The following is a 56,535-nucleotide window of genomic DNA, read 5'->3' as shown; positions in this document are numbered from 1 at the left end:
CCCGTCCATTCTGAGGAATCCTCATGCCCGCCACCCCTGTGCGTCGCCTCCTGCCCCTCGCTGCGCTCGCCGCCGCCACCGCCCTGGTGCTGAGCGCGTGCGCCGGCCCGTCCACGGAGAGCGACGGCGGTGAGCTCGTGTGGTCGATCGAGGGCGCGAACCTGTCCGCCGGGCACATGGACCCGCAGGTGAGCCAGCTCGACGTCTCCGGCATGGTGCAGCGGGCGGTGCTCGACTCCCTGGTCTTCCAGGAGGACGACGGCACGTTCAGCCCGTGGCTCGCGAAGAGCTGGGACGTCTCGCCGGACAGCACGGAGTACACGTTCACGCTGCGCGACGACGTGACCTTCACCGACGGCGAGCCGTTCGACGCGGAGGCCGTCAAGGCGAACTTCGACCGGATCGTCGACCCGGAGACCGCCTCGGCTCAGGCGGCGAGCATGCTCGGTGCGGACTTCTACGACGGCACCGAGGTCGTCGACGACCACACGGTGAAGGTCTCGTTCACGCAGCCGTATGCGCCGTTCCTGCAGGCGGCCAGCACCCCGCAGCTCGGCTTCTACTCGCCGGCAGTGCTGGCCGAGTCGGCCGACAAGCTCAAGGCGGGCGGCCCCGACGTCACGGTCGGCACCGGACCCTTCGTGCTCACCGAGTACACCGCAGACCAGGAGATCGTCTACACGCGCAACGACGACTACGCCTGGGGTCCGCACGCGGCGAAGGCGCCGGCGTTCGAGACGCTGCGCGTGCAGATCCAGCCGGAGGCGTCGGTGCGTACCGGAGTGATCGAGAGCGGGGAGGCCGACCTCGCCAGCAACATCCCGCCGAACCAGGTCGCCGGGCTGGACGACGCCGGCGTCACGGTCGACTCGGTGGAGTACCCCGGACTGCCCTACTCGCTCTACCTGAACGAGAAGTACGGCGTCTTCGCCGACGAGAAGGTGCGGCAGGCGTTCGCCCGCGGCATCGACGTCGACGCGGCGGTCGAGGAGATCTACTTCGGGCAGTTCCCGCGGGCGTGGAGCATCCTCGGCAGCACGACCCCGGGCTACGACGCGTCGCTGGAGGACTCCTGGCCGTTCGATCAGGACGCCGCGAACGCCCTGCTCGACGAGGCCGGGTGGACGGAGCGCGACGCCGACGGCATCCGCATGAAGGACGGCGAGCGCCTGTCCGTGCGGTGGATCGCCTGGACCCCGGTCCCGGACGACCGCGCGGCGCTGGCCAACGCGATCCAGTCGGACCTCAAGGCCATCGGCTTCGAGGTGCAGCGCGAGGAGCTGGAGCCCGGCGCCTACAACGCCCAGTACGAGCCGAAGACGTTCGACCTCACCGACTGGGGTTTCTCCGGCGTGGACGCCGACTTCCTCCGTGCGCACCTGCACACCGACGGCTTCCAGAACGCCTCGCAGGTGAGCGATCCGGAGATCGACGCGCTCCTGGAAGAGGCCGTCGCGTCGAGTGATCAGGACGCCCGCAACGAGCTCTACACGCAGCTGCAGCAGTGGAACGCGGAGTACACGGCCATCGTCCCGCTCTACAGCCCCTCGGCGATCACGGCGGTCGGCGAACGTGTGCAGGGTCTGGACTACGACCTCTACGGGCGACCGCTCTTCTACGATGTGAGCCTCGGCTGACATCCGGCGGCCGTCGTTTCGAGGGAGCGGGCGGAGTGATCGAACCGTGAAGGCGGTGCTCGGCCGTGCCCTCGGGCTCGTCGCCTCGGTGGTCATCGTGCTGTGGGGCGCCGCGACGGTCGCGTTCCTGGCCTTCCGGGTGATCCCCGGCGACCCGGTCTCGGTGATGCTGGGGCCGCAGGCGCAGGTGAGCGAGGCCGTCAAGGACGGCATCCGCGCCGATCTCGGGCTCGACCGTCCGCCGCTGGAGCAGTACGTCGGCTTCATCGGGCAGCTCGCCCGCGGCGACCTCGGCGAGTCGTACCAGCTGCGGCTGCCGGTGACCGAGGTCATCGGACGGCAGCTCGGCGCGACCGTGCAGCTCTCGGCCCTGGCGCTGGGGATCGCCGTCGTCCTCGCCCTCGCGGTCGCGGTCTTCGTGCGGGGCCGTGTCGGGCGTACCGTCGCCGCCGGCGTCGAGCTCGTGGTGCTCTCCTCGCCGGTGTTCTGGATCGGGCTGCTGCTGCTCAGCGTCTTCGCGTTCGGACTGGGGTGGTTCCCCGTCTCGGGAACCCGCAATCCGGCGACCATCGTCCTGCCGGCGATCACGCTCGCCCTCCCGGTCGCGGCGCTGCTCAGCCAGGTGCTGCGCGACGGGTTGATGCAGGCGGAGCGGATGCCGTTCGCGGAGACGGTCCGTGCGCGGGGCGCCGGGCCGACCTGGTTCACGCTGCGGCACGGGGTGCGGCACGGCGCCGCGTCGGCGGTCACCCTCGCGGCCTATCTCACCGGCTCGGTCCTCGGGGGCGCGGTTCTCGTCGAGACCGTGTTCGCCCGGCCCGGCCTGGGGCGGGTCACTCTCGCCGCCATCAACGACCGGGATCTCCCCGTCCTCACCGGGATCATCCTGCTGAGCGCTCTCGTCTTCGTCGTCATCAACGTGGTGGTGGAGCTCGTGCATCCGCTGATCGACCCCCGCGTCGCCGCCTCCTCCCGACCGGGAGTCGTCCGATGAGTCGGGGGCAGCGGTTCCTGCTGGGCTCCGCCGCGGTCGTGCTGGTCGTGGTCGCCGTCGCCGCCCTCTGGCCGGGGCTGCTCGCCACGCACGATCCGCTGCAGACCGAGGTGCGGGCCGCTCTGCTGCCGCCGAGTGCCGAGCACCTCTTCGGCACCGATCAGAGCGGCCGCGACGTGTACTCCCGCGTGGTGTTCGGCGCGGGGCGCTCGGTCGGGATCGGACTTCTCGCCACCGCCATCGCCCTCGCCGCCGGCCTGCTGGTGGGGGCGCTCGCCGGCATGTCGCCGCGGGGCGTGGACATCACGCTCATGCGCGTCAACGACGTGCTCATGGCTTTCCCGGAGTTCCTGGTGGCGCTCGTCGTGGTGGCCGTGCTGGGACCGGGCCCGGTGAACATCGCCATCGCGGTGACGCTGGCGGCCGCACCCGTGTACGTGCGGCTCGCCCGCGTGCAGACCCGGACGCTCCGCGTGGCGGAGCACGTCGAGGCCGCCCGCATCCTCGGCGTGCCGCCGCTGCGGGCGTTCCGCCGGCACGTGATCCCGGGAGTGCTGGGATCGCTGAGCGTGCTGGCGACCATCGGCATCGGGTCGAGCATCCTCGCCGCCGCCGGACTGAGCTTCCTGGGCCTGGGGCCGTCCGAGCCGACTCCGGAGTGGGGCCTCATGCTCGCCGGCGGTCGCAACGTGCTCGGGCAGGCATGGTGGGTGTCGGTCTTCCCCGGTCTCGCGATCACGCTGACGGTGGTGTGCGCGACGGTGATCGGTCGGATCCTCCGGGCTCGGGCGGAGGGGAGGGACGCATGAGTGCGGCGCTGGAGGTCGAGGGGCTGCGGATCGCCTTCGCGGGGACTCCCGTCGTGGAGGACGTCTCGTTCGCGGTGGATGCCGGCGAGTGCCTGGCGATCGTGGGGGAGTCGGGGGCGGGGAAGTCGCTCTCAGCTCGCGCTCTGCTCGGCCTCACGCCGTCGACGGCCGACGTCGCCGTCGACCGGCTCCGCATCGACGGGGTGGATGCCGCCGCGCTGACCGAGCGCGGCTGGCGGCGGCTCCGGGGAACCGGGATCGGCCTCGTGTCGCAGGACGCCCTCGTATCCCTGGACCCGTTGCGACGGATCGCGGACGAGATCGCCGAGCCGCTGCGGCTGCACCGCCTCGTGCGCGGGCGCGCGGCCCTCGCTGCGCGGGTGCGGGAGCTTCTCGGACGGGTGTGGATGCCCGACCCCGACCGCCGTGCACGGCAGCGTCCGCAGGAGCTCTCCGGAGGGTTGCGGCAGCGCGCGCTCATCGCCTCGGCGCTGGCCGGGAACCCCGCGGTGCTCGTCGCGGATGAGCCCACCACGGCCCTGGACGCGACCGTGCAGGCCCGGATCCTCGTGCTCCTGCGGGAGATCGCCGATGATGGCACCGCCGTGGTCTTCATCAGTCACGACTTCGCGGCGGTGCGGCGAGTGGCGGATCGGGTGCTGGTGATGAAGGAAGGCCGGATCGTGGAGTCCGGCCCGGTCGCGGAGGTACTGGCCGCCCCTCGCCACCCGTACACCCGGCAGCTCCTCGCGGCGACGATGCACGAGCCGCGGGAGGAGCGTGCGGCGTCCTCGGAGGCCGTGGTGGTCGCCGACGACGTGTCCAAGACGTTCGGCGGGGTGCCCGCGGTCGTCGATGCGTCGTTCACGGTGCCCGCCGGGCGGACGCTCGGCATCGTCGGCGAATCCGGATCGGGCAAGACGACCCTGGCCCGGATGCTGGTGGGCGTGGAGACGCCGGACACCGGAGCGCTGCGGTGGACCGGGGCACCACGGGTGCAGCTCGTGCACCAGAACCCGCTCGGCGCCTTCGACCCGCGGTGGACGGTCGGGCGGTCCCTGGAGGAAGCGCTGGAGGCGGGAGGGGTGCCGCGCGGCGCGCGTCGGATGCGGGTCGCGGCGCTGCTCGCGGAGGTCGGGCTCGACGAGAGCGTCGTGGAACGACGACCGGCGGCGCTGTCAGGCGGGCAGCGGCAGCGGGCGGCCCTGGCCCGAGCGCTCGCCGCCGACCCGGACGTGCTGGTGCTGGACGAGCCCGTCTCGGCCCTCGACCCCTCGGTACGCGAGCGGGTGCTCCGGCTCCTCGCGCGAGTGCAGGAGGAGCGGCGGCTCACGATGGTGTTCGTCTCCCACGACCTCGACGTCGTCGGCGCCGTCGCGGACGACGTCCTGGTCATGCAGGACGGCCGGATCGTCGAGCAGGGGCCCACGGCGGCGGTGTTCGCGGCGCCGCAGCACCCGTTCACCCGGGAGCTGCTCGCGGCGAGCGGCCCCGTCAGTCCGTGACGGTGATCCCGAGCCCGGCCGCCATCACGGGCGCGAGCTGCTGCACCTGCACCGACGAGAGGGTGGTGCCCCGCAGGCTCTGGACGTCGAGGTAGGAGAGCGCGTCGAGGCCGCGGAGGTCCACGTCCTTCGCGCGCAGGCCCCGGGGGTCGACCTCGTCGCTGCGCGTGGCCTGGAACCGGACACGCATCAGTTCGGCCTGCGGGATGTCGATCGTGCGGACGGCGCATCCCACGACGTCGACGTCTTCGGCGCGGGCGGCGCCCAGGTTCAGGTAGTCGATGCGCACGTCCCGCAGCTCGAGCTCGGCCACGCGGGCGTCACCGAGGTCGAGGGTCCCGATGCGGCCGCCCGTGATCCGGAGTCGACGGATGCTCGCGTTCCGTAGCCGGAGCGACGCGATGCGTGGCTCGGGCAGGTCGACGTCGAGGAGCGTGGCCCCGGTGAGGTCGATGCTGTCGGCGTCGGCCTGCACCGCGCACTGCTCGAGCGTGGCGTACGCGAGGTCGACGGTGCCGGTGAGCTCCAGCGCGGCGGCGAGGAGGTCAGCCCGGCGCGCGGCTTCACGCGGCTCCAGCACGGGCGGCAGGTCGGGCGCGGACACACGGGGCGCGGTCGGGGAGTTCGGCATCCTCCGAGGCTATGTCCTCCCTCCGACACCCTCGCTCCTCCCTGCTCCGGCTCCCAGGTCGCAGATCCTCACTGACTCGCATTCTCCCTCGCAGCCCCTGCGACAGGAGTCCCGATCTGCGACCTCACCCCGGCCCACCCCGGCTCCGTGGCTCCGGGACTCTTGCCTGCGGGAGCTCGCTGATCTGCGCCGCGTCGCAGGCCCTCGGCAGGTTCCTCCGACGTGCGCGTGAATCTGCGACATCGGGTGGGGTACGGAAGAGAAGGACTCGGGCTGCACAGGAGAGGGAGCGGGGGAGTTGTGCACAGAGGGTGGGAGGAGTTGGCCGAGACAGGGAACGAGGGAGGGGGTGGGGAGCAGCATCGAGAGCATGAACGGGATGAGGCGGGCACGGCTGCTGCAGGCGATGCGCGAGGTCGACGGAGTCGCACGGGTCGAGAGGCTCCGGGATCGCGGGGTCAGCCGGTACGACCTCGAGACGGCGGTCGCGGAGCGGGTGATCCAGCGGGTGCGAGTCGGGTGGGTGGCGCTGCCCGGTGCCGATCCGCGTCGGGTGACCGCGGCGCAGCACGGTGTTCTGCTGACGTGCGTGACGCAGGCGCGGCGGCTGGGCATCTGGGTGCACGACGAGAGACCGCGCCTTCACCTCGCCGCCAGCCCGGGCAGCCGGGGCGGGAAGCCGCCGGAGGCCCGCGTGCACTGGGCTCGGCCTCTGGTCCCGCGACACCCCGATGCGCTGGAGGACTCGATCGAGAATGTGCTGAGCCTGGTGTCCACGTGCGAGCCGTACGAACAGGCGCTCGCGACCTGGGAGTCGGCATTGAACAAGGGGCTCGTCGATCGAGAGAGGCTGCTCCGACTCCGCTGGGGACCGCGCGGGCGGCGGCTCCTGGCCGAGGCGCTGCCGTTCGCGGATGCGGGGCTCGAGACCTACCTGCGCGTGCGACTGCGCTGGCTCCGGCTGCCGCTGCGCTTCCAGACGTGGATCGCCGGGCACCGGGTGGACGCCCTGATCGGCGAGCGGCTCGTGCTGCAGATCGACGGCGGCACCCATGTCGGAGCCCAGCGCGACCAGGACAACCGTCACGATGCAGAGCTGAAGCTGCGCGGCTACCACGTCATCCGTCTGGGCTATCACCAGGTGATGGACGAGTGGCCCGCGGTGCAGGACCTCCTCATGCGGGCCGTCGCCCAGGGACTGCATCGTGCTCGCACGGCGTGATGTCGCAGATCCCACTCCGGGTCGCAGGGATGTCTCCAGAACCTGCGACGTGGAAGAGAATCCGCGGGAGGAGGAGCACGCGTACAATGGGCACACGAGCATCGATCCGGCCATCACCGGGGAGCTCTCGGAAGAACGGTCCGGCGACGGACTCAGTAGAACCGAGCGGGGCAGGCCCGTCACAGCCGCAGTGAGAGTGGTCCGTGGGTCTCTGAGCTTGTCGAGGGGACGCAGGGGCACGCGAGGTGGTACCGCGGTCCGCGAGGATCGTCCTCGCAGCAGCATCCGCCACGACGACCACTGCGAGAGACCATGACCTACCCGCGCTCCTCCTTCGGCCCCGCTGCCGACCAGGCCACCACTGTGGCGCCGAGCCCCCGCTTCCCGCAGATCGAGGAGGAGGTGCTCGACTTCTGGAAGACCGACGACACCTTCCGCGCCTCCATCGAGCAGCGCGAAGGCGCTCCCGAGTGGGTGTTCTACGACGGCCCTCCCTTCGCGAACGGTCTGCCGCACTACGGCCACCTGCTCACGGGCTATGCGAAGGACGTGTTCCCGCGCTTCCAGACGATGATCGGGCACAAGGTCGATCGCGTCTTCGGATGGGACACCCACGGGCTCCCGGCCGAGCTCGAGGCGATGAAGCAGCTCGGGATCACCGAGAAGAGCGAGATCGAGGAGATGGGGATCGACGTCTTCAACGAGAAGGCGCGCTCCTCGGTCCTGAAGTACACGCGGGAGTGGGAGGACTACGTCACCCGCCAGGCCCGGTGGGTGGACTTCGAGCGCGGCTACAAGACGCTCGACCTCGGCTACATGGAGAGCGTGCTCTGGGCCTTCAAGACCCTGTACGACAAGGGGCTCGCTTACGAGGGCTACCGCGTCCTCCCGTACTGCTGGCGCGATGAGACGCCGCTGTCCGCCCACGAGCTGCGCATGGACGACGACGTCTACCAGATGCGACAGGACCCGTCGGTCACCGTCACCTTCCCGCTCACCGGCGCGAAGGCCGAGGCGCTGGGCCTCACCGGCGTGCGCGCCCTCGCCTGGACGACGACCCCGTGGACCCTGCCGACCAACCTCGCGCTCGCCGTGGGGCCGGACATCGAGTACGTGGTGCTGCCCGCCGGTCCCGCCGGCGCCTCCGACGTGCACCAGGGCCGCGCCGCTCCCTCAGCCGACCAGCTCGCGGTCGAGGCCTCCGCACACCGCTACCTGCTCGCGAAGGACCTGCTCGGCGGATACGCCAAGGATCTCGGTTACGAGAGCCCGGAGGACGCGCTCGCCGCGGTCGACGCCACGCTGCGCGGTGCGGAGCTGGCCGACGTCACCTACGACCGCCTGTTCGACTACTACGCGGACGAGGAGACCTACGGCACGGGGAACGCCTGGCGCATCCTCGTCGACGACTATGTGACCACCACCGACGGCACCGGCATCGTCCACCAGGCACCGGCCTACGGTGAGGACGACCAGCGCGTCGCCGGCGCCGCGGGCATCCCGACGATCCTGTCGCTCGACGACGGCGGGCGCTTCCTCCCGAACGTCACGGATGTCGCGGGCGAGCTGTGGATGGACGCGAACACCCCGCTCGTGCGGATCATCCGGGACAACGGCCGCCTGGTCCGGCTGCAGAGCTACGAGCACTCCTACCCGCACTGCTGGCGCTGCCGGAACCCCCTGATCTACAAGGCCGTGTCGAGCTGGTTCATCCGGGTCACCGACATCAAGGACGACCTCCTCGCGAACAACGAGCAGATCACCTGGGTGCCGGAGAACGTGAAGGAGGGACAGTTCGGCAAGTGGCTCGAGGGCGCCCGCGACTGGTCGATCAGCCGCAACCGCTACTGGGGCTCGCCCATCCCGATCTGGAAGAGCGACGACCCGGAGTACCCACGCGTCGACGCCTACGGCTCGCTGGAGGAGCTGGAGCGCGACTTCGGCACGCTGCCGCGGAATCCCGAGGGCGAGGTGGATCTGCACCGCCCCTACATCGACGATCTGACCAGGCCGAACCCGGACGACCCCACGGGCAAGAGCACGATGCGGCGCATCGGCGACGTCTTCGACGTGTGGTTCGACTCCGGCTCGATGCCCTACGCCCAGGTGCACTATCCGTTTGAGAACCAGGAGTGGTTCGACTCGCACTCCCCGGCGGACTTCATCGTGGAGTACATCGGCCAGACCCGCGGCTGGTTCTACGTCATGCACGTGCTCTCGACGGCGCTGTTCAACCGCCCGGCGTTCACGGGCGTCAGCTGCCACGGCATCGTGCTCGGCAGCGACGGCTACAAGATGTCGAAGTCGCTGCGGAACTATCCGGACGTGTCCGAGGTGCTGGACCGCGACGGGTCCGACGCGATGCGCTGGTTCCTGATGTCCAGCGCAGTGCTCCGCGGAGGCAACCTCATCGTCACCGAGGAGGGCATCCGGTCCGGCGTGCGCGAATTCCTGCTGCCGCTGTGGAACTCGTGGTACTTCTTCGCGACGTATGCGAATGCTTCGACAGACTCAGCGACCCAGGGAGGAGCAGGCTCCGCGACCCAGGGAGGCGGGTACGAGGCGTCGTGGCGCACCGACTCGACCGACGTCCTCGACCGGTACATCCTCGCGCGGCTGGGCGACCTCGTCCGCGAGGTCCGGGCCGATCTGGAAGGTCTGGACTCGACCACCGCGTCCGCGCGACTGCGTGACTTCGCCGAGGTGCTGACGAACTGGTACATCCGCCGCTCGCGCGACCGGTTCTGGGTGGGCGTGACGCACGACCCGAAGAGCCGCGAGGCCTTCGACACGCTGTACACGGTGCTGGAGACCCTGTGCCGCGTGGCCGCGCCGCTCGTCCCGCTCATCAGCGAGCGCGTGTGGCAGGGCCTCACCGGCGGGCGCAGCGTGCACCTGCAGGACTGGCCCGATGCGGATCAGTTCCCCGCCGCCGACGAGATCCGCGACGCCATGGATGCCGTCCGTGAGCTGTCGAGCGTCGGCAACGCGCTGCGCAAGAAGGAGAAGCTGCGCGTGCGGCTGCCGCTCGCACGGCTCACGGTGGTCTCTCCGCTCGCGGCCGACCTCGGCCAGTTCGAGGACATCCTCCGCGAGGAGCTCAACGTGAAGACCGTCGAGCTCGTCCCGCTGACCGACGAGGCGGCGGGGGAGTACGGCATCAGCCACCGGCTGAGCGTGAACGCCCGCGCTGCGGGTCCGCGCCTCGGCAAGGACGTGCAGAAGGCCATCCAGGCCGCGCGCTCGGGTGACTGGTCCGAGACCGACGGCGTCGTGACGGCCGGCGGCATCGCTCTGGAGCCCGCCGAGTACGACCTCGTCCTCGAGACCACGGGTCGCCCCGAGGGGGAGGCCCTGGCCATCGTCCCGTCCGGCGGCTTCGTCCTGCTCGACACCGACACGACGCCGGAGCTGGAGGCGGAGGGCATCGCCCGCGACGCCATCCGCGTCGTGCAGGAGGCGCGCAAGAACGCCGGGCTCGACGTCAGCGACCGGATCGTGCTGGCCCTCAACGCCGCTCCCGCGGAGGCGGCGGCGCTGGAGACCCATGCCGACCTCATCGCCGCCGAGACGCTCGCCGTGGCGTTCGCCGTGCAGCCGACCGACGACCTCGACCGGCTCGTCGACGAGGTCACCAGCCCCGGAGACGGCGTGCATCGGAGCGGGGCGAAGGCCCTCGGGGCCGGGAAGGCGCCGCTCCTCGTCACGATCGACACGAACCTGGAGAAGGTGGGCGCATGAGTGCGAGAGACCGGGCCGACGCCGTCTACGAGACGCTGCTGAGCCGTGCCGGGGAACGCTGGGTGCAGCCGCGCAAGGAGCGGACGGCGCGGATCCTCGAGTACCTCGACGATCCGCAGCGCACCTACCGCGTCATCCACATCACCGGCACCAACGGCAAGACGTCGACCGCGCGGATGATCGAGAGCCTGCTGCGCGCCCATGATCTGCGCACCGGCCTGTTCACGAGTCCGCACCTGGAGCGCTTCACCGAGCGCATCATGATCGACGGCGAGCCGATCGCCGACGAGGCCGTCGCCGACGCCTGGGACGAGATCGAACCGTTCGTGGGGATCGTCGACGCCGAGCTCGAGGCGGCGGGGGAGGCCCCGCTGACGTTCTTCGAGCTGCTCACGGTCCTCGCCTTCGTCGCGGTCGCCGACGCGCCCGTCGACGTGCTCGTCCTCGAGGTCGGCATGGGTGGCGAGTGGGACTCCACGAACACCGCCGACGGCGACGTGGCGGTGTTCGCTCCGATCGACATCGACCACGCGGACCGCCTGGGGAGCACGATCGCCGAGATCGCCCAGGTCAAGGCCGGCATCATCAAGGAGGGCGCCGCCGTCGTCTCCGCCCAGCAGCCCGCCGAGGCCGCCGAGGTGCTGCGCCGTGTGGCCGCGGAGCGTCATGCCACCATCGCCTTCGAAGGCGAGGACTTCGGGCTCGCCGAGCAGAAGCTCGCGGTCGGCGGCCAGCTCCTCACCATCCGCGGCCTCGCGGGGCAGTACGAGGAGGAGTACCTCCCGCTGTACGGCGCGCACCAGGGTCACAACGCCGCCCTGGCCGTCGCCGCCGTCGAGTCGCTCATCGGCGGCGCCGGTCAGGCGATCGCCGGCGGCGTGATCTCCGACGGACTCCAGGGCAGCACGTCTCCCGGCCGGCTGCAGCTCCTCGGCATCGCCCCCACCGTCATCGTCGACGCCGCGCACAACCCGCACGGGGCCGCGGCGCTCGCCCAGGCGCTCGACGACAGCTTCGACTTCGACGAGTGGGGCCTCGTGCTCGGCGTCCTCGCGGACAAGGACGCGGCGGGGATCGTCGCGCGGCTCGCACCGGCCGCTGCGCACGTCTTCGCGACCGCGCCGGAGTCGGACCGCGCCAGCGATGCCGACCTCATCGCGGACCTCGTCGAACAGGCCGGACAGCGCGCCACCGTGCACCCGTCGCTCGCCGACGCCGCGGACGCGGCCCGGGAATGGGCGGCCTCGTCGGATCGTCGGGCCGTGGTCATCGCCGGCTCCGTCGTGCTCGCGGGTGAGGCGATCGCGCTCTCCGAGGAGGAGGACTGGAAGTCGGGGTGGCGCGCATGAGTGCCGCCGCCGCCCCGCGTCGACCGCGCGCCCCGCGCACCCTCGTGCAGAAGCTCGCCCCGGTGGTGCTCGGCTTCGAGGCGATCGTCGTCTTCCTCGTCGGTCTCACCATCTTCGGCTTGAAGGCTCTGCCCGCCGGCATCGAGCAGTGGTGGGGGATCGTGGGCGGTGCCGTCGTGGCCGTGGCCTGCGTCGTCATCGCGGGCATGATCACGAAGCCCTGGGCGATCCCCGCCGGATGGATCGTGCAGATCGTGGTCGCGCTGTCGGCCATCGCCGTCCCCGCGGTGCTTCTCGTCGTCCTGATTTTCGGCGGCATGTGGGCGTATGCGACCATCATGGGGGCCCGCCTGGACGCACGACGCCCGAGCGGGGCTCCGACCGCGCAGAACGCAGACACAGAGAGTGAATGACATGGCCACCGAAGAAACCCTCGTCCTCGTCAAGCCGGACGGTGTCGCCCGCGGCCTCACCGGCACGATCCTCGCCCGCATCGAGGCGAAGGGATACGCCCTCGTCGACATCCGCCTCGTCGAGCCCGACCGCGACCTCCTCGCCGCGCACTACGCCGAGCACGAGGGCAAGCCGTTCTACGAGCCCCTTCTCGAGTTCATGATGTCCGGTCCCTCCGTGGCGATCCGCCTCGCGGGCAACCGCGTCATCGAGGGCTTCCGCTCCCTCGCCGGCACGACCGACCCCACGACCGCCGCGCCGGGCACCATCCGTGGTGACTTCGGTCGCGACTGGGGCCTCCAGGTGCAGCAGAACCTCGTGCACGGCTCGGACAGCCCCGAGTCGGCCACTCGCGAGCTGGGCATCTGGTTCGACTGACCCCGATCCTCACGACGAAGCCCGTCCGCCGGAATGGCGGACGGGCTTCGTCGTTCTCATGGAGAGATCAGAAGAGGATCTTCGCCATCTCGCCGAGGAAGTCGAGGCCCTGCAGCTGCGCGAGGAAGATGATCAGCGCATAGGCGACGACGGTCGCCAGCGGCACCCACGGCATGAGCTTGTCGGCACCCGCGCGGACCTTCGCATCGCTCGTGAACGTGCCGTTGCGGGCCAGGTGGACCATGGTGGCGAAGAAGGTGGGGATCGTCACCGCCCAGGTGACCATGCACCAGGGGCAGAGCACGAAGAGGTCGTAGAGGCTCTGCGCGATCAGCCAGCACACGAGGCCGAACGCGAAGGTGATGCCGACCCCGAACGCTGCCCAGAACCATCGGGGGAAGCGTGCGCCGGCGAGGATCGCGACACCGACGACGAGCGGCGCCATCCAGCCCGTGAGGCCGATGATCGGGTTCGGGAAGCCGAAGACCGAGCCCTGCCACGACTGCAGGTTGGTGCTGCACTGGATGAACGGGCTGAGGTCACACCCGAGCGCTTCCTGCGGGTTCTCCAGCAGCGCGAACTTCTCGACCGTGAGCTGGAAGGCGGCGTACCAGCCGATGACGCTCGCGATGATCAACCACACGGCATAGACGACGGGGCGGGTGCGCTGCTCGCTCATGCTCAGGATTATCCCAGTGACGGCTATGGAAAGGGCGAGAACCGCCCGGAGAAAACGGGCGGGGACCGACGGGATGCCGCGATCGGACCGACTTGGTGCGATAATGACCTGTGATGCGATGAACGGCGTTGCCGCGACACGCGTCGAGCAGACTTCGGGGCCCATGCCCCACGTGACCAGAGCCGTGAGCCGGTCGCAGGCCGATTGAGTTCGCGGCACCCGCGGGTGCCGCATGAGATTTCACGGGACACGCAGTGGACCGTGCCAGGGAGCACGCCAGAGATGGCCGATGAGAACAATGACAACAACGCCCCCGCCCTCGACGCCCCGGCTGATGCCGCGGAGCCGCTGACGGCGCCCACCGACTCCACAGACGTCGAGGCGGAGAGCGACACCTCCGCGGCGCAGGCTCCGTCCGAGGACGTCCCTGCGGAGTCCGACGCCGCCGCCGAGCCCGAGGCCCCTGCCGAGCCCGAGGCTCCCGCTGAGCCTGAGGCTCCCGCGGAGTCCGAGGCTCCCGCGGAGCCCGAGGCCCCTGCCGAAACTGAGGCTCCGGCTGAGCCTGAGGCTCCCGCAAAGTCCGAGGCTCCGGCTGAGCCCGAGGCCCCTGCCGAGCCGGAGAAGCCCGCGGCCGTCACCGCCGTGTCGCTCGGACTGCTGCCCGAGGTCTTCGTGTCGCAGGTGTCGACCCAGCTGCACTTCTATGCACCGGAGATCGTCCCGCTTCCTGCCCGCCCCGGTCGTGACGACCGTGCGCCCGAGCGCGACCAGGAGGAGTCCGGAGGAGGGCGCCGCGGGCGCCGTCGCCGTGGCGGATCCGAGGGCGATGACCAGCGCGACGAGCCGCGGCAGCGCCAGCGCGTCGTCGAGTACATCACCGAGCCGAAGGCGATCAAGGGTTCGACCAGGCTCGAAGCCAAGAAGCAGCGGCGTCGTGACGGCCGTGACGCCGGTCGTCGTCGTCCGGTCGTGACCGAGGCCGAGTTCCTCGCGCGTCGCGAGTCGGTCGACCGCAAGATGGTCGTGCGCTCCAAGAACGGCCGCACGCAGATCGGAGTCCTGGAGGACGGCGTGCTCGTGGAGCACTACGTCGCCCGCAACCAGGACGCCTCGCTGATCGGCAACGTCTACCTCGGTCGCGTGCAGAACGTGCTTCCCAGCATGGAGGCCGCGTTCGTCGACATCGGCCGCGGCCGCAACGCCGTGCTCTACTCGGGCGAGGTGGACTGGGACGGCGTCGAGACCGGCAACCAGCCCCGTCGCATCGAACTGGCGCTGAAGCCCGGCGATCGCGTGCTCGTGCAGGTCACCAAGGACCCGGTGGGCCACAAGGGTGCCCGCCTCACGAGCCAGATCTCGCTGCCCGGCCGCTACCTCGTGTACGTGCCCGGCGGCTCGATGAACGGCATCAGCCGCAAGCTGCCCGACAACGAGCGCGCGCGTCTCAAGCGCATCCTCAAGGAGGTGCTGCCGGAGTCGTCCGGCGTGATCGTCCGCACGGCGGCCGAGGGCGCCACCGAGGAGCAGCTGACCCGCGACGTGCAGCGCCTCACCTCGCAGTGGGAGCACATCCAGAAGCAGGTCGAGAGCCAGCAGGCGCCGGCGCTCCTGCACGCCGAGCCCGACCTGCTCGTGAAGATCGTCCGTGACGTCTTCAACGAGGACTTCACGAAGATGCTCATCCAGGGCGAGGAGTCGCAGCGCACGATCCGGGCGTACCTGGAGAGCGTCGCGCCCGACCTGCTCGAGCGCGTCGAGGCCTATGAGGACGACGTCGACCCGTTCGACGCGTTCCGCATCACCGAGCAGATCGAGAAGGCGCTGGACCGCAAGGTGTGGCTGCCCTCCGGCGGCTCGCTCGTGATCGACCGCACCGAGGCCATGACGGTCGTCGACGTCAACACCGGCAAGTTCGTCGGCTCGGGCGGAAACCTCGAGGAGACCGTCACCAAGAACAACCTCGAGGCCGCGGAGGAGATCGTCCGCCAGCTCCGCTTGCGCGACATCGGCGGCATCATCGTCGTCGACTTCATCGACATGGTCCTGGAGTCCAACCGCGATCTCGTGCTTCGGCGCCTGATCGAATGCCTGAGCCGCGACCGGACCAAGCACCAGGTCGCCGAGGTCACGTCGCTCGGGCTCGTGCAGATGACCCGCAAGAAGCTGGGGCTCGGCCTGCTGGAGACCTTCAGCGAGGCGTGCGAGGTCTGCGCCGGCCGCGGCGTGATCGTGCACCACGACCCGGTCGTGAAGCACCGCGCGAACGGCAACGGCAACAACAACGGCGGTAACGGCAACGGCGGACGCCGGCAGCGCGGGAACGGCAACGGCAACGGCGGTGGCAACAATCACCCCGCGCCCGCCGCACCGCCTGTGACCCACGCCATCACCGAGGGGGCGAAGTCCGCCCTCGCGCAGATCGCTGCCTCCACCATTGCGCCGGCCGGCGAACCGGCCGCCGAGGTGCCGGTCGTCGAGTCCGCTTCGGCGCCCGCATCCGAGCGCCCGAAGAAGGCTCGGAAGAAGCGCGGCGACCGCAAGGGGCCGAAGACCCCGACCGAGGAGCTGCTCGACTCGGTGCTGGACGCGCTTCCGGAGCCCAAGGCGCCGGGTCAGGGCCGTGGACGGCGTCGGGTCACCACCGCCGCGCTCTCCGGCACGCCCGTGTCCGTGAACTCGGAGGCCTCAGTGTCGCCGGTCGCGTCCGCGGACCCGGAGGCCTGAGGCGATCAGGCGCCGGACGAGCTCCTTGCCGGAGACGTGCTGTGCACCGCCGGCGATGAGCCGGGGGACGGCGTCCTCCGGGACGTCGTAGTGGTCGAGGTCGAAGGCCCGGGCGGGGATGCCGTGCGCGCGGGCGAACGCGTGCAGCTCGTCGAGGTTGTCGTCGCTGACCAGGTGCGCCCACAGGCGTCCATGGGCGGGCCAGCGGGGGTCGTCGACGAGTACGGTCACTCCGTCAGCCTACGGCCGGCCCCGTCGCCCGGCTCACTTTGCGAGGTCAGCCGGCATCCGGTAAAGTAGTCCCTTGGTGCGCATGCCGCGTCGTCCTCGACGGCCGAAGCGGAGAGTCTTGCATTCGCGCCCGTCGTACCAGCGACGCATGCAAGCAACAGTCTTCCCGTGAGATTCTCGGAGCCGCGTGCTCCCCAACGAAACAGGTATGAAGTGGTTTACGCAGTAGTGCGCGCCGGTGGCCGGCAGGAGAAGGTCGAGGTCGGCACCATCGTTCAGCTCGACCGTGTTCAGGCTGCCCAGGGCGACAAGATTCAGCTGCCCGCCGTGCTGCTCGTCGACGGCTCCACGGTGACCACCGACGCCGACGCGCTGGCGAAGGTCACCGTCACGGCTGAGGTCGTCGGCAACCTCCGCGGCCCGAAGATCGTCATCCAGAAGTACAAGAACAAGACCGGCTACAAGAAGCGTCAGGGCCACCGCCAGGAGCTCACGCGCGTCAAGATCACCGGCATCAAGTAAGACCGAGGAGACCAGGACATGGCACACAAAAAGGGCGCAAGCTCCACCCGTAACGGTCGTGACTCCAACGCACAGCGCCTCGGCGTGAAGCGCTTCGGCGGTCAGCAGGTCCTCGCCGGCGAGATCATCGTCCGTCAGCGCGGCACCCACTTCCACCCCGGCGCCAACGTCGGCCGTGGTGGCGACGACACGCTGTTCGCTCTGGCCGCCGGTGCGGTCGAGTTCGGCGCGAAGGGCGGCCGCAAGGTCGTCAACATCGTCGCTACTGCTGAGTGATCACAGCACCACGCTAAACATCCGGTTCGGGGCGGGCTTCGGCTCGCCCCGTCCGTGTATCTGCCGTCAGGCACCCTGAGCAACCGAAGGACTCGCACATGGTCACGTTCGTCGACACCGTCACACTGCACCTGCGTGCAGGCAAGGGCGGCAACGGCTGCGTCTCCGTGCACCGGGAGAAGTTCAAGCCCCTCGGCGGTCCGGACGGCGGCAACGGCGGCGACGGCGGCGACATCGTGCTCGTCGCCGACACGCAGACCGGCACGCTGCTGTCGTACCACCACTCGCCGCACCGCTCGTCGGGCAACGGCGGACCGGGCATGGGCGACCACCGCTCCGGCTTCGACGGCGAGACCCTGGAGCTCCCCGTCCCGGTCGGCACCGTGGTCAAGAACCCGAACGGCGACGTCCTGATCGACATGATCGAGCCGGGGGAGCGCTTCGTCGTGGCTGCGGGCGGTCAGGGCGGACTGGGCAACGCGGCCCTGGCGACCCCCAAGCGCAAGGCTCCGGGGTTCGCTCTGCTCGGCACCCCGGGCTTCGAGGGCGACGTCGTCCTCGAGCTCAAGACCGTCGCCGACGTGGCGCTCGTCGGCTACCCGTCCGCGGGCAAGTCGAGCCTCATCGGCGCGATCTCGGCCGCACGACCCAAGATCGCCGACTACCCCTTCACGACGCTGCACCCGAACCTCGGCGTGGTCCAGGTGGAGGACTTCCGCTACACCGTCGCGGATGTGCCGGGCCTCATCGAGGGCGCCAGCGAGGGCCGCGGGCTCGGACTCGAGTTCCTGCGGCACGTGGAGCGCTGCTCCGCCCTGCTGCACGTGCTCGACTGCGCGACGCTGGAGCCGAACCGCGACCCCATCTCCGACCTCGACGTCATCCTCGCCGAGCTGGCCGCGTACGAGGTGCCGGAGGGGCAGACTCCTCTGCTGGAGCGCCCGCAGTTCGTGGCGTTGAACAAGGTCGACGTGCCGGAGGCGCGTGACCTCGCCGATCTCGTGCGGCCCGACCTGGAGGCTCGCGGTTTCCGGGTGTTCGAGATCTCCACGGTCTCGCATGAGGGGCTGCGCCCCCTCACGCTGGCTCTCGGCGAGCTGGTCGAGCAGCACCGCAAGGAGACCGCGGTCGAGGCGCCGCGCGAGCGCGTCGTCATCCGCCCGAAGGGCTCGGTGAAGCCGTTCACCATCCGGGTCGAGGGCGGCACCTATGGCAACATCTACCGCATCCTGGGCGAGAAGCCGGTGCGCTGGGTGCAGCAGACCGACTTCCAGAACGAGGAGGCCGTGGGCTACCTCGCCGACCGTCTGGAGAAGCTGGGCGTCGAGGACGAGCTCTTCCGTCTCGGCGCCGTGCAGGGTTCGACGGTCGTGATCGGCGAGGGCGACAGCATCGTCTTCGACTGGGAGCCGACGATGAGCTCCGCGGCCGAGCTCATGACGGCACCCCGCGGCACCGACCCGCGTCTGGCGCCGAATGCCCGCCGCACCACGTCCGAGCGGCGCGAGCAGTACTACGAGCGCATGGACGCGAAGGCGCAGGCGCGCGCCGAGCTGGAGGCGGAGCGGCTCGCCACGTACCGCGAGGACGAGGCGTGAGCGCACGCAGGCGCGCCGACCTCGCGACGGCGACGCGGATCGTCGTGAAGGTGGGCTCGTCGTCCATCAGCGGCGAGTCCTCCTGGCGCATCCCGGTGCTCGTCGAGGCGCTGGCCGCGGCGCATGCCCGCGGAGCCGAGGTCGTGCTCGTGTCGTCGGGAGCGATCGCCTCCGGCATCCCCTTCCTCCGCCTGGACGCGCGGCCCACCGACCTCGCCACGCAGCAGGCCGCGGCCGCGGTCGGGCAGAACATCCTCGTCTACCGCTACCAGGAGGCACTGCGCCCCTTCGACATCGTCGCCGGTCAGGTGCTGCTCACCACCGGAGACCTCGAGAACCCGACGTCGCGCTCGAACGCACGGCGGGCCATGGAGCGCCTGCTGGGGCTGCGAACCCTTCCGATCGTGAACGAGAACGACACGGTCGCGACGCAGGAGATCCGGTTCGGCGACAACGACCGGCTGGGCGCTCTCGTCGCGCAGCTCATCGAGGCCGACGCCCTCATCCTCCTCAGCGACATCGAGTCGCTGTACACACGGCCGCCGAGCGACCCCGCCGCCGAGCCCATCGACGTCGTCGCTCCGGACGCGGACCTCTCCGGGCTGGAGTTCGGCGCCACGGTCGTCAACAGCGTCGGCACCGGGGGAGCGGCTACGAAGGTCTCCGCCGCCCGACTCGCGGCGGCCTCGGGCATCGGGGTCCTGGTCACCAGTGCTGACCTCGTCTCCCAGGCCCTGGCGGGCGCCGACATCGGGACCTGGTTCGAGCCCGCCACCTCCTAGACTGGGCGGATGACCGACCTCACCCCTCAGACGCGCCTGGAGCGGGCCAAGGAGGCCTCGCGAGCGACCGCCGCCCTCACCAGCGACGACAAGGCGCGGGCGCTCGAAGCCATCGCCGTCGCTCTCGAGGCGGATGCCGCCCGGATCATCGAGGCGAACCAGCGGGATGTCGAGCGCGGTCGTGAGGACGGCATCGGCGAATCCCTCGTCGACCGCCTCCGTCTGGACGAGAAGAGGGTCTCCGCCCTCGCAGCCGCAGTCCGCGATGTGGCGGCTCTGCCCGACCCGGTGGGTCGCGTGGTCGGGGGGCACCGGATGCCGAACGGTGTGGCTCTCGAACAGGTGCGCGTGCCGTTCGGCGTGGTCGGGGCCATCTATGAGGCGCGACCCAACGTCACCGTCGACATCGCCGCCCTCGCCCTGCGCTCGGGCAATGCGGTCGTCCTGCGCGGAGGCAGCGCCGCACGCGATTCGAACACGGTGCTCGTCGACGTGATGCGCTCCGCCCTCGGTACCGCGGGCGTGACGCCGGAGGCGATCCAGACCGTCGACGACTTCGGCCGCGACGGGGCGAAGGCGCTCATGCACGGCCGCGGCTTCATCGACGTGCTCGTGCCCCGCGGCAGCGCCGGTCTCATCGAGACCGTCGTGACGGAGTCGACGGTGCCTGCCATCGAGACGGGCGCCGGGAACGTGCACATCCTGCTCGACGAGAGCGCCCCGGACGACTGGGCGTCCGACATCGTCGTGAACGCCAAGGTGCAGCGCCCGAGCGTGTGCAACGCGGTCGAGACCGTTCTCGTCCACCGACAGGCCGCCCCGCGGCTGATCCCGCTCGTTGCGAGCGCGCTCATGAGTGAGGGGGTGGCGATCCACGGCGACGACGTGGTCGCAGGACTCGTGGCCAACATCATTCCGGCGACCGAGGAGGACTGGGCGACCGAGTACCTGAGCCTGGACGTCGCGATGAAGGTCGTCGACAGCCTCGACGACGCTCTCGACCACATCCGGCGCTACAGCACGGGGCACACGGAGTCCATCGTCACCACCGACTCCCGCAGCGCGGAGCGGTTCCTGGCCGAGGTGGACTCCGCCGTGGTGATGGTGAACGCCTCCACGCGGTTCACGGACGGGGCCGAATTCGGCTTCGGCGCCGAGGTGGGGATCTCGACGCAGAAGCTGCATGCGCGGGGTCCGATGGGGCTCTCCGAGCTGACCAGTACGAAATGGCTCGCGCGTGGGACAGGTCAGACCCGCGGGTGAGGGCTAGACTGGGGGACGCTGTATCCCCACAGGACCCCCGAGACAGCACGCCACGAACGGAGTCAGGATGAACCTCGTCGCACAGATCGCGATGGCCGCCGCAGAGACCGAGCACCACGGCAACGTGGCTCTCGACACGGTGATCTTCGGAGCCATCGCCGCGATCGTGTTCGCCGCTCTCGGTCTCGTGACGCTGTCGTACAAGAACGTCGCGAACCGCCACTCGGCGAAGGCGGAGGCCTGGGCGGCGAAGCACGGCAAGGACCACGAGGCGGGACACGGCCACTAGGCCCTCATGAGCACCGCGACCACGCGCGCACCGCGCATCGGCGTGATGGGCGGGACTTTCGATCCGATCCATCACGGCCATCTGGTCGCCGCCAGCGAGGTCGCGCACTCGTTCGATCTCGACGAGGTGGTGTTCGTCCCGACGGGTCGTCCCTGGCAGAAGGCCGACGTCACGCCGAGTGAGCATCGCTATCTGATGACGGTCATCGCAACGGCCTCCAACCCGCAGTTCACGGTGAGCCGCGTGGACATCGACCGCGCGGGTCCGACGTACACGATCGACACGCTCCGCGACCTCAAGGAGCAGCGCCCGGACGCCGAGCTGTTCTTCATCAGCGGGGCGGACGCCGTGGCGCAAATTCTCAGTTGGAGAGACCATGATGAATTGTGGGAACTGGCCCACTTCGTCGCGGTCTCCCGCCCAGGACACGTTCTGAGCATCGACGGCCTCCCGAGCGACGACGTCAGCCAGCTCGAGGTGCCGGCGCTGTCCATATCGTCGACGGACTGTCGAGACCGCGTCCGCGACGATCAACCGGTCTGGTACCTCGTCCCCGACGGGGTCGTCCAGTACATCGCGAAGCATCATCTGTATCGGAGCAAGGCATGAGCACATCGGATCAGCGAGGTCCGCTGACGCGGAAGCAGCTGCGGGAGATCCGGTTGACGGGATCCACCCCGATCATCAGCGAGGAGCAGGCCAACGCCGCCGCGGAAGCCGCGGCTCCCTCGCAGCCGTTGCCGCGTGCCGCCGAGCCCGTGGTCATTCCGCCCGCCCCGGTCGCCGGCACTCCTGTCGATCCTGAGGCCGCGCCGCTCACCCGGCGTCAGGCGCGGGAGCAGGAGAAGATCAAGACCGTCCCGGTTCCCACCGCCGGCGCGCCGGAGCAGGAGGCGCTGGAAGAGCCGGCGGTGCAGCCGGATGCCTCCGGCGACGACGACATCGATAACGACGAGGTCGTCGCGGAGCCCGTCAGTGCGGCCCAGGCCGCCGACACGGTCGGAGAGGTGCCACTCGCCGACGAGCACGCGCAGACGCCGGATTCCGAGCCTGAGGATCCCGCGGTCACACTCGGCGTCAGCCAGGAGGACACCGCCGAGGGGGAGGACCTCCTCGACGAGGACGCCGAGGAGGATGTCGACCAGGGCGAACGTCCGACGGTCAGTCCGACCTTCGGCCAGGGCGTGCTGCAGGACGAGACGCCCGCCGAGCAGGCACCCTTCCGCCCCTCCTTCGACGAGCTGCTCACCTCGAACGACTCCGGGGGCACCCAGCACTCGGCCCCGAACGCGCTGATCTTCACCCCGTCTCCCGGCGAGGGCTCTCTCTCCGGTCCGGTCGCCTCCACCGGCGAGATCCTCGTCACGGGGTCGTACGAGCTGCCGAAGGGGCTCGGCTCGCAGGGCCACGCCCACGGAACGACGGACGGCAAAGAGGTCGACGCCGTCCTCATCGACGGCGAGCTGCCGCCCGCGTCTTCCCCCACTCCGATCGCGGCGAGTTCCGCCGTCAGCACCATCAAGCCCGCCGGCGAGGTGATCCGTCCGCCGGCACCCGAGAAGGGCAACCGGCTGATGCTGATCGCCGCCATCGTGGCGGGCGCCCTCGCGCTGGGTCTGGGCACGGCCCTGGTCATCGCCTTCACAGGAAACGTCTTCTGATGCAATCACCCGAAACCGCCGAAGAGATGCTGCGCATCGCCGCTGAAGCCGCCGTGGCCAAGGGGGGTGAGGATCTCGTCGCGCTGAACGTCTCCGAACCGCTCCCGCTCGTCGACATCTTCCTTCTCGTGACCGGCAACAGCGAGCGGAACGTCGCCGCCATCGCCGACGAGATCGAGGACCGTCTCGTCGAGTCCGGGCACAAGCGCGTGCGCCGGGAGGGGCGAGCCGAGGCACGGTGGGTGCTGCTGGACTTCGGCGACCTCATCGTCCACGTCTTCCACCAGGAGGAGCGCGTCTACTACGGCCTGGAGCGTCTGTGGAAGGACTGCCCGGTGATCCCGCTCGAGGTCGCCGAGACCTCGGCTGACAACGCCTGACATGGCCACGCACCTGCTGACCGGTGCGGGGTCGGGGATAGGCGCGGTCCTCGCCCGACGACTCGTGGAGCGTGGCGACGACGTCGTGGTGCTCGCGCGCGATGCGGGACGAGCACGGCAGATCGCCGAGCAGCTGCCAGGGGTCTCGGCGCTGGTCGGCGACCTCGCGCAGCCGGGACGCCTCTCCTGGGCGCTCTCGAAGCAGAGCCTGCCCGATCGCATCGATTCCCTGGTGCACGCGGCCGGGGTCGTCGACCTCGGCACGGTGGGAGATCTCACTCCGGCGCTCTGGGACCAGCAGCTCGCCGTCAATCTCGTCGCCCCGGCGGAGCTCACGCGGCTCCTGCTTCCCGTCCTCCGCGTCTCGCGGGGTCATGTGGTGTTCGTGAACTCCGGAGCCGGACTCCGGGCGAGCCCTGGGTGGTCGGCGTACGCGGCCTCGAAGCACGGCCTGCGCGCCCTCGCGGATGCGCTCCGGCAGGAGGAGGCCGAGCACGGCCTCCGGGTGACATCGGTCTATCCAGGGCGCACGGCGACGCCCATGCAGGAACGCGTGCACCAGCAGGAAGGTCAGGAGTACGACGCGGCCCGGTTCATCACACCGGAAGCCGTGGCGACGACGATCCTCGCGGCGCTGGACCTCCCGCGGGACGCGCATCTCACGGATCTCACGGTGCGTCCGCAGGGCTGAACGAGTCGATCCTTCCATTCTCCTGCACCTCAGCGAGAGGGTGTCAAGGCCCTTCCCTTCCCCCGCGGGGTATCAGAGGCTCATCATCAGAGAGTCCTGGAGGGCCGACTGATGTCAGAAGTTCCTGATCCCCGTTTCGTGCTTCACCGCATCACGCCGTCGGAGTGGGTGATCAACGACCTGCGCTATCCCCAGAACGACCCGCGGCATGTCGTCGCCTGCGTCTATGAGCTCGCCGACACCGAGGTCGAGGTCACGTGGCTGCGCGATCTTCCGCTGGCGATCCGCTATGGCACTGCGTTCGAGGTGTTGGAGGAGGTCGAGCGGATGCAGGGTGCCAGCCGGGCCACGCGACCCATCGCGATCCCCTCTCGCCCGCCGCTGCTGGCCACCTGAGCTGCGAGAACGCACCAAGGGCACCCCGCCGTGAGGGGTGCCCTTTCGTGCTTTACCGGTCAGTCGTCGTCGCCGACGACAGCGGCGCGGTCGGCCTCCGCGCTGTCGATCTGAGCGTCGTCGGCGTCCTCGTCGAGAACCTCTTCGCCGTCGACCTCGCGCGTCGGGACGTCCTCCGCGTCGCCATCGGCGATCGGCGGGAGAGGCGGGATCGGGGGAGTCGTGTTGGACATGTCGTCTCCTTTCGTCGGATGCCTTTCTACGCCGGGCCGCCGACGCAGACGAGGCGGTTGACGCATGGCAGCACGGGGGGCTACGGGCCTGCTCCGCGGTCAGGAAGCGGGAGGTGTGCTCCCACCACCCGGGCCACCGCTCATGCCGGACGCGGCCTGCTGGGTGACGCTGTTCGCGTAGTCGTTCGTCGGGTCGCGGTAGATGGTGTGCACGTGACCCCAGCCCGACGTCGTCACGCCCTCGACGTCGGCGCCCGCGGAGCCCTGCTGCGCCTGGAACGCGACGTAGACCTTCGGCCCGGAGATGGAGAAGTCGATGCCGTCTCCGGTGCTCATGTCGTACGTCGTCGCCCCGGACCAGGCGATCACGGTGTCATCCAGTGTCTGCTCGATCTCGGCCAGCGTGGAGGCCGTGGTCTCCTCGTCGCTCATCCCGGCCCAGTTCGCGATGAGCTGGAGAAGCAGGTCCCGCTGCTCGTCGGAGAGGTCGGCTCCGGACAGGCCCGCGCCGGTGGCGAAATCGCAGGTGTCGCCCGGTGCGCACATGCTCACATCGCCGGAGGTCAGGGTGGCCTGCTGGTCGGCGGTGAGGCTGTCGAAGAACGCGAAGGCGTCCGTGTAGATGCCATCGAACGGCTGCACCTCCTCGCCGTCCTCGTTCGTGTAGACGGCGGGCTGGACGCCGAGGTGCGTGGGCGCGAAGGTGATCGCGTCGGTGCTGCCGTCGAGCGTGGCGTTGATCCCGAGGTGGTGCCCGCCGAACTGCACCTCGAAGGCGCCGTCGGTCGCTGTCGGATCGCCGAAGGAGGCGATGTAGTACTGCCCGAGGGACTCCTCGGTGCTGCTGCTGTTCTCGGCGAGGTACTCGTCGCCGCCCATGATCCCGGTCACGGTGGCGTAGGCCTCGTCGCTGAGGAGAGCCTCCAGCACGGCGAGCGCCGCGGTCCGCTGCTCCTCGGTCAGGTCGGTGAGGTTCAGACCGGCCCGCTGCACGAAGGTCACCGGGAAGTTCGACCACGACGTCGTCTTCGTCTCGTCGTCGAAGTCGTAGAGAACGGTCTCCTTCTGTTCGTCGGTCAGCGTCGCGAGGAAGGCCGCGGCAGTGGCGGACGTGTCGGCGATCGTCCCCGCGGTCGTTCCGGCTTCCGTCGACGCGGCGGCGGAAGCCGAGGCGGACGACGAAGCAGAGGTCGTCGGTTCGGCGGTCGTGGCGGCCGCGCAGCCGCTCAAGACGAGGCCGCCCGCGAGGACGAGGCCGGAGAGCCAGGCGAGGCGTTTCTGTGCGGGAGAGGATGTCGTGTTCATGGCATCAGGCTAGGAACGCGACCGGTGGTGATCCTTTGTGCCGTCGATGTGATTCCTATGAGCCCTGGGTCATCCGTGTTTTCTCGGATGTCTCCCACGCAGCGGGGGCGGTGATCGGGGGACTCGATGGTCAGGAGTCGTCATCGAGAACAGGCTCTGTCGCCTGTCGGGGGCCCTCGAGTGAACCGGCCGGCCCGCATCGTCTCAGGCATTCGCGCAGCGACAGGCGTCCCCTCCCGTCGAGGCCTGTTGTCGCGCGAAAGCCTGAGGGGGCTAGGGGAGGTAGCGGTCCACAATCGTGCGGAGCTGTGCCTCGTCGGGTGCCGTGCTGACGCCGGTCACGCGCTGCAGCGTCGCGAAAGGAGTCGACGCCGACCCGGTGGGAGCGGGCTCGAGCTGCGTCTTCCAGTCCGGGGCGATGTGGTCGAGAAGCAGCCCGAGCTGGGCACCCGTGAAGTACGAATAGTCGCGTTCCAGGACAGCCTGCTGATCCGGATCCTCGATCAGTGCTTCGAGACCGTCGGTGAAGGTGTTCTGAACGGGAGTGAGGCCTCGTGCTCTGTCGAAAGCCCGCTCGACGTAGGTCGCCGTCCCCTCGATGGCCTCCAGCTCGATCTCCAACTCCAGAGTCGGCCACGTCGTATAGCGGGCCATGCGCACAGCGGCGAGGTCGGACGCGAGGGCGGCCAGCACCTGCGGATCGGTCTCGGTCTCGACCCGGTCGAAGATCCGCGCCTCCACGCGCAGCAACTCGTATTGCGCCGCCGTATGCGGGTAGTCCGGAATCGTGCCGCCGGCCTCCCACGGCCAGGCGCCGGGCGCCTCGGGATCGATCCCCTGTTTCGTGACGTGGAAGTTCTCGTGCAGGGAGAAGCGCGCGAAACCCTGCGACGTCGTGGTCTCGGTGTCGAGCATCGCCTGGTTGTACTTGAACGCGAGGACGTCATCGCCGCCCACCTCGATCACACCGAAGTTGGACGGGGCATACAGCACCCCATCCCCGGCGGCGAACGTCCGGCTGATGCGGACGTCGCCGAGGTGGGTGGCCCCGGGAACGTCGATCTTCGTCATGCCGGAGGTGTCCGTGACACCACTCATGTTGACGAGGATCGCGTGCGACCAGAAGGAGCTCTTCTCCCCGAGCGTGCGCAGCAGCACCAGCGGTTGCTCCTCATACCGGTAGGCGTCCGTCCAGATCTCCGCCGGATGTGCCGCCGTGACGTCGTACTGCTCCGACAGCTGGGTGAGCATCTCCTTGTCAGTGGCATCGAGACCCTCGTAGTCCGACGGGGTGGGGGCGAGGAGGCGCCACGCGATCACACCGCCGATCCCGAGCGCGACGACGGCGAGAATCCCGAGGATCACGGGGGCAAAGCGGCGACGGTGTCGCGCGACGGAAGCATGCATATGTAACACGCTACTGAAGCGCCTGTTTCGTTTTCGTATGCTTCGTGTCAGGCGATCGCGCGGCATCAGGCAGGGAGGGCGGAGATTGCCTGATGCGGCGCGAGGGCCTGACATCGCGAGATGCCACTGGCTCCAGAAACACGAAAACCCCCGGCGAACCGAGGGTTATTCGTGGACGCGGGTGGACTCAAACCGAACACCTGGCAGCGATTGGAGCGGCTGAGTTCCGCGTGGAATCAGGCGAAGCTCGTGCTCGGCGACCAGCCGGACGGCGCAGCTGACGATGAGCCGGGAGTCGTCGTGAACCCTAGGAGACGAGCTAGAACACCCCTCACGGAGAGCCAAGTGGACGCTATCCGAACAGCCCGCGCGAACGGTGAGAGCGTGGTCTCGATCTGTCAGCGGTTCAACGTGCATCGGATGACCGTCTGGACGCACACGAGAGACTTGTTCTGACGTCCCCTTGTGCTGCACACTCCGAGGTGACCGTGCACGAGCTGCGGCACACGAGCGTTGCTGAGTCCGGAGGCCTGTCGGCTTCACTTGCGATAATGGCACCGTGAAGTTTAAGCGCCGCAACCTCGAAGCTCTTGCTGACCTCATCGTGGGCAACACGGGCCGTGACGACGCGGAAAATGAGGACGAAGCCAAGTACTTCCCCTACCGGTCCAGCATGTACATCACCTCGTTCTTCCAAGAGCTGGAGACTGAGTACCAGCATGACGGTTCCACTCGCCACCGCTGGGTGGCAGATGTGCTGGAACAGATGCTGGCCGAACCGCACGACGGACCCAACCGCCCGCCAGAGATCTTCTGTCGCCTCATCGATCAGCTGATGAGCCCGGCCGATCGTCTCAACGAAGGGTCAGACCGTCCTCGGGCGCTCGCGCAACTCAACGAGGTCCTTGGCCGCGAAGGTTTCGAGGCATTCTATGGCGAAGACAACCACTGCTATCTGCGTCATGTCGGCACCCAGACCGTGACCATCCTTGCCACCAACCCCCACCGACCCTTCAGCAAGGCTGAGCTGGAACGGCGGCAACTCCTGACGGCGTACCTCAACGAGTGCAGCGAGGATGACCTCATCGAGGAGGTGCTACTCCCGATGTTCAGACAGCTTGGCTACCACCGCATCACGGCTGCCGGGCACAAGGATAAGGCTCTGGAGTACGGCAAGGACATTTGGATGCGATACACCTTGCCGACGCAGCACATTCTCTACTTCGGAATCCAGGCGAAGAAGGGCAAGCTCGACGCTTCGGGGGCAACCAAGACGGGTAACGCCAACATGGCTGAGATCCACAACCAGGCGCTCATGATGCTGGCGCACGAGATCTTTGACCCCGAGACCAATCGTCGCGTCCTGGTCGATCATGCCTTCATCGTGGCGGGCGGCGAGATCACCAAGGCGGCGCGCAACTGGCTCGGCAACGCACTCGACGCCCACAAGCGCAGCCAGATCATGTTCATGGATCGCGACGACATCTTGAACCTCTACGTCGTCGCAAACCTACCGCTCCCAGAAGGTGCGTTGCCGCCAACGCCAACCAGTCCGTGGTCCACGAACGCCGAGACTCCGTTTTGAACCGCGACGGCGTTCGCCAGCGGCATCGGTGCGACGAAGGCAAGTTGACGTACGCTGCCAGCCTCGCCCGGCTAGCAGAATCGAGGAAGGAGTGCGATGAATAGTCACTTTCAAAAGGCAGGTGAGTTCCTGCGAGATACTGCGCAGGAGTCTGCTCGACAGGTATTAAGCGATCATCGTGATGACGGCCACATAAGGGGTTTTACTAGCGCTGCTGGTATAGCCTTGCGCCGAATTCAAGAGAAGCTCGATGCGTACAGAGAACAGATGAAGGGTCCAGGTCTGTCCAAGTCTGAGCAAGCGAACTACGCGCAACTGGACGAACTGAAGTCTGAGATCGAGGCGGAATGCGACCGCTACTGGCGAGGCAGCGGCATCGACTGGAGACCTCTAAAGCCGGTCGCCAAGGGCGTCGTCAAGCGAGCCGACGAATCACAGTCTGATGACTGAAGTGATGTCTCACTTCTAGTTAGGAAGGCTGGGATCCTCGTGCAAAGTCGTCCGCTCGTATCTCCGTGCCCTCTCCGACTGGAGTCATACCGACACGAAATCTAGATAATTGCGTCCTGCATGACCAACATGTGATTCATGATCGACAACTCCTTGACCTTGCCAAGCCCGGGAAAGTGCTGACGCTGATACAGATCGCGGAACCCGTCGATTCCTAGGTTTGTTGGGAGCGACCTTTCGTCAACGAAGTCGATGAGCTTCTCAAGGGCCTCGAAGAACTTCCCAGCCGGGTCATCCTGAGTCTCGTTGCTGTCAGAGCAGAAGTGCTTCAGGCGGACAACATCACCGGATTCATATGTGAAGTGGATAACCACCGCATAGGCAGGCCCGCCGCCGGATTGAAATCCCCTTCCAAGCGTGAGGAAATCGCTGACGCCGAGGTAGCCTGCGCTCTTGTAGCCGGCAACGCGAGTGCTGAAGATCCCCTCTTCACGGCCGACGTACTCTCGATTGCGCGGCAAAGCAGGAAACGGGTCATTCGCCCAAACCACCGGAAGGCCTCCGAGGGGAAGACCATATGACGCCGGGACCGTCCGATCTTCGGCAATGTTCCATCGAACTCCGTGATACGTCGCACCTTGTAGGGTCACGGAGAGATCCAGTTCATGAACGATGTCGAGTGTGAACTCGTGTCCAGCACCCCTGGCCTCACTGATCCAACGTGACATCGCCGCGTGATCAGCGTCAGCATTGGAGAGGACCGCAAGTCCGTGGTGCTTGAGAAGATCATTCTCAAGGTAGTAGTCGCCAAGCCCTCTCCAACTACCCTTCGAACGTAGGTCACCAACCGAGGGGTTAAGGACGAGGTCACAACTGCCTCCCTCGTCGGCTATCGCTCCCAACCTCCGCGTGAAGAGGTCGTTTGGCGCGGCCACCGGCTCGAGAACCGGTACGACACGCGAAGATGCAGCAAAACTTGAGGCGCAGTTACGCACGGCGAAGACCTCATGCTGTCGTGCCCTCAGCCTAGGCATATACATTTGCCACCTCCTGGTTCATCCAATCTTGAAGACTGGATATCTGCTGTCTCGTCGGATCAAGCTTTAAAACGGCGGGCCGCACCGGTTCGGGCAATTTAGCGATCAATGTACGGCCAGCCCGCGGCTTCCGCGCTCTCAGCTGATCGGCTACCGCGTTGTGGAAAATCAGCGGGTCCAGATCTCGGGAAGCTGCTAGTGCGTATGAGAACACCCGCGTGTTCGGGAGATCGGGAACAGTAGAGCCAAGAGCAGACAGGACTCTGAGATACTCTGCGCGACGAAGTGACCGCATTAAGACCTCTGAGTCAAGGTATTCACGGCTAAACTCCGCGTTGCGGACAGTCTCCACGCGACCGTTCACATTAAGCCAGTGAAGACCAACAGTCTCGAACTCCCGGGCAGCGAGCAGTCGTTCCACTACGCGCTTTGATGCCATAACAGACACCAAGGGTGCAATTTTCCGGTAATCGTGTAGTTGGCTATCGAGTCGGGAAGTGTTGTCGAGGTCGCTCTTGATCTCGACGGCGTGCAACGAGTCTGTCACGGCCAAGAAGTCGACGATGGAGCGGCCGACCCTGAACTCCGGCAGAAGGATGCCGTCGCTCCACGGGATCATCTGACCGAGAACGGCTCTACGGTAGACGAGATCGTTACGGTAGTGGCGCGAAAGCCATCGGTCGCAACGCCAGATCAGTGTTCGAACGGTGGATGCGCCAATGGCTAGACCACTCTCAACAAGACTTGAAATGGTGCGATTCGCCAACTTCGATGCCGGGCCGTCTCGCATCGCTGAGCGGAGAACGGGAGCCGAAAGCAATGCCGAAGCCGCTGCCGCCTGGCTCTCTACAACGCTCATGATTTGGCCTCGTTCGGGGGTCCGTACATCAGCCAGTCGAGAGTCACGGCCAACTTGGCGTACTGCGTGAGGTAGTAGGACTGCTGACGATAGCTTCGGTTGTTGTTCAGGTACTCTCGCAAGCCCTCACCGTCGCGGGTCTCGTCGAGCAACGACCAAGGGTGGCCAAGAATCCAGTCCTCTCCTTCGCGATCGAGCACGTCTTGAAAGGTCACACCATCCGGGAGAGAGCGTTTTCCCAGGTTCTTGGTTTCTCGGGATATATAGGAATGAATCTTGGATGGGACCTCAAGCTGCGGCAGCAAGCTCCCCGCCTCGTCAAGGAATCCACCTTGCCGGAGATGCTTCCAGTAGGGCACATACCAGTTGCTAGCGAAGGAACTCCCGAACGCCTCCGATATCACCTGGTCACTGGGAAGCCCACGGTCTGGCGAACCAAGCACATCATCAACGAGGTCCCAGCGAGATAGGCCAATGATCCCTTTAACAGTCATCTTGGCACCAACACCGAACACCACGTCGAGTTGATCCGAAGCTGACTCAATGTCGGAAACCTGCACGAGTCGACCGTCAGGATCGTTGCTCTTCACCAGTTCGTAAATCTGATTCTTGAGCTGACGTAGAACACGAGCCGGAAGCGCCCTCTCCTTGATTCCTAGCGCTCGAAAGACGTCGATGAAGTCGGGGACAACAATCTCAAATGCCTCGATTTGACCACCTTCGATCTGCACAGTTCGAGAGCGAATCTCTGGGGAAGCTTCCGAGTCCCAGTTGACGAAAAGTAGGCGCTCCTTAAGCTTGCTCGCGTTGGTGCCACGCATCGCCTTCACCAGCGAACGAAGTATCTCAAGTACGTTGTTGTCACTCAGGCTGTAGCCAAGGAAAACGATCGGGTGCTCGACGAAGAAGGTCATCAGCTTGGCGGCAAGGTACGCATCTCGCTCTTGAAAGTCCTCGTAGTCCTCCCCCGTCAGAACGAGTGAACGCGGCTGCTGCGAGGACCCGTGAATCATGTAGATTTCCGCGATACCTTGTGGATCGGCAAACAGCAACTCATCTTGGCCAGTAAAGACGGTGTAGTCAGGGTAAACAACGGACATCAGCCTGTCGAAGTTGGTCGTTATCACTCCTTCGACGTTTGCGCTCTGCAGGAGCGAGAACTCGGAAGCGTGCTCGGCCGTCGGCTCGAATCCTTCAATCGCTTCTTCGAAATACCTTGCCACTTCGATCTTTAGCGCTGATGAGGGATCAGTAACCTCAGGACCATACCTGTCTCTCGAATCTGAGAATCGCTTATCGGACCACCACACCGAGTAAAACTCATTGGCCAGCAGTGAGGCAGTCTTAGGAAGATCGCCTGAAGCGAGGCCACGGTAGTACTCATACGGGTGGCTAGTAAATGCAGCAAAGTGTCTGAGGAGACCTTCCCAATCGGGCAGATCAGCATACCGTCTTGAAATCCCCGAGCCGATAAACAGGTACGGCGCAGCCATCGTCTTCAGATGAGAGCTGAGGAAGTCGTACGCGGTACCCATGCTACATAGGGTATCTTCCGGCGTCCTCCCGCGTAGTCGGTTCCGTGGTGACACGCCCGGCGGAGCAGTTTTCCACCCGCCACAACGTCGTCACCGAGTGGTTCTCCGCGTGGCGTGTCGTCGCGCGCCTGATGAGGTCGCGGGTCAGAGTCCACGTCGTGGTGTGTTGCCGACGGTCGACTGAGGTCCTCTGTGATCATCGTGTTGAGCACTCGCCTTGATGTGCCGCAACGCATGCTGACCGGCTCGGTACTCGGCCGCTTGGTCAGGGCCACGCACGATGTTCGGGTCGCCCAGCGGTGCCGGGCCGCTGACGTCGTATTGGTAGCGGTACAGCGCGACCGTGGCGGCGTGTGCTTCCCACCGCTCTCGCGCTTCGGGTCGTGAACTCGGCTGGCCGAGCCGCGCCACCCATTCGGCTCCCGCTTCTTGGGCGTCGTGCAGGAGTCCGCGCGCGGCAGCCTCGATCAGCGCCTGCCGCTCGGTGAGCGCGGTCTGCATGTCGTCTGCGATCGGCTCGGCAGGCGTGGAGATGAGTCCGGCAACTCGTACTGTGGTTCGTTTGCCGGGCCGGAGCTTCTGAGTGGCTTGGTCGAGCATGTCGGCCAGCTGCGCGGCGGGGTCGGCCTGGTCTTCGCCGGGCGTGAGTCTCGGTGCGAGCGCGGTGAGCGCGACGGCTGCAAGGTGGCCGGCTGCCTCGTGACGTGCGAGTGCGCTCTCCAAGCGCTCGTAGTAGGGGCTGGTGAACACGTCGTCGGCCACGTTCTCGGGGAACGGCGCGATGTCGAGCAGCGCGGCCCAGCGGTCGATCTGCGCTTCGCGGGCGAGCACGTCGTACTCGGCGAGCAGCGTGGACAGCGAGGCGTGACGGTCTACCTCGAGCGTCAGCGTCTCGGTCGCGGAGAGGTCGGCGTCGCTGCGCGCAAGCACCTTGGCAAGCCGGTCGATCAGGGTCAGCGGCTTCGGCTGGTCGAGATGCGGCTCGACCTCGTGCGGGTCAGGCACGATCACGTAGGCGTGGTTGCGGTGCTTACCGCGCGTCATCGCCACGTAGAACAACTCCCGCGACGAGACTTCGGGGTCAACGAGCGCGTGCGCGGTATCCACGCTGGCTCCCTGGGCACGGTGGACGGTGGAGGCGTAGCCGAGTTCGAGTTCCTCGCGCACGTACTTCGCAGGCAACACGAGCGCCTTGCCGTGGGGCTTGTCGCCGCGCCCCAGCCGCCGCACAGCGAGCGAGCCGTCGTCGTAGCGGTGCGTGACTTGCCAGCGATCACCGTTCTTGACCCATGCCCTGCCGGTGGACAGGCGGCGGTCGTTGAGCCGGGTGACGACGAGATCGCCGACGCCTGCGGTGGTGCCGTCGTGCAGACGCAGACCGTCGGCCTCAACCTGCCCGGTCTCGATGAGGTCGGCGCGGGCGCGCTCGTTGAGTTGGGCGACCATCTCGCCGGTGCCCGCAATCATCAGCGTGCGCAGGCCCGCGTCGCGGTCGCTGCGCCATGCTTCGTAGATCGCATTGAGCATGGCCTCGGCGTCACCGTCCGCCAGCCTGCCGCGCTCCTGGTACTCGTCGAGCGCATCGGTGCGTCCGTGTCGCAGGCCGAGGCTGGCGCTCTTCTCCCAATCGTTGGCGAAGCGGCGCACATCGGTGAGTTCGGGAACGCTCTGACGGTGTCGCACGAGCATCCCGAACGCCCCGCCTGTCTCGACCGCGCTCAGTTGCGCCCAATCGCCGATGAGGACGACCTTGGCTCCGACTTCGGTGGCGTGCTCGGCGATGCGATCGAGCGCGAGGGTTCCGGCAAGCGAGGACTCGTCCACAAGCACGAGCTGCCCGGCTTCGAGGTTCCAGCGTCCGTGATGGTGTTCGTAGAGGAACTTCGCGGTGTTCTCTGCTCGCACGCCGAGGGAGTCGCCGAGCACTTCGGCGGCAGCTGCCGACGGCGCGAGGCCGATCACCGAGTCGCGTCCGTACGCGGCTGTCCATGCCCGGTGCAGAGCGCGTAGCGCGGTGGTCTTGCCGGAACCAGCGGGGCCGACCAGCAGATCGAGGCTCAGCCCGGAACGGGCGATGCGGGTGATAGCGACGGCCTGGTCGGGGTCGAGCCGAACGCCCCTGATCTTGCGAGAGGTATGCCGCGCGACGAGCCGCGCCGTCAATGCTGGCCCGCCGGTGCGCTGGCTGTGTGCGAGTAGGCGCTGCTCGGCGTCGAGGATGTCTTGGCTGGAGTACGCGATCTGATCGACCGGCTGGAACCTGTTGCCCTCGCTCTCGACGTAGTGGGCGGGTAGGGCGCGGTGGTAGTCGGGGGTGAGCCGCAGCGATTCGGCTTCGGCGTGCGCGACGATCTGGTCGAGCACCTGGAGACGGTCGTCGGTGGTTGCGAACCGGACGCCCATGATCTGCCGCATGGTCTCGGCGTGCAGGTTGAAGCGCCCCCAGGTTGCGCGCCGGTTCGCCACGCTCATCAGCACCACCGAGGCGAGATCCTCGATCTGCTCCAGCCCGAGATCGTCCGCGCGCAGCCGGGCTTCGGTCGCACCCCGGTCGAGCAGGTGCTGCGCCCAGGTGGGTGCGTCCTCGCCGAGCACGACCTCGGCACGCGCCCGCCAGTCGGTGGTGAGGTCGGCCAGCGAGTGCAGTTCTTTCTCTGGTCGCGTCTCCAAGGTCGCCTGTTGCCGGAGCTTCGCAATCGTCGCCGCTGAGGGTTGCCTGCCGTGCTCGGCGACGTACTGCTCGATCAGCCGGTTCTTGACCTGCTCGATGCCCGCCCCGCCGTCGCTGCCGCCGGTGGTGCGTCGGGAGAACTCCGCGATCAGCGCCGCCGGTACGCCTTCGATCTCCCATCCGGTGTTGCGGTCTTTGCCCCGGTCGACGGGCACCCACGTCACGCCGAGCAGCCGCGCGGTGTGATCGGTGAGGAAGGCGTTGTACGACTCCGAGAGAGCGACAGCGGCCTTGTGCAGTCGGCGGGAGTCGAGGGTGCGCCAGCGCCCATCTACGCCCTGCACCTTGTTTGACACCACGACGTGCGTGTGTAGTTGCGGGTCGGCGGCTCGGGAGTCGTAGTGGTCGAACGCGGTGGCGATCACGCCCACGATCGGCATCTGCGCGATACCGCCCGCACCGACGCGGGTTGCAGCGACCCGCTGTTCCAGCAACGCGATCGTGTCGCGCATCGCGGCGTGATGCGCCTGCGCAATCAGGGCTTGCGTGCCCGCGTCGGCCACGCCCCAGATCGCGCTGACCGACTTCGGTGGGGAGAACGTCAAGTCGAACCCTGCAACGGCGGTGCGAGGCTTCTTCGCAACCTCTCCCTCACGGATGCGCTCCACAGCCTCGGCCCGCGCCGCGCCACGCAAGCCGGGGTCGAGGCGTGCAACGCGCGCCGCAATCCGCTCGCGTGGGGGTTGCAACGAGGGGAACCTCTTGCCGAGCTTACCGCCAGTGACCGGATGGATGCCGTCACCGAGCAGTCGGGCCAGGTGTTCCTCAGTCACCGTGTCGCCCTCGGCCAGCGCCGGGGTGCGCCCGTCGTCGAGGCTCATCAGGCCGGTGCCGACCCAGGTTCCGGGCGGGCAGCCGGACTCGGTGTAGTACCGGGTCAGCGGGCTGCTCATCTCCCGGTCGCCGTCGCCGACGACGACCGATTTCAGCAGGTACTCGTAGCCCTTGCCGGACGACATGACACGGATGGTCATCACCACGACGGCCCCTCCCCGAGACCGTCACATCAGGGGCGATCTCGGGGGTTAGGTGCGCGCGCAGCGCGCGGCTCGCACTCTTAGTGCCAGACGTGTGGGGGAATCTGAGGGGCGGTCAAGGGAGCGGGAGCGCGGAGGCCCTAGCGCTGGGAGTCGTAGCCGGGGCTGGGCTGACCGGATACGTTCCGCTCTCGCCCTCTGAGTGCCTGAGCCGCGTGACGACAACGACGGCGAGCGGTGGCACTGACTCGCTTCGTCGAAGGGATGCGGCAAGTGAGAGAGGAGTTCCAGAGTTAGTACGGAAGAACGATATAGCGTACTATCGTGCTTATGATCAAGCCTGGTGAGGATTTGAGAGCGGAGCTGGAGGCGCTGTCCGAGCGCATGGCACGGTTGGAAGCGATGGCCGAAAGCCCCGATCGGGCGCGTGATTCTTCACCAATCCTGGATGAGGAGCAGTTCTGGGCTTTGACGGGCTTACAGTCCCAGCTGAACGATCACCCCTCGACAGTCGAGGGGGCGGTCATGCTGGTGGGTTCGCTCAAACTGCCGGATGGTACGCCGGTAGCGTGGCAGCAGGCCGCGGGCACCGCGGGTATTTGGGAGACGGAGTGGTCCGATCAAGCCGCGGCATTCTCTGCGCTCGGGCATCCTGTGCGACTGGAACTGCTGCGCCATATCCTCTCGGGCACGCACGCGACGGCTGATCTTGCCGAGGTTGCGTCTCTCGGCACGACCGGACAGCTGCACCACCATCTCCGGCAGCTTGTCGCAGCGGGCTGGGTCAAGCAGAGCGGTCGCGGGAATTACGAGGTGCCCGCGGCGCGGATCGTGCCGCTGCTGGCCTGCCTGGTGGGGGCGGGGCGATGAAACGAGCAGTGCTGGCGCTGTACCGCGTGCGAATCCCGCTCTACTACCTCGCGGCAGTGGTCCTCATCGGCAACGCAGTCTTGGGGCGCTTCATGAGTGCCGGAGGTGTTCGTGAGGTGTGGCTCGCTGCTGTGTTCGCCGCTCTCGCACTTGCCGGTCTCTGTCTGATGCTGGTGTTCCTGGCACCGCGACTACTCCCGGACTCTCCGGTCCGGGTGGTCGAGCCACCAGTGCGAGGCCGGTGGTTGGGGATGAATAGTCCAGCCTCGAAGGTTCCTAGCCACGGTGTGAGGGCCTATGGGCAGGCTTATGCCATCGATATTGTCGCCGACCCGGTGGCTGAACCGCGCCCGGAGTTCGGTGGCGCGATGATGCGGCTACCGAGTGCGTATCCTGCGTTCGGTGAGCCCGTATTCGCGATGGTCGACGGGGAGGTCGTACGCGCTTCAGGATGGCGCAGGGATCACCGGGCCCGCTCCAACGGTTGGGGCATCGTCTACATGATGATCGAGGGCATGATCCGCGAAATCGGCGGGCCAGGGTTCGTCATCGGAAATCACGTCACCATCCGCAGTGGCGATGGCGCATACGCGACTGTCGCACATCTGCAGCAGGGATCGCTGACCGTGAAGGTCGGTGACCGGGTGACTGCTGGCACGGTCATCGGAGGCTGCGGGAACTCTGGCAACACCAGCGAGCCGCATGTGCATGCGCAACTCATGGACCGCGCCTCACTTTGGACCGCACAGGGCCTCCCGATGAGCTTCTCCGGCATCACGCTCGACAACCATCCCGAGGCCGTTGACGCGCTCCCAGCGAACGAGCAGCATATGACAGCGACAGGAGAGCGCCACGAAGCATTGCCACGTTAGGTGTTAGGAAGCCACGGCGTGTTGGAGGACTTGGAATGCGACGGCGACGACAAGGGCGTTGTAGAAGAAGGAGACCACGCCGTGGATGAGGACGAGTCGTCGAGCGGGGAGGGTTTTGAGTGTGGCGTCTGAGGTGGCGAAGGATGTTCCGATGGTGAAGGAGAAGTAGAGGTAGTTGAGGAAGACGGGGCGGTCGTTGCCGGGGAAGGTGATGGCGTCTTGGTCTGAGGCGATGTCGGTGGCTTCATACATCTGCGCGAAGCCGGTGTGCAGGAGTGTCCAGGACAGGACGACACCGATGGATGCGGCGACGCCGAGCAGGGCGTCGTTGTGGATGCCGTCGCCGCGGGCGATCAGGGCGAGCACGGCGGAGTTGACGCCGGCGAAACTGGAGATGAGGGGAAGAACCCACGACCATCGTGCGACGGCGCGGACGTCGCCGCGGGAGACTCGGGAGGGGCGTTTGCCGCTCCAGGCGAGGGTGAACCCGATAGCGAGGTAACCGGTCGCGAGTGCTTCCCAAGCGATCAGCGCCCAGAGTTCGCTGGAGACCACGTAAACGAGGCTGGCGACGATGATGCAGATTTCTGCGACCGCGCCGACCCAGAACCCTCCGCGGGAACGTGTACGTGCCATCGGCTCCTGCTTTCGTGTCGGGTGGCGTGGTCGGTCTGCCGGTGTTCGGCGACGATCGCGTGCCGTAGGCGGGAACGGGCCGATGCGACCCATTGTCCCATCGAGGGTTCCGGGCTTGAAGTCCTGGAGCCCGGTGCTCGTGTCGTGGTCTTAGGTGGCGGTGCCCGAGTACAGGTAGACGCCTAGGGCTTCAGGTTTGCCGTCGAGGACGAGGTTCATGTCTTCGGAGGCGGTGCGGGTCATGCCCTGCTTCTCGTAGAACTGGAAGGTGCACAGGGAGTCGGTGTAGAGGTAGAAGTCGCTGCGTCCGAGGCTGCGGAGGTGGTCGAGGTAGTCGCGGTAGAGGGTCTTGCCGATGCCGAGTCCGCGGGTGCTGGAGTCCACGGCGAAGAGCGTCAGTTCGTCGGTCAGCGGGCTCGGGGTTTTCTTGCGCAGCTCACCGTATACGCGGTCGAAGGCGAAGTATTGGCGCATCGACTTCCACTGGGGCAGGCCGAGGATGCCGGCGCGGAGCGTGTGCGCCAGGGTCAGGAGTCGGTTGGTGAATCGGCCGCCGAGGCGTGGCTGCCCGTCGACTTGGCCCATGATGATGCCGACGACACGTTCGTCCTGGACCGCGACGCGGGTCCAGGTGCTGGCCAGGAGGCGCTCGCGCAGGTAGATCTCCAGCGCACTGTCAAGGACCAGGCGGCCGGTGACGTAGCGGTGGATGTAGAAGGCTTCGTTGATGATCTTCTTGATGTCCTCGGCGTCTTGCGGCTGGTAGGGGCGGTAGACGATGTTGGTCATGGCGTGGTTTTCCTTTCCGTGAATGGTGTGGGTCAGCCGGATGAGTCGTCACGTTGCGTGAGGGCGATCAGGTCGGCTTCGAGGGCGGTGCGGTCGGGCTCGGTCAGGACGGCTCCCCACAGCGGGGCGCTGTTGGACCCGTCGGTGGCGGCGATGACCATGCGAGCGATCGCGGGGTCGAGGCCGTCTTCGAAGAGCGCGCTGCGCCACTGCGCGGCGTCTGCTTGGGCGAGTTCTTCTAGGGCGGGCTCGAACATCAGGTGAGCGGCTAGGGCGATGTAGTCGCGTAGCCCGCTGGGGTCCCCGGCGTGAGCGAAGCTGACGCGGATGTAGGCGCGGGTGAGTCTGCCCGGGACCCCTTCGGGCTCGGCGGTCGCGGCCTGCTCGACGTGGCTGCGGAACTGGGTCATCAGGTTGGTGGCCACCCCGTTCAGCAGTGTTTCCTTGTTCGGGAAGTGGTAGAGCAGGCCGCCTTTGGAGACCCCGGCGGCCTCGGCGATGTCGGTCACGGGCACCGTGGTGCCGTGCCGGCCGATCAGGCGTGCGGCCGAGGTCAGGATGAGTTGTCTGGTCTCGTCTGCGCTGCGTCCGGCGGTCCGTGCCATGATGCGTCTCCTTTCTCGTGGGTTCGGTTCAAGGATTTCAGTTGTGGTCAGGTTTTCAGTGGTCGGCGGTGACGGCGTCCTTGTTGTTCGGGATGAGGGTGAAGGCCACGATCGCGGCGAGGACCATCACTCCCCCGGCGATCAGGGTGGTGGACTGCATTGCCGAGACGAACGCGTGCTGCGCGGCTTCCAGGACCGGGCTTCCGGGCTCGAGGACCGCGGTCGCCGAGGCGAGTGAGTCCTCGACCCGGGCCGCTACCTCGCCGGGAACACCTGTCGGCAGGTCGAGGCCTCCGCGGTAGAACACGCTCATCAGCGAGCCGAGGATCGCGATGCCCAGGGCCACGCCGAGCTCGTAGGCGGTCTCGGCGACCGAGGCCGCGGCTCCGGCCTTGGCTGGCTTGACGGCGGAGACCACCGCATCCACCGACAGGGTCTCGGCGACACCGATGCCCAGCCCGAGTGGGACCACGGCCAGCAGCACCCAGGCCAACTGCTCGCTGCTCTCCAATGCGGCCAGCAGCCCAAGCCCGACCGCGCCGGTGATCAGAGCCACCCCGATCGCCCGGCCGCGACCGAGACGGGTGAGGAGGAACCCGACCACTGCCACAGCGGCCATCGCCGAGAGGGCGGCGGGTAGCTGCGCGAGTCCGGCCTGGAGCGGGCTGAGGCCGCGGGCGAGCTGGAGGTACTGGGAGAAGAAGAACAGCACACCGCTGAGGGCGAACACCGAGATGAAGTTGACCAGCACCGCGCCGCTGAAGGCAGGCACGCGGAACAGGTCCACGTCGATCATCGGAGAGGCGGTCTTGCGCTGACGGCGCACGAACAGGATGCCGCCGACCACGCTCGCGATGATCGCCGCTGCGGTGAGGAGGTCGAACTTGCCGCCGGTGACCTGCTTGATCGTGTACACGAACGGGATGATCGCCAGCATCGACAGGCCGCTGGAGATCAGGTCGAACCGGCCGGGGTTGGGGTTGCGGGACTCCGGCAGCAACCACGCGCCCAGGCCGATGACCAGTGCCATGACGGGCAGGTTGATCAGGAACACCGAGCCCCACCAGAAGTTCTCCAGCAGTGCCCCGCCTACCAGAGGGCCAAGTGCGATGCCGCTGGCGGCCGCTGCCGACCAGATCGCGATCGCACGGGTGCGCTCAATCGGATCGGTGAAGATGTTGCGGATCAGCGACAGCGTCGAGGGCATGATCGTCGCTCCGGCCACACCCAGCAGCAGGCGTGCGGCGATGAGGACTTCCGCGGTCGGCGCGAAGGCGGCCAGGATGGAGGCGAGTCCGAACGCTGCGGCTCCGATCAGCAGCAGCTTCTTGCGCCCAATCCGGTCGGCCAGGTTCCCCATCGTGACCAGCAGCCCCGCCAGGGCCAGGGAGTAGATGTCCCCGATCCACAGCACCTGCGAGGCCGTCGGGGACAGGTCGGCGGTCAGCGACGGCACCGCCAGATACAGCACCGTGGCGTCAATGGCCAGCAGCAGCACCGCTCCCACCAGCACAGCCAGCGAGGCCCATCGCCTGGCTGGCGTCATCAGTTCATTCATGTTCAGTCTCCTCAGTATCTTCCTCAAACTAAACCGTCGTGCCGGTACAGTTCTGGTGGTAGTGCGCAGCCCGTACAGGACTGCTGGTGTGATGTGCGGCGAGGTGCCGCGTGGCGCTAGCTGGTGTGTTCGCTGCTGGTGCGTGCGAACGATGCCGCCAGGCTCGCGAACCGTTCCAGGCTCTGGCGGGCGAGGTCGTTGTCTCGGTGGGCCAGCCAGGACCAGGCGACTCCGTTAAGTGTGTCGAGGACGAGTTCGGCGAGCACTCGCTCGTCCTGGGCGAAGTCCAGACGCGCCTCGTCCGCCAGGCGGGTGATGTAGCCGGTGGCTTTCTCCAGGGAGGCGGCGTGCTCGTGCTGTGGCAGCTCCTGGAGTTCGGGGTCGCGCAGCGCGAAGCTGCCCAGGTCGAACAGGACCAACTGCGCGTCGGGGTCGGTCTCGATCTGTGACCAGAACGCCAGCAGCAAGGTGCGGATGTTCTCAAACGGGCTTGCATCGGGTGAAATATGCGGCCAGGCGGCCCCCAGGTCGATCTCGATGTCACTGGCCAGCAGGGCTGCGTACAGCTCCTTCTTGGAGTGGAAGCAGTAGTGAAACGCCCCGTGCGGCATCCCCGCCTCAGCGCAGATCGCACGGGTGCTCGCCGCAGCGATCCCGTCGCGCCTCATCACCCGCAGCGCGGCGGCCACCAACTGCTCTCGACGCTCGCCAGCGCTGATCTGTTTGCGCGGCGTACGCGCCTCTCCTCGATCGTCCATAGCCCCATCATACGCCTTGGGCACACGACGTGGCCAGTTGACCTAGGCGAGTGGCCAAGTTAGTGTGTTGGGAGACGTCACGCGGTGCCCGAACTCATGGCCGGGCTTCAGGCCGCACTCCGACCTCTGACCGGGTGCGCCCGCTCACAGCCAGCCACCAGGGGCGATGGACGGTTCGACCCGATAGATCGTGAACAGGAAGGCCCTTTCGATGACTCCTCCCAACGCCACCGGCACCCCTCGTATCCCCGGCCCTGCCGCCCTGCCGGTGGTGGGGAACCTGTTCGAGGTGCTGGGCGCTTCGCAGGAGACCTCAATCGAGTTCGCTGAGGACTATCACGCCAAGTACGGCGGCATGTTCGCCCTTGATGTGCTGGGCACGCGGCAGATCTTCGCCTCGGAACACGCGCTGGTGGCGGAGATGTGCTCCAGTCCGTTGTGGTCGAAGAAGGTCCATGACGCGATCGATCAGGTGCGCGACTTCGGTGGTGACGGGCTGTTCACCGCGTACAACGAGGAGCCGAACTGGGGGAAGGCGCACCGGTTGTTGATGCCGGCGTTCGGGACGATGGCGATGAAGGACTACTTTGGCCAGATGCTCGACATCGCCGAGCAGATGATGGTCCGCTGGGAGCGCTTCGGGCCAGACGTGGAGATCGACGTCGCCGAGGACATGACCCGGCTGACGCTGGACACGATCGCGCTGTGTGCGTTCGATGTGCGGTTCAACTCGTTCTACTCCGAGAACCATCACCCTTTCGTCGGTGCGATGGTGGGCGCGCTGACCGAGGCGGGGCTGCGCAGCGAGCGCCTACCGGGGGTGCAGCCGTTCATGGTCGGCACCAACCGCCGCTACCGCGAGGACATCGCCACCATGCGGCAGATCACCCAGGACATCGTCACGGCCCGCGCCGGTAGGCCTGTCGATCAGCGGCCTGATGACCTGCTGGAGCGGATGCTGTCGGCTGCGGACCCGCTCACCGGGGAGAAGCTGTCGGAGGAGAACGTCCAGTATCAGCTCGCGACCTTCCTCATCGCCGGGCATGAGACCACCTCCGGGCTGTTGTCCTTCGCGACCCACAAGCTGCTGACCCACCCCGATGTGCTCGCGAAGGCCCGCGAGGTGGTTGATGAGGTCTTGGGTGATCGGACCCCGGAGTTCGCTGACCTGGCCAAGTTGGGCTACATCGGGCAGGTTCTGCGTGAGACCCTGCGGCTGCATCCCACCGCTCCGGCGTTCGCGCTGTCCCCGAGTGAGGACACCACGCTGGGCGGATACGACATCGCCGCCGGAGAGAGCGTGATGGTGATGCTCCCGACCCTGCACACCGATCCGGCCGTGTGGCCCGAGCCGACGCGGTTCGACCCGGACCGGTTCTCCCCGGAACGGATGGATGAGATCCCCGAGTATGCGTGGATGCCGTTCGGCCACGGCGCACGGGCCTGCATCGGTCGTCCCTTCGCGTTGCAGGAGGCCACCTTGGTGCTGGCGATGATGCTCCAGCGCTTCGACATCGCCCTGACCGACCCCGGGTATGAGCTGAAGATCGCCGAGTCGCTGACGATCAAGCCCAAGAACCTCACCATCCACGCCGCCAACCGCCTCAGCCACACCCAGCTCCGCACCGACGCCACAGCACCCGCGTCCGCCCCTGCTCCTGCTCCTGCTCGGAAGGCGTCCGCCGCCGCGACACCACCGGCGGATGCGCACGGCACGCCGATGCTGGTGCTTTACGGCTCCAACGGGGGCAGCAGTGAGGGCTTGGCCCGCACCATCGCCGGCGATGGGGCCGCCCGTGGCTGGCACACCCGAGTGGCCTCCCTCGATGAGGCCACCGCGGACCTGCCCACGGCCGGGCCGGTCGTCATCGTGACCTCCTCCTACAACGGCACCCCACCCGACAATGCGAAGCGCTTCGTCGACTGGCTCACCACCACCGGCCCGGACCTGAGCGGTGTTGAATACCTGGTGCTGGGCTGCGGGAGCCTGGACTGGGCCGCCACCTACCAGCGCGTCCCCACCCTCATCGACGACGCCATGACTGCTGCCGGGGCCACGAGGATTCGTGAACGCGGTGCCACCGATGCCCGCACCGACTTCTTCGGCGACTGGGAACGCTGGTACCAGCCGTTGTGGCCCGAACTGTCCGAGCACTACCAGATCGAGGACACCGCCCCGACAGGCCCCCGCTACCGGATCGCCTCCACCAGCCAGCCCGCCGCCCATCGTGAGGAGGCCACCGCGATCGTGCTGGAGAACCGCGAGCTAGTCCGCGGCGACTCGCCCCGCTCCAAGCGGCACCTCGAACTCCGCCTGCCCGAGGGCATGACGTATCGCACCGGCGACTACCTCTCGGTGCTGCCGCAGAACCACCCCGAACTCGTCACCCGCATGCTCACCCGCCTGGCACTGCCAGGCGACGAGTTGGTGACCATCGACTCCGACGCCCCCAGCGGACGCATCCCCGTCGGAGTGCCGGTGCGGGTCGATGACCTGCTGACCCGCCACGTCGACCTGACCGCCCCAGCCACGCAGGGGGTACTCGCCTCGCTCGCCGAGACGACACGCTGCCCTCCCGAGCGCGCAGAACTCGAAAAGCTGGCCTCCCCTGAACAGGCGGACACCATCAGGCAGCGCCGGTTCTCACTGCTGGACCTGCTGGAGATGTTCGCCTCCTGCGAGGTCGACCTGGCCTGGGTGATCGAACGACTCCCCGCCCCCAGGGCACGGCAGTACTCGATCAGCTCCGCCGCCGAAACCCAGACCGAAGTAGCACTGACCGTCTCAGTCATCGAGGGCCCCGCACTCTCGGGGACGGGCACCTACCGAGGCGCGGCCTCCAGCTACCTTCAGCGCGTCCAGCCCGGCGACCGGCTCACCGTCACCCTCGCTTCGCCGACCGAGCACTTCCGGCCCCCAGCCCAGAACTCGATCCCGGCGATCATGATCGCCGCTGGCTCCGGCATCGCCCCGTTCCGCGGCTTCATCAACGCTCGTCATGCTCGCGCCACCGGCGGCGAACCGGCGGGTGAGACGGTGCTGTTCTTCGGCTGCCAGCACCCCGACTGGGACGACCTCTACGCCGAAGAGTTCGCCACCTACGAGGCTGCCGGGACGCTGCGCGTGCACCGGGCATACTCACGCAAGCCCGACGGCGAGGTCCGCTACGTCCAGCACCGGCTCTGGGCCGAACGAGACAGCATCCTCGACCTCATCGAGCAGGGCGCGCACGTGTATGTGTGCGGTGACGTCACCGGCATGGGGCCAGCGGTCGAGGAGACCCTGACCCGGATCGGCCAGGACGTCCACGGACCCAACTGGCTCACCGAACTCAGCCAGACCGGGCGATACGCCACTGACCTCTTCTGAGCCACTCACATGAGACTGCGGGCTCAGACGACTGACAGTTCCTTTCGAGAACTCAGACTCTCGGAGCTGAGTTCTCGTCACGTCGCACGCTTCGGAAGTGGTGCACGCGGACCTCACGCCGATTCGCGTGTTGCTCCTGATCGTGGAGGTAAGCCATAGGCGCGCGCGAGGCTGTGAGGAGACTCCATCTCGAACTCGACAACGGCGCGGATTGGTCGCACTCGCTAGCAGAGAACCGAGATGTTCCCGGAGGGATGACGGCTCTCGAACTTGTCCGGACGCTCGCGTCGAGTCGAGCGCTCTTTCGCCATGCGCAGATCATGAATGTGATGGAAGGCAGTACTCGGATCGAGACTGCCAACGGCGACTATATGCTGAGGGCCGGGATGTCGATCGCCCTAGGGGCAGACAGATGGTGCCGGATCAAGCCACAAGGCCGGGTGCGCATCTGGTCGATCTATGCAGATGAGCAGTTTCTTCGCATGCAGATGTCTTGGTTTCTTCCTCATCGCGAACGTGTTCACAGTGGGCTGCACCCCTGCGAATGGGATGGTACGGCAATAGTGTTGACTCCGGGGACTGCCGCCCTACGCAAGGTCGAGCCGCTGTGGCGTCAGATGAGCATCCTGAATGATGGTACCCATGCGCCAGAAGTAGCTGCGATCCACACCATTGAGCTGTTCGCTCGCTGGGTTTCCGGTGTTCTTCCTGTCTTCCTGGACGCTAGCATGTCACCGCAACCCATTCGCCCGTTGTGGCGGCCGATCGCTGGACGGCTGACCCGGCCACCCTCAGCTGGCCATGTCACCAAAGCGATTGACCTTCTGCGCGCTCGACTGGCGGAACCTTGGACTGTGAACTCTCTGGCAAACGAGGTCGCTGTGTCGCGCACCCATCTCACGCGTCTCTTTACGGCACACGCCGGCGCGCCTCCGATGCGGTTTCTTGCTGAGATTCGATTAACGGAGTTCACACGCTTAATCGAAGAAACAGATGTGCCTATAAGCGCGGCCGCCCGGCAAGTGGGGTGGGTGGATTCTCGCATCGCCTCCGCTCGATTCCGACGTCGATTCGGCGTATCCCCATCCGAGTTTCGGGAGACACCTCACCCGGCCGCGACCTAGGGACGTCCTGCGGGCAGCTCCAGCCGACGCACCTCCGCGCAGCGTGGCGTGATGCGTCATTCGTGCCCCGTCATGCGCGATGTGTACCGCAGTCGTGACAACTGCTGGACAGTCTGCCTCGACGTAGGTAGTCCGGAATAGACACGTCGGGTTCTTCAAGATGCCTGACGGTCACAGTCTCGATTCCTTGTCCGTCTCGTCTTCCTGATCCTCCCGACGCACCTCACGGTCGTAGGGCCACCCAGCGAGGGGTGGTCTCCGGATGGGAGGGAGGTCTGGCGATGGTGAAGGTAGGCGACGCTCGCGGGGCGCACGATCTGATCGAGCGGCGGGCCTCATCGGTCGCTGCGGTCTTCTCCCGGCTCGGCGGGGACGTGCCGCTACCGCTGGTCGCGCACGAGCTAGCCCGACACGGCGTGCCGGTGTTCCCGTGCGCGCCCGGCGGGAAGCGCCCGATTCCCGATCGAGGTTTCCACGAGGCAACCAACGATGTGAGACAGGTGGAGGCGTGGTGGCGGCATCGGCCTCATGCGAATCTCGCCATCCCGACTGGCGCAGCCTCGGGTGTCGTCGTCGTCGACGTCGATGTACACAAGGTCAACGGGTATCCCGCATTCAGACGCGCTACACGCGCCGGGCTGCTGCCGGAGCCGTTGGCGGTCGTTACCACGCCGACCGGCGGCAGGCATCTGTACTACCCAACGGACGCCGAACGTGAGCAGCGATCGTGGCAGGCGGGCCGGGCGGGTATCGACTTTCGGGGCGACGGCGGCTACATCATCGTGCCGCCCTCACAGCGCCCCATCGACGGTCGCCGGGTGCCGTATCGGGTCGAGAGCATGGCGACGCGCCCTGTCGCGCTACTAGACGCGCAGCAGTTGCGTGACTTCCTCGACCCGCGCCCGAAATACGCGCCCGCGCCGGAACCGCCGGGCGGCTGGCCGCTGGACGTTGCCCGGCTCGCCTCGCAGGTAGCTCGCAAACCCGAGGGCGAACGCAACCTCGGGTTGTTCAAGGCCGCGTGCCGCATGGCTGAGCACGGACACTCACCCCGCGACGCGCTCAACGCGCTCGGCCCAGCAGCGGGCCAGTCCGGGCTGGGAGAGCACGAGATCACCCGGACAGTCGGCTCGGCGTATCGCCACGTCAGCACCTACGGGCCGCGCCGTCGCGCCCCGGTACGTCAGACGGGTTCCGGGTTCGCCCACACCGAGCCGCCTGTCTCGGTGAGTGGTCGGAGGCTGTGATGAGCGTGCGGCAACCGGCATGGGGTTGGGCGGTGGTGACCGCCGCGACCGGCACCGTGCTGATCGGTATCGGCGCGTTCTGGCTCTCGTTCATGGCGCTGGCCGATCTCGCGGCCCGGTCGGGTATCGCGCCGGGGCAGGCGTGGATCTGGCCCTTGCTCGTGGACGGCCTGATCGTAGTCTCCACCATCGCGGTTGTCGCACTCGATGGTCGCCGGGGTGCCTGGTATCCGTGGGCGTTGCTGATCTGCGGAGCACTCGTGTCGGTTGCTGCAAACGCGCTGCACGCGATCGTCGCCGCCGACGCCAGCGTGCCCGCCATGCTCGCCGCAACGGTCGCGGCCGTGCCGCCGCTGGTACTGCTCGCCAGCACGCACCTCACCGTCGTCCTCACACGCTCGACCACCGCGCCACCGAGCACGGCGCAGGCACCGCCCGAGCTATCCGCCGCGACCGAACCCATGGCCGCGATCGAGTCCGAAGCAGACCCGGAGGCCGAGCTGGTGCTGGGGCGGCGTGAGCGTGCCACTCGGCTGCGGGAGGCCGGCTGGTCGAACAAGGCCATCGCCGACGAGCTCGGCGTCCATGCCTCGACGGTGGGCCGCTGGTTTACCCCGCCGGTCAAGGAGCCGGAAACCACAACAGAGATGGAGACAACACCATGAACATCGACCCGCGCGAGCAGGCGCATGCCTACGACGACTGGCACGTCGAGGATGTGCCTGAACCGGAGATGCCGGAAGACCGCAGCGAGGTTCGGCAGGTGCCCGAGGCGGTCGCCGCTGCCGACGTGACCAAGCGCAAGGACACCACGGTCGAGACCCCCGCGACTGACGAGATGACCGGTGCAGCTGAGGCGGCAGAGGTCGAGCAGAAACTCGAGGAACACCGGGCGCGCGGTATCGAGTGGGTGCGGCCCACCGATCTCATCGCCCGTAACACGGCGTCGCTGGCCGGGCGGGGCATCGACATGGAAGTCGAGATGTCACGCAAGGCCCGCGAACCACTCGTGGCCGGGCTGCGGAACCTCAGCGACCGGGCCAGGCGGCTGTCGCCGCTGACGGCGTTCGGGCACGGTGCCCGGCACCACGCGCCGACGAGGGCCGCGGTCGGGAAGTCGTGAAGTGGTGAGTAGCGATGATTCGACAGCGAACGCCCGACCGCCCCCGACCTGTTGGGCATGGGAGCGCACCTGGCTGGCAGGAGGTGCCTACCATGACAACTCGCACAACCGAGCACGTACCGGAGGATTTCACTCGCAGCGAGGGCTTGCGTGCCCTGCTGAACCGACTGCACGAGGGCGGCCCTGGCGCTTGGCAGTGCGATCCGGTGGCCGCCGACCTGATGGCCTACGCCGCCGACAAGTACGGGGCGCTGGCCCGCAAGCACGGCCTCGACCCGTGGGAGGCAGCCAGTGCCGCGTTCGATGTGATGCGCACCAAGGCCGCCCGCACCGCGAACGATCCGTGGGGCGTGGTGACCCACGCGGTTCGCATCACCTGCATCGCCGAGGAACGCGGGCAGGGCCTGCTCTGTTCGGTGCATCAAGCCCGGCGTCCGCACATCTCCGCGTTCCACGACGCCGAGCGGCTGTCAGATCGAGAGAACCCGCTCACGGACTACCACACGGCGTTCCACGTTACCGACCCAGACCCGACTGGCACGGACGAACCGGCAAGCACGACGGCGTGCTGCTCGACAGACTCGGCGGTCGAAGACGCCATCGCACTGTTCACGCTGCTGGGCTGGCCCCCGCATGTCGCCCGCGCCGGGGTCGAGCACATCTGCCAGGCGCTTGCCCGGGCGGGCAGCCGCCAGAGCGCCTATGAAGCGCTGCGCCGCGACAAGCACGCCCGCGCCCTGCTCGACGTGAACAGCACCGCGTGGACAGCGCTGCTGAAGGCACTGCTCGGGCACCCCAGCCCGGCCTACGCCGCGACCGCTGCCGGGCGCGGCATCTTGCTCAGGCTGCTGATCGGCGAGAGCCTGCGCGCGCTGCTGCGCGACGACGATCTCGTGCTGATGATCTCGCTCGCGGCCCCAAAACGTGGGGGCCGGTCATGAGCAGGCATACCGGGCACATCGAACTCAACCGCACCGTCGAGTCCATCGTCGTCGGCAACCGTCACCGCACTGACTTGGGTGACCTGACCGCGTTGGCCGAGTCCATCGCCCGCGACGGCCTCCTGCAACCGCTGACGGTCACCATCGACGGGGTGCTGGTGTGCGGTGCGAGGCGGCTGGCCGCAATCAAGATGCTCGGCTGGCGCACGGTGAGCGTGTGGGTGCGCTCGGGCATCTCGGGCAGGCTCGGTCACCTGCTGGCCGAGCAAGACGACAACATGCTCCACAAAGACCTCACCCCGGTCGAGGCGGCTGCGCTCTACCGCGAGCTGAAGACCCTCATGGCCGAGGATGCCGCGCGCAGGCAGGCCGCGACACGGTTCAGCGCGGAGAACCAGCCCGGAAAGGACGGTGCGGGAAAGTTTCCCGCACCGTCCGAACCTGTGGGCCGTGCCAGCGAGCAAGCCGCCGCGATGATTCCCGGCGGCGCGTCGTACAAGACGCTCGACAAGATCGACTACCTGCGGCAAGTCACCGACGACCCCGACCTGCCCGCCACGGTGCGCGGCGACGCCGCTGCCGAACTCGAACGCATCGACGCCGGTGCCCCGGTGCATCCCGGCTTCGAGCGCATCCGCGCCGCCGTCACCGAGACCGCAAGCGAGACCACCGACCTGGAGGCACTCGCACGAGAGGCCGTCGCCCGCGCGCAGGCGGCACAGACCAAGCCTGCGCCGGTCACCTTCGCGGGCGCGGCCGAGCCTGCACGGTGGCCGGTGCGCGCGTTCGTCGCCACCTGGAGCGAGCTTGCCGACTGGTGGACGCACTACGACGCCGAGGTGCTGGCGAACGAACTCAGCGATGAGCAGATCGCCTCGTTCCTGGCGACCGCTGACGGCACCAGCACGTTCGCCGACGACCTGCGCACGGCGCGGCAGGCGTTGAGCAATCCGCGCAGGCACCTCCGGGCGCTCTGACCCTCGTCGGGTGCGCGGACGGCGCACCTGGGGGTCATGAAGACGACTCCCGATGATCCCGCCCGCACCCGCCGCCGACTGATCTCCTTTGTCTGCGCCGGCGTCGCGTTCCTCGTCCTGGCTGCGATCGGCGTCTACGGGCTGGTGACCGGCCCGAACGACGACGGCACCCGACCCGAAGCACCGGCAGCGCCTGCGCCCACCGACCCGACCCGGCCGACTCCGCGCCTGCCCTACATCGCCCCGTCGACCGACCCCGACGAGTTCGCGCGCGAGGCCGCGCACGTGCTGTTCACCTGGGATACCACCAGCGGGTTCCTGCCGCTGGATTACACCGCCGTGCTGCTGGACGTGGGCGACCCGACCGGGAACGAGCAGGCGGGCCTGGCCTCTGACATCGCCTCCTACCTGCCGTCGCGTGACGCCTGGGTCGATCTGCGCCAGTACAGCACGAGCCAGCACCTGACCATCACCGAAGCCTACGTGCCCGAGCAGTGGGCACAAGCGGTCGAACAAGCCCGGCCCGGACAACTCCCGGTCGGGGCGACCGCCATCACGATCGAGGGCACCCGGCACCGCGAGGGCATCTGGAACGACGAACCCGTGACCTCCGAGCACTCGGTGGCGTTCACGATCTTCCTCGCCTGCCCGCCCGACGACCCGCCGACCGGCAGCCAAAGCGAGACCAGCACGCCCGATGCGGGTGTCGTGCCGTCCTGCTACCTGCTGCGCCTGTCGATTCTCGACCAGCCACTGCGCTGAGACGGAGGCCATGACGATGAAGAAAGCAGTCATCGCCCTCGCCCTTCTGCTCCTGCTCGGCCCATTCATGGGCCTGCTGGGTATCGGCGTGCTGATGAACCCCTCCGCGAACGCCGAGTGCACCATCGACGGCTCCGGCATCACCGTAGGGAACATCCCCGACTCGTTGACCGCGACCACCGCGAACGGCGAGACCATCACGCTCAACCGGCAGCAACTCACGCACGCGGCCACCATCATCGAGATCGGTTCCGGCATCGACGGGGTGGGGCGCGACGGCATCCAGATCGCGCTCATGGCCGCACTGACCGAATCCAGCCTGCGGATGCTGTCGAACACCTCCGCCTACCCCGAGAGCGCCGACTACCCGAACGATGGCAATGGCTCAGACCACGACTCACTCGGCCTGTTCCAGATGCGCCCGCAGTCGGGGTGGGGAACGGTCGCCGACCTCATGGACTCCACGTATCAAGCGCGGGCGTTCTACGGCGGGCCGGACGGCCCCAACTACCCGAGTCCGCGTGGCCTGCTCGACATTCCTGGCTGGCAGCAGATGGGCAAGGGCGAGGCGGCACAGGCTGTCGAGGTCTCAGCCCACCCGGACAGGTACAACAACTACGAGCCGGTCGCGGCCACCATCCTCAGTGCCCTCACCGGCTCCGGCGGCCCGACCACCGCGACTGGCCCCTACCTGGTGACGACTAGACAAGTCACGGAGTCTTCGCGCGTGGTGTTCCCGCTGCCCGAGGGCACCTGGGTCGTCACCAGCGAGTTCGGGTATCGCAGCGACCCATTCACCGGCGAGACCTCCTATCACTCCGGTCTCGACCTCGGCGCAGCTGACGGCACCCCCATCCTGGCCGCCGCTGACGGCACAGTGACTGTGGCTGAGTTCTCAGGCGGTTACGGCGGTCTCATCATCATCGAGCACACCATCAGCGGGCAGACCGTCGCCACCGCCTACGCGCATATGTGGCAGCACGGCATCCACGTCTCGGTCGGAGATCACGTGCGCGCGGGCCAGCACATCGGCGATGTCGGGTCGAGTGGACGTAGCACCGGAGCACATCTGCACTTCGAGGTTCGACCCGGCGGCACCAACGGCGAACAGATCGACCCGGCAGCATGGCTGAACCAGCACAACGCCGCCGACCTCCCCGAAGCCTCAGTCGGGCCTCCCCACGGTTGCGCGGGCACCAACGGTATCGCCGGTGACCCGGCTCCATTCGACGGCGACGACCCGAGCCGGATGGTCGATGACCCGACGTCGACCGGGCAGATCACTGCCCGGATGCTGCACCTGTATGAGCAGACTCTCGCCCAGTTCCCCGACACGGGCTGGGGCTGCTACTCGCCCCGGCCCGGCACGCAGTCAGAGCATCCCCTGGGCAGGGCGTGTGATCTGACGTTCGGCAACGCGATCGGCCAGTATCCGGCCAGCGAGCAACTCGACTACGGCTGGCAGGTCACCGAGTGGATGCAGACCCACGCCGAAGCTCTCGGTGTCGAGTACCTGATCTGGCAGGGCAAGATCTGGTCGCTCTCGCGCGACTCCGAGGGCTGGCGTTCCTACAACGGCGGCGGGATGCACGACCCCGACAACGTGACGGGTGGGCACTACGACCACCTGCACGTCACGGTGAAGTAGCGGGGGTGCGTCATGGATGTATTTCCCGACTTCGATGGACTGGCCGGTATCGACGATCTACGGGAGGTCGTCGGGGCGCTGCTGATGTTCGCGCTCGTGATCGCGGTGCTGATGCTGATCGTCTCGGCGATCATCTGGGCGGTCTCATCGAGCACCGGCAACTATGCCGCCGCCGCCAAGGGCCGCGTCGGAGTGCTGGTCTCCCTCGGAGGCGCAGTCCTTGCCGGTGCCGGTGTCGCGTGGATGAACTGGCTGATTGGCATCGGCCAGCAACTCTGACGACTCCGGCTTCTTCTGAGCGCCCGCCCCTCTCTGGGGCGGGCGCTTTCGTGTGCGTGGCAGCGGAGAGCACCTGACGGCAGAACCATCCGTCCTCTCACAAAGGAGAACTGCCGTGATCGACATCGACCCCAACTCCAGTGGCTTGCCGGGTATCGACCAGCTGCGCATCATCGTCGGCGCAGTCATGACCGTGGGCTTGATCCTGTCGGTCCTGGCGTTGATTGTCTCGGCGATCATCTGGGCCTACGGGTCCAACTCTTCCAACCCGCATCTGGCCGGTCGCGGCAAGATCGGCGTCTTGATCTCGTGCGGTGCCGCCGTCGTCTGTGGCGCGTCGGTCACGCTCATCAACTTCTTCTGGGGCGTCGGCCAAGCCGTCTGACCCGCCCATCTACTCCGAACCACTAGGAGGCTCGTGATGGGCGTGTGCGATATCCCCGTCATCTCCACCGTCTGCGACGTCGCCGGTGAAGCCGCAGCGACGCTGATCTCGGCACCATTCGACTGGCTCGCCAGTGCGATGGGCGCGGCAGCCGCCTGGATGTTTGAGGCTGTCTGGACGGTCTTCGACACGACCACGATGGTCGACGTCACCAGCGGCGAGTACTTAGGCGTCTACAACCTGATCTTCGGAATCGCCGTGTTCGTCATGCTGCTGTTCTTCTGTCTACAGCTCATCACGGGCATGATTCGCCGAGAACCCGCCGCCCTCTCCCGAGCGGCCCTCGGGCTGGCCAAGAGCGTCCTCGGCTCCTTCGTGGTGATCACCCTCACGGCCCTACTGCTAGAGATTGTTGACCAACTCTCGGTCGGCATCATCCAAGCCGCTGGCGAAACCACAGCCACGATGGGCGACAAGATCGCGATCCTCGTCGCCGGATTGACCGCGCTGAACGTGGGGGCACCCGGTGTCGGTGCGATCTTGACCATCTTCCTCGCGGCCTTGGCCATCGCAGCCGCTGCGATCGTCTGGCTGAGCCTGCTAGTCCGCAAGGCGCTCCTACTGGTCGCGGTGGTCTTGGCCCCGTTCGCGTTCTCCGGCGCCTCCTGGGATGCCACGCGCGGCTGGATCTCCAAGTGGGCGATGTTCGTCGTCGCGCTCATCCTCTCCAAGCTCGTACTCGTCGTGATTCTGCTGGTCGCAGTGACCCAGGTGTCGGCCCCGATCGACGGCGATTTGTCGAGTATCGCCGACCCCCTCGCCGGGGTCGTGCTGATGGCGCTGGCCGGGTTCGCGCCGTACATGACATACCGCTTCCTGTCGTTCATCGGGTTCGACCTCTACAACTCGATGGGCACCGAGCAGGAAGCCAAGAGCGCGCTCAACCGGCCCATTCCGACGCCGGGCAAGCCACAAGGGGGCGAGCCGAAGAAGGTGCTCGACGAGGGCAGCAAGGGAGGCGGCGACAAGTCCAGCAGCGCAGGTAGCAACGGGGGCGGCGGGGCCGGTGGAGGCCCCAAAGCCAACCCCACGCCTGCCCCGTCCTCGGCAGGCGGCGGAGGAGCCGGTGCGAGCAGTGGTGGTGCAGCTGGTGCAGGCGGCTCCGCCGGAGCCGCAGGTGCCGGTGCCGGTGGAGGCGCGGCGGCGGCAGGGCCGGTCGCCGCCGGAGTCGTGGCGGGTGCCGCCGTGGTCAAAGCCGCCGCCACCGCCGGGCCGAAAGCGGGCCAGGCGCTGGCCGGTCAAGCCGATCAAGCGGCCAGCGGTGCCGAGCAAGCGGGGTCGGCTCCGGTCACCCCGCACGCGCCGCCGCCCTCGCAACCGCTGCCGAAAACCCCGACCAGTTCCGCGCCGCCGCCGAAGCCCAAGCCGACGAAGGAGTGACACGCCATGCCCAGCCCGGAGACGCCCCACGAGCCAGGTGGCGGCGAACTGGTGCCCGTGAAGTTCTCACGCCTCACCAGACGCGGCATCCTGCTCGGCCTGTCGCTGAGCCAGCTGATTACCCTCGGCGTCGGTGGGGCGAGCCTCGTGGCCGCGTTCTACGGCGGCGGCGGCCTCCTGTTCCTCATCACCGCCCCGATCTGGGTACTTGCTGCCGCGATCACCTGGATTCCCGTGGCGGGCCGCCCGCTCGTCGAGTGGCTGCCGGTGGCCTGCTGGTGGCTGTGGCGCAAGACCGGCGGGCAACTGGCCTACCGGCGCAGAATCGTCACCCCGCGCCCTGCGGGAACGCTCGCGCTGCCCGGCGACATGGCCCGGCTGCGCGAGTACACCGACCCCGAGACCGGGGCCGGGATGGTGCACGACCCGACCGCCGGAACCCTCACCGTCGTCACCGTGATCACCCATCCCGCGTTCGTGCTGCTCGACCCCGGCGAGCAGGAACGCCGCGTGACCGCGTGGGGCCGGGTGCTGGCGACCGTGTGCCGCTCCGGGCGCATCGCCACCCTGCAAGTGCTGGAACGCACCCTGCCGGACTCCGGGCAGGGCTTGGCCGAGTGGTGGGCCGCGCACGGCACCGCCGACGGCTCGTGGGCGGCGACGACCTATCAGGAGCTGATCGACCGGGCCGGACCTGCCGGGGAACGTCACGCGACCACGCTCAGCCTGAGCCTGGACATGCGCGCCGCCGCCCGCCAGATTCGCACCGCTGGCGGCGGCATCAAGGGCGCGGCGAACGTACTGCGGCAGGAGATGGGCAC

The 56,535-nt window shown here is 67.7% G+C and carries 53 protein-coding genes (1 of these 53 running past the window's edge); 38 read left to right on the top strand and 15 right to left on the bottom strand.

Annotation, left to right across the window (positions count from 1 at the left end; translation table 11 throughout):
• The first annotated feature begins 23 nt into the window (after positions 1–23).
• Genes BLU02_RS03415 through BLU02_RS03400 form a run of 4 tightly spaced genes read left to right on the top strand, consistent with a single transcriptional unit; the run spans position 24 to position 4,945 of the window.
• Positions 24–1,637, top strand: a complete 1,614-nt coding sequence (locus BLU02_RS03415; RefSeq protein WP_060921669.1) for an ABC transporter substrate-binding protein — start codon at positions 24–26, stop codon at positions 1,635–1,637.
• Between the two features lie 46 nt (positions 1,638–1,683).
• A complete protein-coding gene (locus tag BLU02_RS03410; RefSeq protein ID WP_060921670.1) occupies positions 1,684–2,631 on the top strand; it encodes an ABC transporter permease in 948 nt (315 codons plus the stop codon).
• The gene (locus BLU02_RS03405; protein ID WP_060921671.1) at positions 2,628–3,440 is read left to right on the top strand and encodes an ABC transporter permease; all 813 of its coding nucleotides are present in this window, start codon (positions 2,628–2,630) and stop codon (positions 3,438–3,440) included. Before BLU02_RS03410 ends, BLU02_RS03405 begins: the two co-directional genes overlap by 4 nt.
• Complete coding sequence (locus BLU02_RS03400; RefSeq protein WP_060921672.1) at positions 3,437–4,945, top strand: ATP-binding cassette domain-containing protein; 1,509 nt, start codon at positions 3,437–3,439, stop codon at positions 4,943–4,945. Before BLU02_RS03405 ends, BLU02_RS03400 begins: the two co-directional genes overlap by 4 nt.
• On the opposite strand, the gene BLU02_RS03395 is transcribed toward BLU02_RS03400, so the two are convergent.
• Entirely contained in the window at positions 4,935–5,576 is a 642-nt protein-coding gene (locus BLU02_RS03395; protein WP_060921673.1) for a pentapeptide repeat-containing protein, read from the bottom strand. The two genes, BLU02_RS03400 and BLU02_RS03395, sit on opposite strands and share 11 nt — an antisense overlap.
• 370 nt (positions 5,577–5,946) lie before the next feature.
• On the opposite strand from BLU02_RS03395, the gene BLU02_RS03390 reads away from it, so the two are divergent.
• From BLU02_RS03390 to ndk, 5 genes are all read left to right on the top strand, one after another.
• The gene (locus tag BLU02_RS03390; protein ID WP_231919631.1) at positions 5,947–6,798 is read left to right on the top strand and encodes an endonuclease domain-containing protein; all 852 of its coding nucleotides are present in this window, start codon (positions 5,947–5,949) and stop codon (positions 6,796–6,798) included.
• A gap of 312 nt (positions 6,799–7,110) precedes the next feature.
• Positions 7,111–10,539, top strand: a complete 3,429-nt coding sequence (gene ileS, locus BLU02_RS03385) for an isoleucine--tRNA ligase (protein WP_060921674.1) — start codon at positions 7,111–7,113, stop codon at positions 10,537–10,539.
• Entirely contained in the window at positions 10,536–11,888 is a 1,353-nt protein-coding gene (locus tag BLU02_RS03380) for a bifunctional folylpolyglutamate synthase/dihydrofolate synthase (RefSeq protein WP_060921675.1), read from the top strand. Before ileS ends, BLU02_RS03380 begins: the two co-directional genes overlap by 4 nt.
• Complete coding sequence (locus tag BLU02_RS03375) at positions 11,885–12,301, top strand: DUF4233 domain-containing protein (RefSeq protein WP_231919630.1); 417 nt, start codon at positions 11,885–11,887, stop codon at positions 12,299–12,301. The genes BLU02_RS03380 and BLU02_RS03375 overlap by 4 nt, the downstream gene beginning before the upstream one ends.
• Before the next feature lies 1 nt (position 12,302).
• Positions 12,303–12,719 carry a nucleoside-diphosphate kinase gene (gene ndk, locus BLU02_RS03370; RefSeq protein WP_060921676.1) on the top strand — a complete coding sequence of 139 codons (417 nt, stop codon included), beginning with the start codon at positions 12,303–12,305 and terminating at the stop codon, positions 12,717–12,719.
• A gap of 67 nt (positions 12,720–12,786) precedes the next feature.
• Here ndk and BLU02_RS03365 read toward each other — a convergent pair whose 3' ends face one another.
• On the bottom strand, positions 12,787–13,398 hold the full coding sequence (locus BLU02_RS03365; RefSeq protein ID WP_060921677.1) for a vitamin K epoxide reductase family protein: 612 nt from the start codon (positions 13,396–13,398) through the stop codon (positions 12,787–12,789).
• Between the two features lie 282 nt (positions 13,399–13,680).
• Here BLU02_RS03365 and BLU02_RS03360 point away from each other — a divergent pair, with 282 nt between their 5' ends.
• Entirely contained in the window at positions 13,681–16,122 is a 2,442-nt protein-coding gene (locus tag BLU02_RS03360) for an Rne/Rng family ribonuclease (protein ID WP_060921678.1), read from the top strand.
• Here BLU02_RS03360 and BLU02_RS03355 read toward each other — a convergent pair.
• Positions 16,084–16,353, bottom strand: a complete 270-nt coding sequence (locus BLU02_RS03355) for a DUF4031 domain-containing protein (RefSeq protein ID WP_060921679.1) — start codon at positions 16,351–16,353, stop codon at positions 16,084–16,086. The two genes, BLU02_RS03360 and BLU02_RS03355, sit on opposite strands and share 39 nt — an antisense overlap.
• Before the next feature lie 213 nt (positions 16,354–16,566).
• Here BLU02_RS03355 and rplU point away from each other — a divergent pair, with 213 nt between their 5' ends.
• The 11 genes from rplU (at position 16,567) to BLU02_RS03300 (ending at position 24,211) form a co-directional block, all read left to right on the top strand.
• The gene (rplU, locus tag BLU02_RS03350; protein ID WP_025104973.1) at positions 16,567–16,875 is read left to right on the top strand and encodes a 50S ribosomal protein L21; all 309 of its coding nucleotides are present in this window, start codon (positions 16,567–16,569) and stop codon (positions 16,873–16,875) included.
• Between the two features lie 18 nt (positions 16,876–16,893).
• On the top strand, positions 16,894–17,151 hold the full coding sequence (gene rpmA, locus BLU02_RS03345; protein ID WP_060921680.1) for a 50S ribosomal protein L27: 258 nt from the start codon (positions 16,894–16,896) through the stop codon (positions 17,149–17,151).
• A gap of 98 nt (positions 17,152–17,249) precedes the next feature.
• Positions 17,250–18,749, top strand: a complete 1,500-nt coding sequence (obgE, locus tag BLU02_RS03340; RefSeq protein ID WP_025104971.1) for a GTPase ObgE — start codon at positions 17,250–17,252, stop codon at positions 18,747–18,749.
• Positions 18,746–19,531: a glutamate 5-kinase gene (proB, locus tag BLU02_RS03335; RefSeq protein WP_060921681.1), complete on the top strand. Its 786-nt coding sequence runs from the start codon at positions 18,746–18,748 to the stop codon at positions 19,529–19,531. Before obgE ends, proB begins: the two co-directional genes overlap by 4 nt.
• A gap of 9 nt (positions 19,532–19,540) precedes the next feature.
• Positions 19,541–20,794 (top strand): glutamate-5-semialdehyde dehydrogenase, encoded by a 1,254-nt coding sequence (locus BLU02_RS03330; RefSeq protein ID WP_060921682.1) that lies wholly within the window; start codon positions 19,541–19,543, stop codon positions 20,792–20,794.
• 67 nt (positions 20,795–20,861) lie between these two features.
• Complete coding sequence (locus BLU02_RS03325; RefSeq protein WP_060921683.1) at positions 20,862–21,083, top strand: hypothetical protein; 222 nt, start codon at positions 20,862–20,864, stop codon at positions 21,081–21,083.
• Between the two features lie 6 nt (positions 21,084–21,089).
• Complete coding sequence (nadD, locus tag BLU02_RS03320; protein ID WP_082749995.1) at positions 21,090–21,692, top strand: nicotinate-nucleotide adenylyltransferase; 603 nt, start codon at positions 21,090–21,092, stop codon at positions 21,690–21,692.
• Entirely contained in the window at positions 21,689–22,744 is a 1,056-nt protein-coding gene (locus BLU02_RS03315) for a hypothetical protein (RefSeq protein ID WP_060921684.1), read from the top strand. The genes nadD and BLU02_RS03315 overlap by 4 nt, the downstream gene beginning before the upstream one ends.
• Positions 22,744–23,124 carry a ribosome silencing factor gene (gene rsfS / locus BLU02_RS03310; protein ID WP_060921685.1) on the top strand — a complete coding sequence of 127 codons (381 nt, stop codon included), beginning with the start codon at positions 22,744–22,746 and terminating at the stop codon, positions 23,122–23,124. Before BLU02_RS03315 ends, rsfS begins: the two co-directional genes overlap by 1 nt.
• Before the next feature lies 1 nt (position 23,125).
• A complete protein-coding gene (locus BLU02_RS03305; RefSeq protein ID WP_060921686.1) occupies positions 23,126–23,815 on the top strand; it encodes an SDR family oxidoreductase in 690 nt (229 codons plus the stop codon).
• A gap of 138 nt (positions 23,816–23,953) precedes the next feature.
• Positions 23,954–24,211: a hypothetical protein gene (locus BLU02_RS03300; RefSeq protein WP_231919629.1), complete on the top strand. Its 258-nt coding sequence runs from the start codon at positions 23,954–23,956 to the stop codon at positions 24,209–24,211.
• A gap of 59 nt (positions 24,212–24,270) precedes the next feature.
• Here the strand turns inward: BLU02_RS03300 and BLU02_RS17545 are convergent, their stop codons facing one another.
• The 3 genes from BLU02_RS17545 to BLU02_RS03290 form a co-directional block, all read right to left on the bottom strand.
• Complete coding sequence (locus tag BLU02_RS17545; protein WP_158698540.1) at positions 24,271–24,444, bottom strand: hypothetical protein; 174 nt, start codon at positions 24,442–24,444, stop codon at positions 24,271–24,273.
• Between the two features lie 99 nt (positions 24,445–24,543).
• On the bottom strand, positions 24,544–25,749 hold the full coding sequence (locus tag BLU02_RS03295) for a DUF3500 domain-containing protein (RefSeq protein ID WP_060921688.1): 1,206 nt from the start codon (positions 25,747–25,749) through the stop codon (positions 24,544–24,546).
• Between the two features lie 273 nt (positions 25,750–26,022).
• Complete coding sequence (locus BLU02_RS03290) at positions 26,023–27,156, bottom strand: hypothetical protein (protein WP_060921689.1); 1,134 nt, start codon at positions 27,154–27,156, stop codon at positions 26,023–26,025.
• Positions 27,157–27,715: 559 nt separating this feature from the next.
• Here BLU02_RS03290 and BLU02_RS03285 point away from each other — a divergent pair.
• On the top strand, positions 27,716–28,741 hold the full coding sequence (locus BLU02_RS03285; RefSeq protein ID WP_036340952.1) for a hypothetical protein: 1,026 nt from the start codon (positions 27,716–27,718) through the stop codon (positions 28,739–28,741).
• A 96-nt stretch (positions 28,742–28,837) separates the two neighbouring features.
• Entirely contained in the window at positions 28,838–29,191 is a 354-nt protein-coding gene (locus tag BLU02_RS17390) for a hypothetical protein (protein WP_101556366.1), read from the top strand.
• Positions 29,192–29,292: 101 nt separating this feature from the next.
• Here the strand turns inward: BLU02_RS17390 and BLU02_RS17385 are convergent, their stop codons facing one another.
• The 4 genes from BLU02_RS17385 to mobF form a co-directional block, all read right to left on the bottom strand.
• The gene (locus tag BLU02_RS17385) at positions 29,293–30,225 is read right to left on the bottom strand and encodes a sce7725 family protein (RefSeq protein ID WP_101556367.1); all 933 of its coding nucleotides are present in this window, start codon (positions 30,223–30,225) and stop codon (positions 29,293–29,295) included.
• A complete protein-coding gene (locus BLU02_RS17380; protein ID WP_127434960.1) occupies positions 30,218–31,087 on the bottom strand; it encodes a sce7726 family protein in 870 nt (289 codons plus the stop codon). The genes BLU02_RS17385 and BLU02_RS17380 overlap by 8 nt, the downstream gene beginning before the upstream one ends.
• Positions 31,084–32,622, bottom strand: a complete 1,539-nt coding sequence (locus tag BLU02_RS03275; RefSeq protein WP_080695011.1) for an SIR2 family protein — start codon at positions 32,620–32,622, stop codon at positions 31,084–31,086. The genes BLU02_RS17380 and BLU02_RS03275 overlap by 4 nt, the downstream gene beginning before the upstream one ends.
• A 144-nt stretch (positions 32,623–32,766) precedes the next feature.
• Positions 32,767–36,327 (bottom strand): MobF family relaxase, encoded by a 3,561-nt coding sequence (gene mobF, locus BLU02_RS03270; RefSeq protein WP_231728764.1) that lies wholly within the window; start codon positions 36,325–36,327, stop codon positions 32,767–32,769.
• A 333-nt stretch (positions 36,328–36,660) separates the two neighbouring features.
• On the opposite strand from mobF, the gene BLU02_RS03265 reads away from it, so the two are divergent.
• Together BLU02_RS03265 and BLU02_RS03260 are read left to right on the top strand one after the other, a co-directional pair.
• Positions 36,661–37,200, top strand: a complete 540-nt coding sequence (locus BLU02_RS03265; RefSeq protein ID WP_052001286.1) for an ArsR/SmtB family transcription factor — start codon at positions 36,661–36,663, stop codon at positions 37,198–37,200.
• The gene (locus tag BLU02_RS03260; RefSeq protein WP_036340961.1) at positions 37,197–38,072 is read left to right on the top strand and encodes a M23 family metallopeptidase; all 876 of its coding nucleotides are present in this window, start codon (positions 37,197–37,199) and stop codon (positions 38,070–38,072) included. The genes BLU02_RS03265 and BLU02_RS03260 overlap by 4 nt, the downstream gene beginning before the upstream one ends.
• 3 nt (positions 38,073–38,075) lie before the next feature.
• On the opposite strand, the gene BLU02_RS03255 is transcribed toward BLU02_RS03260, so the two are convergent.
• From BLU02_RS03255 to BLU02_RS03235, 5 genes are all read right to left on the bottom strand, one after another.
• The gene (locus BLU02_RS03255) at positions 38,076–38,708 is read right to left on the bottom strand and encodes a DUF1345 domain-containing protein (protein WP_052001289.1); all 633 of its coding nucleotides are present in this window, start codon (positions 38,706–38,708) and stop codon (positions 38,076–38,078) included.
• 150 nt (positions 38,709–38,858) lie between these two features.
• Positions 38,859–39,497 carry a GNAT family N-acetyltransferase gene (locus BLU02_RS03250; RefSeq protein ID WP_036340964.1) on the bottom strand — a complete coding sequence of 213 codons (639 nt, stop codon included), beginning with the start codon at positions 39,495–39,497 and terminating at the stop codon, positions 38,859–38,861.
• A 32-nt stretch (positions 39,498–39,529) separates the two neighbouring features.
• A complete protein-coding gene (locus tag BLU02_RS03245; RefSeq protein ID WP_036340967.1) occupies positions 39,530–40,102 on the bottom strand; it encodes a TetR/AcrR family transcriptional regulator in 573 nt (190 codons plus the stop codon).
• A gap of 55 nt (positions 40,103–40,157) precedes the next feature.
• On the bottom strand, positions 40,158–41,660 hold the full coding sequence (locus BLU02_RS03240) for an MFS transporter (RefSeq protein WP_036340970.1): 1,503 nt from the start codon (positions 41,658–41,660) through the stop codon (positions 40,158–40,160).
• Positions 41,661–41,776: 116 nt separating this feature from the next.
• Positions 41,777–42,418, bottom strand: a complete 642-nt coding sequence (locus BLU02_RS03235; protein WP_036340973.1) for a TetR/AcrR family transcriptional regulator — start codon at positions 42,416–42,418, stop codon at positions 41,777–41,779.
• A 211-nt stretch (positions 42,419–42,629) separates the two neighbouring features.
• Here BLU02_RS03235 and BLU02_RS03230 point away from each other — a divergent pair, with 211 nt between their 5' ends.
• From BLU02_RS03230 to BLU02_RS03170, 13 genes are all read left to right on the top strand, one after another.
• Complete coding sequence (locus BLU02_RS03230) at positions 42,630–45,788, top strand: bifunctional cytochrome P450/NADPH--P450 reductase (RefSeq protein WP_036340976.1); 3,159 nt, start codon at positions 42,630–42,632, stop codon at positions 45,786–45,788.
• A gap of 254 nt (positions 45,789–46,042) precedes the next feature.
• Positions 46,043–46,912 carry a helix-turn-helix domain-containing protein gene (locus BLU02_RS03225; RefSeq protein WP_080695013.1) on the top strand — a complete coding sequence of 290 codons (870 nt, stop codon included), beginning with the start codon at positions 46,043–46,045 and terminating at the stop codon, positions 46,910–46,912.
• A 281-nt stretch (positions 46,913–47,193) separates the two neighbouring features.
• Entirely contained in the window at positions 47,194–48,159 is a 966-nt protein-coding gene (locus tag BLU02_RS03220) for a bifunctional DNA primase/polymerase (protein WP_052001291.1), read from the top strand.
• A complete protein-coding gene (locus tag BLU02_RS03215) occupies positions 48,159–48,824 on the top strand; it encodes a DUF2637 domain-containing protein (RefSeq protein ID WP_052001293.1) in 666 nt (221 codons plus the stop codon). The genes BLU02_RS03220 and BLU02_RS03215 overlap by 1 nt, the downstream gene beginning before the upstream one ends.
• Complete coding sequence (locus BLU02_RS03210) at positions 48,821–49,282, top strand: hypothetical protein (RefSeq protein WP_052001295.1); 462 nt, start codon at positions 48,821–48,823, stop codon at positions 49,280–49,282. The genes BLU02_RS03215 and BLU02_RS03210 overlap by 4 nt, the downstream gene beginning before the upstream one ends.
• Positions 49,283–49,374: 92 nt before the next feature.
• Entirely contained in the window at positions 49,375–50,223 is an 849-nt protein-coding gene (locus tag BLU02_RS03205; RefSeq protein WP_036340978.1) for a hypothetical protein, read from the top strand.
• Entirely contained in the window at positions 50,220–51,200 is a 981-nt protein-coding gene (locus BLU02_RS03200; protein WP_058630943.1) for a ParB N-terminal domain-containing protein, read from the top strand. Before BLU02_RS03205 ends, BLU02_RS03200 begins: the two co-directional genes overlap by 4 nt.
• 36 nt (positions 51,201–51,236) lie before the next feature.
• Positions 51,237–51,962, top strand: coding sequence for a hypothetical protein (locus BLU02_RS03195; protein WP_036340984.1), 726 nt, complete (start codon positions 51,237–51,239; stop codon positions 51,960–51,962).
• Between the two features lie 16 nt (positions 51,963–51,978).
• Positions 51,979–53,610, top strand: a complete 1,632-nt coding sequence (locus tag BLU02_RS03190; RefSeq protein ID WP_231728765.1) for a M23 family metallopeptidase — start codon at positions 51,979–51,981, stop codon at positions 53,608–53,610.
• 12 nt (positions 53,611–53,622) lie between these two features.
• A complete protein-coding gene (locus BLU02_RS03185; protein ID WP_036340989.1) occupies positions 53,623–53,889 on the top strand; it encodes a DUF6112 family protein in 267 nt (88 codons plus the stop codon).
• A gap of 115 nt (positions 53,890–54,004) precedes the next feature.
• Positions 54,005–54,274 carry a DUF6112 family protein gene (locus tag BLU02_RS03180; RefSeq protein ID WP_052001297.1) on the top strand — a complete coding sequence of 90 codons (270 nt, stop codon included), beginning with the start codon at positions 54,005–54,007 and terminating at the stop codon, positions 54,272–54,274.
• Between the two features lie 36 nt (positions 54,275–54,310).
• Positions 54,311–55,714 (top strand): hypothetical protein, encoded by a 1,404-nt coding sequence (locus BLU02_RS03175; RefSeq protein ID WP_058630945.1) that lies wholly within the window; start codon positions 54,311–54,313, stop codon positions 55,712–55,714.
• Positions 55,715–55,720: 6 nt separating this feature from the next.
• A protein-coding gene (locus tag BLU02_RS03170; RefSeq protein ID WP_052001299.1) for an SCO6880 family protein crosses the window boundary here: on the top strand, positions 55,721–56,535 show its 5' portion. The gene runs 658 nt beyond the window's last position; the window shows 815 of its 1,473 coding nt (coding positions 1–815); it begins with the start codon at positions 55,721–55,723; its stop codon lies off the right edge, out of view.

Origin of the sequence: Microbacterium paraoxydans (genome assembly GCF_900105335.1) — a bacterium.
GTDB classification, from domain to species: domain Bacteria; phylum Actinomycetota; class Actinomycetes; order Actinomycetales; family Microbacteriaceae; genus Microbacterium; species Microbacterium paraoxydans.
This window is presented reverse-complemented; position numbering and strand designations above follow the sequence as displayed.

Coding starts and splice junctions, on each gene's coding strand:
- obgE (WP_025104971.1), top strand. CDS start 17,250: ATGGTCACGTTCGTCGACACCGTCACACTGCACCTGCGTGCAGGCAAG.
- BLU02_RS03400 (WP_060921672.1), top strand. CDS start 3,437: ATGAGTGCGGCGCTGGAGGTCGAGGGGCTGCGGATCGCCTTCGCGGGG.
- BLU02_RS03290 (WP_060921689.1), bottom strand. CDS start 27,156: ATGCATGCTTCCGTCGCGCGACACCGTCGCCGCTTTGCCCCCGTGATC.
- BLU02_RS03215 (WP_052001293.1), top strand. CDS start 48,159: ATGAGCGTGCGGCAACCGGCATGGGGTTGGGCGGTGGTGACCGCCGCG.
- BLU02_RS17545 (WP_158698540.1), bottom strand. CDS start 24,444: ATGTCCAACACGACTCCCCCGATCCCGCCTCTCCCGCCGATCGCCGAT.
- BLU02_RS03175 (WP_058630945.1), top strand. CDS start 54,311: ATGGGCGTGTGCGATATCCCCGTCATCTCCACCGTCTGCGACGTCGCC.
- BLU02_RS03265 (WP_052001286.1), top strand. CDS start 36,661: ATGATCAAGCCTGGTGAGGATTTGAGAGCGGAGCTGGAGGCGCTGTCC.
- BLU02_RS03195 (WP_036340984.1), top strand. CDS start 51,237: ATGAAGACGACTCCCGATGATCCCGCCCGCACCCGCCGCCGACTGATC.
- nadD (WP_082749995.1), top strand. CDS start 21,090: ATGAGCACCGCGACCACGCGCGCACCGCGCATCGGCGTGATGGGCGGG.
- BLU02_RS03205 (WP_036340978.1), top strand. CDS start 49,375: ATGACAACTCGCACAACCGAGCACGTACCGGAGGATTTCACTCGCAGC.
- BLU02_RS03295 (WP_060921688.1), bottom strand. CDS start 25,749: ATGAACACGACATCCTCTCCCGCACAGAAACGCCTCGCCTGGCTCTCC.
- BLU02_RS03360 (WP_060921678.1), top strand. CDS start 13,681: ATGGCCGATGAGAACAATGACAACAACGCCCCCGCCCTCGACGCCCCG.
- BLU02_RS03415 (WP_060921669.1), top strand. CDS start 24: ATGCCCGCCACCCCTGTGCGTCGCCTCCTGCCCCTCGCTGCGCTCGCC.
- BLU02_RS03240 (WP_036340970.1), bottom strand. CDS start 41,660: ATGAATGAACTGATGACGCCAGCCAGGCGATGGGCCTCGCTGGCTGTG.
- BLU02_RS03225 (WP_080695013.1), top strand. CDS start 46,043: ATGACGGCTCTCGAACTTGTCCGGACGCTCGCGTCGAGTCGAGCGCTC.
- BLU02_RS03405 (WP_060921671.1), top strand. CDS start 2,628: ATGAGTCGGGGGCAGCGGTTCCTGCTGGGCTCCGCCGCGGTCGTGCTG.
- BLU02_RS03305 (WP_060921686.1), top strand. CDS start 23,126: ATGGCCACGCACCTGCTGACCGGTGCGGGGTCGGGGATAGGCGCGGTC.
- BLU02_RS03220 (WP_052001291.1), top strand. CDS start 47,194: ATGGTGAAGGTAGGCGACGCTCGCGGGGCGCACGATCTGATCGAGCGG.
- rsfS (WP_060921685.1), top strand. CDS start 22,744: ATGCAATCACCCGAAACCGCCGAAGAGATGCTGCGCATCGCCGCTGAA.
- BLU02_RS03375 (WP_231919630.1), top strand. CDS start 11,885: ATGAGTGCCGCCGCCGCCCCGCGTCGACCGCGCGCCCCGCGCACCCTC.
- BLU02_RS03245 (WP_036340967.1), bottom strand. CDS start 40,102: ATGGCACGGACCGCCGGACGCAGCGCAGACGAGACCAGACAACTCATC.
- BLU02_RS03315 (WP_060921684.1), top strand. CDS start 21,689: ATGAGCACATCGGATCAGCGAGGTCCGCTGACGCGGAAGCAGCTGCGG.
- BLU02_RS03260 (WP_036340961.1), top strand. CDS start 37,197: ATGAAACGAGCAGTGCTGGCGCTGTACCGCGTGCGAATCCCGCTCTAC.
- BLU02_RS03380 (WP_060921675.1), top strand. CDS start 10,536: ATGAGTGCGAGAGACCGGGCCGACGCCGTCTACGAGACGCTGCTGAGC.
- BLU02_RS17390 (WP_101556366.1), top strand. CDS start 28,838: ATGAATAGTCACTTTCAAAAGGCAGGTGAGTTCCTGCGAGATACTGCG.
- mobF (WP_231728764.1), bottom strand. CDS start 36,327: ATGACCATCCGTGTCATGTCGTCCGGCAAGGGCTACGAGTACCTGCTG.
- BLU02_RS03325 (WP_060921683.1), top strand. CDS start 20,862: ATGAACCTCGTCGCACAGATCGCGATGGCCGCCGCAGAGACCGAGCAC.
- BLU02_RS03395 (WP_060921673.1), bottom strand. CDS start 5,576: ATGCCGAACTCCCCGACCGCGCCCCGTGTGTCCGCGCCCGACCTGCCG.
- BLU02_RS03200 (WP_058630943.1), top strand. CDS start 50,220: ATGAGCAGGCATACCGGGCACATCGAACTCAACCGCACCGTCGAGTCC.
- BLU02_RS03210 (WP_052001295.1), top strand. CDS start 48,821: ATGAACATCGACCCGCGCGAGCAGGCGCATGCCTACGACGACTGGCAC.
- BLU02_RS03275 (WP_080695011.1), bottom strand. CDS start 32,622: ATGGGTACCGCGTACGACTTCCTCAGCTCTCATCTGAAGACGATGGCT.
- BLU02_RS17380 (WP_127434960.1), bottom strand. CDS start 31,087: ATGAGCGTTGTAGAGAGCCAGGCGGCAGCGGCTTCGGCATTGCTTTCG.
- BLU02_RS03235 (WP_036340973.1), bottom strand. CDS start 42,418: ATGGACGATCGAGGAGAGGCGCGTACGCCGCGCAAACAGATCAGCGCT.
- BLU02_RS03390 (WP_231919631.1), top strand. CDS start 5,947: ATGAACGGGATGAGGCGGGCACGGCTGCTGCAGGCGATGCGCGAGGTC.
- BLU02_RS03330 (WP_060921682.1), top strand. CDS start 19,541: ATGACCGACCTCACCCCTCAGACGCGCCTGGAGCGGGCCAAGGAGGCC.
- BLU02_RS03230 (WP_036340976.1), top strand. CDS start 42,630: ATGACTCCTCCCAACGCCACCGGCACCCCTCGTATCCCCGGCCCTGCC.
- BLU02_RS03185 (WP_036340989.1), top strand. CDS start 53,623: ATGGATGTATTTCCCGACTTCGATGGACTGGCCGGTATCGACGATCTA.
- rpmA (WP_060921680.1), top strand. CDS start 16,894: ATGGCACACAAAAAGGGCGCAAGCTCCACCCGTAACGGTCGTGACTCC.
- BLU02_RS03255 (WP_052001289.1), bottom strand. CDS start 38,708: ATGGCACGTACACGTTCCCGCGGAGGGTTCTGGGTCGGCGCGGTCGCA.
- BLU02_RS03250 (WP_036340964.1), bottom strand. CDS start 39,497: ATGACCAACATCGTCTACCGCCCCTACCAGCCGCAAGACGCCGAGGAC.
- BLU02_RS17385 (WP_101556367.1), bottom strand. CDS start 30,225: ATGCCTAGGCTGAGGGCACGACAGCATGAGGTCTTCGCCGTGCGTAAC.
- BLU02_RS03365 (WP_060921677.1), bottom strand. CDS start 13,398: ATGAGCGAGCAGCGCACCCGCCCCGTCGTCTATGCCGTGTGGTTGATC.
- BLU02_RS03190 (WP_231728765.1), top strand. CDS start 51,979: ATGAAGAAAGCAGTCATCGCCCTCGCCCTTCTGCTCCTGCTCGGCCCA.
- ileS (WP_060921674.1), top strand. CDS start 7,111: ATGACCTACCCGCGCTCCTCCTTCGGCCCCGCTGCCGACCAGGCCACC.
- ndk (WP_060921676.1), top strand. CDS start 12,303: ATGGCCACCGAAGAAACCCTCGTCCTCGTCAAGCCGGACGGTGTCGCC.